The 41,354-nt window shown below is 63.2% G+C and carries 38 protein-coding genes and 1 pseudogene; 15 read left to right on the top strand and 24 right to left on the bottom strand.

The genetic code is table 11. From position 1 onward, the window contains the following. Positions 1-44: 44 nt before the first annotated feature. Complete coding sequence (locus AWB76_RS36290) at positions 45-365, bottom strand: SDR family NAD(P)-dependent oxidoreductase (protein WP_244173643.1); 321 nt, start codon at positions 363-365, stop codon at positions 45-47. 127 nt (positions 366-492) lie between these two features. Here AWB76_RS36290 and gcvA point away from each other — a divergent pair, with 127 nt between their 5' ends. Continuing rightward, positions 493-1,410: a transcriptional regulator GcvA gene (gene gcvA / locus AWB76_RS36285; protein ID WP_061164908.1), complete on the top strand. Its 918-nt coding sequence runs from the start codon at positions 493-495 to the stop codon at positions 1,408-1,410. On the opposite strand, the gene AWB76_RS36280 is transcribed toward gcvA, so the two are convergent. After that, positions 1,407-2,585: a porin gene (locus AWB76_RS36280; RefSeq protein ID WP_061164901.1), complete on the bottom strand. Its 1,179-nt coding sequence runs from the start codon at positions 2,583-2,585 to the stop codon at positions 1,407-1,409. The two genes, gcvA and AWB76_RS36280, sit on opposite strands and share 4 nt — an antisense overlap. Before the next feature lie 117 nt (positions 2,586-2,702). Next, positions 2,703-3,152, bottom strand: coding sequence for a hypothetical protein (locus AWB76_RS36275; RefSeq protein ID WP_244173641.1), 450 nt, complete (start codon positions 3,150-3,152; stop codon positions 2,703-2,705). A gap of 243 nt (positions 3,153-3,395) precedes the next feature. Between AWB76_RS36275 and AWB76_RS36270 the strand changes: the two genes are divergently transcribed. After that, entirely contained in the window at positions 3,396-3,653 is a 258-nt protein-coding gene (locus AWB76_RS36270) for a hypothetical protein (RefSeq protein WP_061164900.1), read from the top strand. A 73-nt stretch (positions 3,654-3,726) separates the two neighbouring features. Beyond that, positions 3,727-6,123, top strand: coding sequence for a phosphoketolase family protein (locus AWB76_RS36265; protein WP_061164899.1), 2,397 nt, complete (start codon positions 3,727-3,729; stop codon positions 6,121-6,123). Positions 6,124-6,129: 6 nt separating this feature from the next. On the opposite strand, the gene AWB76_RS36260 is transcribed toward AWB76_RS36265, so the two are convergent. The 3 genes from AWB76_RS36260 to AWB76_RS41330 form a co-directional block, all read right to left on the bottom strand. After that, the gene (locus tag AWB76_RS36260; RefSeq protein ID WP_061164898.1) at positions 6,130-8,445 is read right to left on the bottom strand and encodes a mechanosensitive ion channel family protein; all 2,316 of its coding nucleotides are present in this window, start codon (positions 8,443-8,445) and stop codon (positions 6,130-6,132) included. A 151-nt stretch (positions 8,446-8,596) separates the two neighbouring features. After that, positions 8,597-9,220, bottom strand: a complete 624-nt coding sequence (locus AWB76_RS36255) for a TetR/AcrR family transcriptional regulator (RefSeq protein WP_061164897.1) — start codon at positions 9,218-9,220, stop codon at positions 8,597-8,599. 68 nt (positions 9,221-9,288) lie between these two features. Beyond that, on the bottom strand, positions 9,289-9,495 hold the full coding sequence (locus AWB76_RS41330; RefSeq protein ID WP_157696299.1) for a hypothetical protein: 207 nt from the start codon (positions 9,493-9,495) through the stop codon (positions 9,289-9,291). Here AWB76_RS41330 and AWB76_RS36250 point away from each other — a divergent pair. The 6 genes from AWB76_RS36250 (at position 9,481) to arsH (ending at position 17,475) form a co-directional block, all read left to right on the top strand. Then, the gene (locus AWB76_RS36250; protein WP_061164906.1) at positions 9,481-10,602 is read left to right on the top strand and encodes an efflux RND transporter periplasmic adaptor subunit; all 1,122 of its coding nucleotides are present in this window, start codon (positions 9,481-9,483) and stop codon (positions 10,600-10,602) included. The genes AWB76_RS41330 and AWB76_RS36250 overlap by 15 nt on opposite strands. Continuing rightward, positions 10,599-13,718: an efflux RND transporter permease subunit gene (locus AWB76_RS36245; RefSeq protein ID WP_061164896.1), complete on the top strand. Its 3,120-nt coding sequence runs from the start codon at positions 10,599-10,601 to the stop codon at positions 13,716-13,718. Before AWB76_RS36250 ends, AWB76_RS36245 begins: the two co-directional genes overlap by 4 nt. Continuing rightward, positions 13,715-15,166 carry an efflux transporter outer membrane subunit gene (locus AWB76_RS36240; protein ID WP_061164895.1) on the top strand — a complete coding sequence of 484 codons (1,452 nt, stop codon included), beginning with the start codon at positions 13,715-13,717 and terminating at the stop codon, positions 15,164-15,166. The genes AWB76_RS36245 and AWB76_RS36240 overlap by 4 nt, the downstream gene beginning before the upstream one ends. A gap of 83 nt (positions 15,167-15,249) precedes the next feature. Further along, positions 15,250-15,576: an ArsR/SmtB family transcription factor gene (locus tag AWB76_RS36235; protein WP_061164894.1), complete on the top strand. Its 327-nt coding sequence runs from the start codon at positions 15,250-15,252 to the stop codon at positions 15,574-15,576. Positions 15,577-15,592: 16 nt separating this feature from the next. Then, the gene (gene arsB / locus AWB76_RS36230; protein WP_061164905.1) at positions 15,593-16,678 is read left to right on the top strand and encodes an ACR3 family arsenite efflux transporter; all 1,086 of its coding nucleotides are present in this window, start codon (positions 15,593-15,595) and stop codon (positions 16,676-16,678) included. A gap of 35 nt (positions 16,679-16,713) precedes the next feature. Then, on the top strand, positions 16,714-17,475 hold the full coding sequence (gene arsH, locus AWB76_RS36225; protein ID WP_061164893.1) for an arsenical resistance protein ArsH: 762 nt from the start codon (positions 16,714-16,716) through the stop codon (positions 17,473-17,475). A 25-nt stretch (positions 17,476-17,500) separates the two neighbouring features. On the opposite strand, the gene AWB76_RS36220 is transcribed toward arsH, so the two are convergent. From AWB76_RS36220 to AWB76_RS36210, 3 genes are all read right to left on the bottom strand, one after another. Then, positions 17,501-18,793, bottom strand: a complete 1,293-nt coding sequence (locus AWB76_RS36220; RefSeq protein WP_061164904.1) for a chloride channel protein — start codon at positions 18,791-18,793, stop codon at positions 17,501-17,503. Positions 18,794-18,880: 87 nt separating this feature from the next. Further along, on the bottom strand, positions 18,881-19,882 hold the full coding sequence (locus AWB76_RS36215; RefSeq protein WP_061164892.1) for a sulfate ABC transporter substrate-binding protein: 1,002 nt from the start codon (positions 19,880-19,882) through the stop codon (positions 18,881-18,883). Between the two features lie 92 nt (positions 19,883-19,974). After that, positions 19,975-20,598, bottom strand: coding sequence for an RBBP9/YdeN family alpha/beta hydrolase (locus AWB76_RS36210; protein WP_061164891.1), 624 nt, complete (start codon positions 20,596-20,598; stop codon positions 19,975-19,977). A gap of 158 nt (positions 20,599-20,756) precedes the next feature. On the opposite strand from AWB76_RS36210, the gene AWB76_RS36205 reads away from it, so the two are divergent. The 4 genes from AWB76_RS36205 to AWB76_RS36190 all read left to right on the top strand — a co-directional run bounded on the left by AWB76_RS36205 (position 20,757) and on the right by AWB76_RS36190 (position 24,544). Further along, positions 20,757-21,563, top strand: a complete 807-nt coding sequence (locus AWB76_RS36205; protein ID WP_061164890.1) for a GntR family transcriptional regulator — start codon at positions 20,757-20,759, stop codon at positions 21,561-21,563. Between the two features lie 68 nt (positions 21,564-21,631). Beyond that, positions 21,632-23,302, top strand: coding sequence for a fumarate reductase/succinate dehydrogenase flavoprotein subunit (locus tag AWB76_RS36200; RefSeq protein ID WP_061164889.1), 1,671 nt, complete (start codon positions 21,632-21,634; stop codon positions 23,300-23,302). Between the two features lie 10 nt (positions 23,303-23,312). Beyond that, complete coding sequence (locus AWB76_RS36195; protein ID WP_061148611.1) at positions 23,313-23,558, top strand: 4Fe-4S dicluster domain-containing protein; 246 nt, start codon at positions 23,313-23,315, stop codon at positions 23,556-23,558. Positions 23,559-23,560: 2 nt separating this feature from the next. Next, a complete protein-coding gene (locus AWB76_RS36190) occupies positions 23,561-24,544 on the top strand; it encodes a HEAT repeat domain-containing protein (RefSeq protein WP_061164888.1) in 984 nt (327 codons plus the stop codon). Here the strand turns inward: AWB76_RS36190 and AWB76_RS36185 are convergent. The 3 genes from AWB76_RS36185 to AWB76_RS42525 all read right to left on the bottom strand — a co-directional run bounded on the left by AWB76_RS36185 (position 24,510) and on the right by AWB76_RS42525 (position 27,419). After that, positions 24,510-26,309, bottom strand: coding sequence for a RecQ family ATP-dependent DNA helicase (locus AWB76_RS36185; protein WP_061164887.1), 1,800 nt, complete (start codon positions 26,307-26,309; stop codon positions 24,510-24,512). The genes AWB76_RS36190 and AWB76_RS36185 overlap by 35 nt on opposite strands. Positions 26,310-26,499: 190 nt before the next feature. After that, on the bottom strand, positions 26,500-27,003 hold the full coding sequence (locus AWB76_RS42530; RefSeq protein ID WP_244173639.1) for a hypothetical protein: 504 nt from the start codon (positions 27,001-27,003) through the stop codon (positions 26,500-26,502). Beyond that, positions 26,949-27,419: a hypothetical protein gene (locus AWB76_RS42525; protein ID WP_244173638.1), complete on the bottom strand. Its 471-nt coding sequence runs from the start codon at positions 27,417-27,419 to the stop codon at positions 26,949-26,951. The genes AWB76_RS42530 and AWB76_RS42525 overlap by 55 nt, the downstream gene beginning before the upstream one ends. Between AWB76_RS42525 and AWB76_RS43330 the strand changes: the two are divergent. Next, positions 27,364-27,504, top strand: a pseudogene (locus AWB76_RS43330) (winged helix-turn-helix domain-containing protein); the annotation flags it as partial. The gene AWB76_RS42525 and the pseudogene AWB76_RS43330 overlap by 56 nt on opposite strands. A 130-nt stretch (positions 27,505-27,634) precedes the next feature. Then, a complete protein-coding gene (locus AWB76_RS42520) occupies positions 27,635-29,251 on the top strand; it encodes a LuxR C-terminal-related transcriptional regulator (RefSeq protein ID WP_244173636.1) in 1,617 nt (538 codons plus the stop codon). Here AWB76_RS42520 and phaZ read toward each other — a convergent pair. From phaZ to AWB76_RS36125, 12 genes are all read right to left on the bottom strand, one after another. Further along, the gene (gene phaZ, locus AWB76_RS36175; RefSeq protein WP_061164886.1) at positions 29,248-30,081 is read right to left on the bottom strand and encodes a poly(3-hydroxyalkanoate) depolymerase; all 834 of its coding nucleotides are present in this window, start codon (positions 30,079-30,081) and stop codon (positions 29,248-29,250) included. The two genes, AWB76_RS42520 and phaZ, sit on opposite strands and share 4 nt — an antisense overlap. Before the next feature lie 28 nt (positions 30,082-30,109). Beyond that, the gene (locus AWB76_RS36170; protein WP_061164885.1) at positions 30,110-30,526 is read right to left on the bottom strand and encodes a phasin family protein; all 417 of its coding nucleotides are present in this window, start codon (positions 30,524-30,526) and stop codon (positions 30,110-30,112) included. Between the two features lie 52 nt (positions 30,527-30,578). Continuing rightward, entirely contained in the window at positions 30,579-32,285 is a 1,707-nt protein-coding gene (locus AWB76_RS36165; protein WP_061164884.1) for an alpha/beta fold hydrolase, read from the bottom strand. Positions 32,286-32,326: 41 nt separating this feature from the next. After that, a complete protein-coding gene (locus AWB76_RS36160) occupies positions 32,327-32,794 on the bottom strand; it encodes a MaoC family dehydratase (RefSeq protein ID WP_061164883.1) in 468 nt (155 codons plus the stop codon). Between the two features lie 15 nt (positions 32,795-32,809). Continuing rightward, positions 32,810-34,453 (bottom strand): fatty acid--CoA ligase, encoded by a 1,644-nt coding sequence (locus tag AWB76_RS36155; protein ID WP_061164882.1) that lies wholly within the window; start codon positions 34,451-34,453, stop codon positions 32,810-32,812. A gap of 171 nt (positions 34,454-34,624) precedes the next feature. After that, entirely contained in the window at positions 34,625-34,777 is a 153-nt protein-coding gene (locus AWB76_RS39845) for a hypothetical protein (RefSeq protein WP_208606656.1), read from the bottom strand. A gap of 124 nt (positions 34,778-34,901) precedes the next feature. Further along, positions 34,902-35,489, bottom strand: coding sequence for a BPSL1445 family SYLF domain-containing lipoprotein (locus tag AWB76_RS36150; RefSeq protein ID WP_061164903.1), 588 nt, complete (start codon positions 35,487-35,489; stop codon positions 34,902-34,904). A gap of 41 nt (positions 35,490-35,530) precedes the next feature. Next, entirely contained in the window at positions 35,531-36,682 is a 1,152-nt protein-coding gene (locus AWB76_RS36145; RefSeq protein WP_061164881.1) for a lipase family protein, read from the bottom strand. After that, positions 36,669-37,919 (bottom strand): LssY C-terminal domain-containing protein, encoded by a 1,251-nt coding sequence (locus AWB76_RS36140; protein ID WP_061164880.1) that lies wholly within the window; start codon positions 37,917-37,919, stop codon positions 36,669-36,671. The genes AWB76_RS36145 and AWB76_RS36140 overlap by 14 nt, the downstream gene beginning before the upstream one ends. Next, positions 37,916-39,205 (bottom strand): LssY C-terminal domain-containing protein, encoded by a 1,290-nt coding sequence (locus AWB76_RS36135; RefSeq protein ID WP_061164879.1) that lies wholly within the window; start codon positions 39,203-39,205, stop codon positions 37,916-37,918. Before AWB76_RS36135 ends, AWB76_RS36140 begins: the two co-directional genes overlap by 4 nt. Positions 39,206-40,125: 920 nt before the next feature. Next, a complete protein-coding gene (locus AWB76_RS41325) occupies positions 40,126-40,290 on the bottom strand; it encodes a hypothetical protein (RefSeq protein ID WP_157696298.1) in 165 nt (54 codons plus the stop codon). A gap of 161 nt (positions 40,291-40,451) precedes the next feature. Continuing rightward, on the bottom strand, positions 40,452-41,174 hold the full coding sequence (locus AWB76_RS36125; protein WP_061164902.1) for an LbetaH domain-containing protein: 723 nt from the start codon (positions 41,172-41,174) through the stop codon (positions 40,452-40,454). Positions 41,175-41,354: the final 180 nt, after the last annotated feature.

The raw sequence follows: 41,354 nt of genomic DNA, 5'->3' as shown, positions 1-41,354 counted from the left end.
GCTGCAACACTTGCCTCAGCGAGCCAACCTCAAAGAACTAAACATTAACCCCCGTTGCACTTCGGTTTGAAACCGCCCCGGAACACGCCCGCGTTGTTGATCAGGATATCGACGCCGCCGAAATCCTGCGTCGCCCGTTCGACGAGCGCCGTCGCGGTCGCGGGCTTCGCGATGTCGCCCGCGTGATAGCGCACATGCGCGCCGCTCGGATCGATATCGGCGGCGGCTTGGTGGAGCTTCGCCTCATCGCGTCCGCTGATCACGACCTTCGCGCCCGCCTCGACGAGACGCGCGGCGACTTCCTTGCCGATGCCCGATCCTCCGCCCGTGACGATGGCGACCTTGGAAGAAAAACTATGGTTCATGATAATTCCTCGAATCTGAATGGTGCCCAGACGCTCAAAATGCATCTGCATGTAAGCATTCTGCTCAGTCTGCTTCCCTTGCACAAATCAGATATTCTGTCCGCCTCTGATAGAAAAACTTTGCATGATGAAAATCCCCGTTTATCTGAACGCGATCCGTGCGTTCGAAGCCAGCGCACGGCACCAAAGCTTTTCCGCCGCTGCGGAGGAACTGAGCGTGACGCCCGCTGCGGTCGGGCAACTCGTCCGCGGTCTCGAAGCGTGGCTAGGCACGTCGCTGTTCGTTCGCGGTACAGGTGGGCGCGCGCGGCTCGTGCCGACCGACGTCGCCGAGCGTGCGCTGCCGGATATCCGCGCGGGCTTCGATCGGCTGACGCTCGGACTCGAACGCCTGAAGGAAGGATCGGCGAACGGCGTGCTCACGGTGACGGTCAGCCCGGCGTTCGCCGCCAAATGGCTATTGCCGCGCATCGAACGGTTTCAGACCGCGTGCCCCGATATCGACGTGCGGCTCGACACGAGCCTCAAACTGCTCGATTTCGTCGCGCAGGGCATCGATATCGGCGTGCGCTACGGTGCGGGAACGTGGCCGGGACTCGCCGCCGAGAAGCTGATGGATGAGGAGTTCTATCCCGTCTGCTCGCCGAAGCTATCGAAACGGACGACATGGCGCGCGCCGCGTGAACTCGCTCGCGAGACCTTGATCCACGATCTTTCCGTCGACAGTCAGGCGGGCTTCGCGTCGTGGAGCGCGTGGTTCGCGAATGCGGGCGTGCAGAAGGCGGCAACCAGTCGCGGATTGAAGATCAACAACTCGGCCGCCGTTTTGCAGGCCGCGATCGATGGACAAGGCATCGCGCTCGCGCGCAGCGTGATGGTGCACGACGATATCGCTGCCGGCCGATTGATCCGGCTCTTTCCGGATATCGCGTTCACGTCGCCGCTCAGTTACTACGTGGTGTATCGACCGGAGCGCGCGAGCCTGCCTCGGCTCGCGGCGTTTCGCGACTGGCTCGTGCGCGAAGCACGCGACGCGCGGCCTTAGAAGCGATGGCGCAAGCCGACTGTCGCTTCGACCTGATTGCTCGTCGACGAAGGCGCCGTGAGGCCGTTGATCCACGCCACGCCCAGCGGCGAATTCGCGCTCGCGCTCACGCCTTGCCACACGCCTTGAATGTAGACATCGGTGCGGCGCGAGAAGCTATAGCCGGCCATCGCGCTGACCTGGTTCCAGTGCGGATTGCCCGCGCCCGAGAGCCCGCCCGCGCGCGAATACGTGTACGCGGCGGAGAGTTCGACGGCAGGCGTCAGTGCATAACGCACGTTGCCTTCGAAGTTCTGGACATGCGTGCTCAGGCCGGTCTGGAACAGCTCAGTCAGGTTCGTCTGCGTGTAGACGAGGCCCGCCACCGCCGGGCCGATTGCATAGCTCACGCCCGCGCCCCACGTCTGCTGACGGCTCGACACTGCGCCCAGCGGCACGGCCGAATTCGTGAGCACGCCTTGCAGCGAGGAACCGGTGGTATCGGTGACGGCGCCGTTGGTATTGAGCTGTCCCGGCGTCGCGGCGTCGCTATTGAGTTGCAGGAACGCCGCGCCGAAATTGAGCGGCCCCCACATATACGAAACGCCGAAGCTATACGCACGATTGTTCGAAAAACCGCCGGCCTGATTCGAAAAACCATATAACGCGCCGAGCTTGAATCCCGCGAAATCGGGACTCTGATACTTCACCGCGTTATTGATCTGGAACGAATCGTTGAGGTTATCGATATCGAATGGATGCGCGAAGTGCGTGCCGCCATACTCCGTTCCTGTCAGCGAAAGCGGCGCGACGAAATCGACCATATCGTCGGTCTGCCGGCCGAACGTGATGACGCCGTAATCGCGGCTCGACAATCCGACATACGCCTCGCGATTGAAGATGCGGTTATTGACGGTGTATTGCCCGTTGTTCAGATTGAAGCCGCTTTCCAGATTGAAGATAGCTTTCAATCCCCCGCCGAGATCTTCCGCGCCGCGCAAACCCCATCGGCTGTACTGGACCGGGCCGCTTTTCAGTTCCCAGTTGCTGTGGCCGCCGCCGGTCGGCGTGAGCTGATTGTTCGAATACGTGATACCGGCATCGATGAGACCGTAGAGCGTCACACTGCTCTGCGCGTGGGCCGCGCCCGCAAGTGTGAACATCGTCGTTGCGCCGGTTATAAGCAACTTGTTCATTTGCCTGGGCTCCATCGACTTACGGAAAGACGCCGTCTATTCCACCCACTTTATGCGACCGAATCGGCAACCGGCAACCTTAAAATTTCGCACGCCGTCGTGGAGCCAGGTAAATGCTTAAAAGTCGTGCTTCACGGAGAAGGTCATGCTCTTTTCATGCTCGTGATTCGCGCCCACTTGCGGGTTGGCACGAAAATGCCAGTCGTCGTCATCGCTCGTGAAATCGTCGCGCGGCGGCAACGGAGCGGCGGGCGCAGCGTTCGGCAAAATCGGTAGCGGATACGCACGGGCGAGCTGATTCAGATCCGGATGCACGTTCCTGTCGTATTTCGACAACGTGACGGCCGCCAGCGCGTCGAGCGTGCCTTTGAAGGGATAGCGCTGATGTCCGAGCCTGACCGGATGCGCGCCCGCGGTCGACACGATGGCCGGCGCTGGAAAGAACAGCACATTCGCCGCCACGCGCTGATTGGGAATCAGGCGGATCTCCTCACTGGCTGATGCAATGCTGCCGACAAGAAAAACCACGATGCCGGCGAGCCAATACCTTTGGATACGGCGTGTCATCGGTTGCCTGTAGACGCTACGGTCGAATGAAATTCAGCGCTCTTAAATCATTTTAATTCATTTGACGCTTTCTTTCCTGACGATGACGCCATCATGAAAATGGTGCCGGGCGAATCGTGTCCGAGGATTGTGCCGAGAATCGAAATGAGCCATTAATTCGTTCGACTCGATTCACATCCGAGCACGCAGCAACTATCTTAAAGAGCGTCCCGAATCTGCCAATGCCGTCCCGGAGATCACACCATGCTCGCGCGCAAGCTTCGATTCATTGCTTTGTCCACTGCAATACTCGTCTGCGCCGCACCGAATGCCTCTTTCGCGACGGAACAGGCGCAGCAGCGCCAGGCGGCACGCGGCGTCCGCCAGGACACGCGTCAGCACGCCCGCCATACGAAGCAGGATTGCCGCGCCGCGAATCAGCAATCCAACTCGCATTGCCGTCAGGAAAAACGCGACACGAAACAGCATGGGCGACAGGCAGCCCGCAACATCAAATACTGAGTTCGCAGGACAGCTTTTCTGTCGGTCGCAATACCGCAATTGCCGATGAACCTTCATGAAAGGAGAGGTCGCAATGAGCAAGCATTCCAGAAATGGCGCGTCGCATTCTTCCGCCCTCGAAGGCGAAGAACTACGCCTCGTCGATGCATGGTGGCGCGCGTGCAATTATCTTTCGGCGGGGATGATCTTTCTCGCCGACAATCCGCTGCTGCGCGAACCGCTGAAGGCCGAGCACGTGAAGCATCGGCTGCTCGGACACTGGGGCGCGAGCCCCGCGCTGTCGTTCGTGTGGGCGCATCTGAATCGCGTGATCAGGCGCGACGATCTCGACGTGATCTTCATGGCCGGCCCCGGTCACGGCGCGCCGGGCGTGCTCGGTCCCGCGTATCTCGAAGGCACGTATTCGGAGGTCTATCCCGACAAGAGCGAAGATATCGAAGGCATGCAGAAGTTCTTCAAGCAGTTTTCGTTTCCTGGACATATCGGTTCGCATGTGACGCCCGAAACGCCGGGATCGATTCATGAAGGCGGCGAACTCGGCTATAGCCTTTCTCACGCCTATGGCGCTGCATTGGACAATCCTCAATTAATCGTCGCATGCGTCGTCGGCGATGGCGAAGCGGAAACCGGCCCGCTCGCCACTGCCTGGCATTCGAACAAGTTCATCAATCCCGCGCGCGATGGCGCCGTGCTGCCGATACTGAACCTCAACGGCTACAAGATCGCCAATCCGACGATTCTCGCGCGCATCAGCCATGATGAGCTGGAGGCGTTGTTCGTCGGCTATGGTTATCGGCCGTATTTCGTCGAGGGATCGGATCACGAAGAGATGCACAAGAAGATGGCGGAAACGCTCGACGCCGCCACCGGCGAGATTCGCGCGATCTGGGAGAAAGCGCGCAATGGGAAAGTTATCGAACGTCCGCGCTGGCCGATGATCGTCTTACGCACACCCAAAGGCTGGACCGGTCCGAAGGAAATCAACGGTCACAAAGTGGAAGGTTCGTGGCGCGCGCATCAGGTGCCGTTCTCCGATGTCCATAACAATCCTGCGAATCTCGCTGTGCTCGAACGCTGGATGCAAAGCTACAAGCCCGAAGAGCTATTCGATGAAACCGGCCGTCTGCGTGAAGAGATTCGCGCGATCGCGCCAACCGGCGCGCGACGCATGAGCGCGAATCCGCATACGAACGGCGGCGTGCTGCGCAAGGAACTCAAGCTGCCCGATTTCCGCAACTATGCCGTCGATGTCGGTCAGGCCGGCAGAATCCAGCATGAGAATACGCGTCCGCTCGGAGCCTTTCTGCGCGACGTCATGCGTTGCAACATGGACCGGTTCCGCGTGTTCGGCCCGGATGAGACCGCATCGAATCGGCTTCAGGCTATTTATGAAGTCAGCAAGAAAGTCTGGATGGCCGATCTTCTTCCGGAAGACGAAGACGGCGGCGAGTTGTCACGCGACGGACGTGTGATGGAAATGCTTTCCGAGCACACGCTGCTCGGATGGCTCGAAGGCTATCTGCTTTCTGGGCGGCATGGCTTCTTCCATACCTATGAAGCGTTCGCGCATGTGATCGATTCGATGTTCAACCAGCACGCGAAATGGCTCGATATCTGCAAGAACCATGTGCCGTGGCGCGCGTCGGTTTCGTCGGAAACGATTCTGCTTTCTTCGACCGTGTGGCGGCAGGACCACAATGGCTTCTCGCATCAGGACCCGGGCTTCATCGATCTCGTCACGAACAAGAGTCCATCGGTGACGCGCGTGTATCTTCCGCCCGATGCCAACACGTTGCTCGTCGTCGCCGATCAATGTCTGCGCTCGAAGGACTGCATCAACGTGATCGTCGCGGACAAGCAGAAGCATTTGCAGTTCACGACCATCGACGAAGCGATCATCCATTGCGCGAAAGGCATGGGCGTGTGGCGTCGCGCGAGCACCGACGAGAACGACGAGCCCGATGTCGTCCTCGCCTCGTGCGGCGATGTCGCGACGCAAGAAGCACTGGCCGCCGCGGCGATTCTTCGCGAGCGTCTGCCCGAGTTGAAACTGCGCTTCGTGAATGTGGTCGATCTGTTCAAGATGCAGCCGAATACCGAGCATCCGCATGGATCGAGCGTACGCAACTTCGAAAGCCTGTTCACGCTCGACAAGCCGGTGATCTTCAATTTCCACGGCTATCCGTGGCTGATTCACAGGCTCGCGTACCGGTTCCGCAATCACGACAACCTGCACGTGCGCGGCTATAAGGAGAAGGGCAACATCAATACGCCGCTCGAACTGGCGATACTCAATCAGGTCGATCGTTTCAATCTCGTCATTGATGTGCTCGATCGCGTGCCGCGTCTGCAGGCAAGGACTGCGCATTTGCGGGAAGACATGAAGAACACGATCATCCGTCACCTCGATTACGCGCATACGCATGGCACCGACAAACCGGAGATAGCCGAATGGGTGTGGCCGTTCTGACAGCGTTCAGGGCGATTCCTTGAGCACGCGAAGGTCCGGCTGCACGGCGCCATCCGTTGCAAGCCGGATTTCCGCGTGCGAGCGCTCGTTGCGTTCGGGCGATGCCTGAAGCTGCATTTGCGGCAGCATCATCTCGATACCCGCTTCGTCCATCTTGAGCTTGAGCCTCGCGTTGAACGCGCGCGCGACGCTCCATTGCTGCAGCGGCTTCGTCTTCATCTGCCCTTTCACGACGATGCAGTTCGCCTCGAAGCGTTCCAGTCCCCACACTTCGACCGGCCCGAGTATGTCGCTGCGAAAGCGAAAATCGTCGATCATCTCGGCGCCCACTTCGTTGATCATGCGCGTGATGTCGTCCAGCTTCGTCGCGAACGGCACGCGCACTTCGAACACCGCATTGGCGAAATCGCGCGACAGGTTCTTCACGATCTTGATCTGCGAGAACGGAATGGTGTGAACCGCGCCTTGCCCATCGCGCAGACGCACCGTGCGGATCGTGAGGTCCATCACGGTGCCCGCATGTCCGCCATCGATATCGATCCAGTCGCCGACCGAGATCGTCTCCTCAACGATGATGAAAAGCCCCGTGATCAGATCGGTGACGAGCGACTTTGCGCCGAAGCCGACCGCGAGACCGATCACACCGGCGCCCGCGAGCAGCGGCGTCAGGTTGATGCCAAGACTCGCGCACGCGACGATGGCCGCGAGACTCGCGACCGTCACGAAGATGCCGTTGCGCACGAGCGGCAGCATCGTGCGGGCGCGCACGCCGGGACTCAGCGCCTTGTTGCGCGAGCTGTTCGGGCCGAGCGCTTCGAGTATGAGCGTGTCGAGAAGAATCCAGATGAACCATGCGCCGAACACCGTCGCGACGACCGCGATCAGCGTGTGCCTGAAGGCGGGCGTCATCGCGCTGTGCTTGATGAGCCGCGCGATCGGTCCGCTCCATAACTCGAGCTCGAAACGCAGATACGCCAGCCAGATCAGAAGCACGATCAGGGTGCATCCGAAACGCAATAGCCGCGAAAGATGCGGCGCGCGGCGTTGCGCGCGCGTGTCGCGGCGGCGCGTCAGATGCAGCAGCATCGCGGACGCGAACAGCGTGAGCACGAGCAGCGCCGCGCTCAATAGCGAAGGCCGCAGCACGTCGCCTTCCGCGCCGCGCCCGTCGATGATCGCGACCACGGAGGCCACCGCGATCAGCAGGATCGGGATATGCCATAGCGATGCGAGGATATCGAGCGCTTCGGTTGCGAACTGGTGATCGCGCCTGCGCGCATACGGGCGATTGCGGATCAGATGCGTGACGGGCCGCCGGTAAGCCAGCGCGAAATAACCGGAGAGCAAGGCAGCGGCGAGACTCGCAAACGTCGACACGACGCCCGCGAGATTGGACCCGAGCTGGCGCGTGACATCGGCGTTGGCGGTCGCATCGCCGAGCGCGCCGCATGCGCCGATCGCAAAGAGCGGCCAGAGCGTGCGCCCGAGCAATTGCTGCACGGCCACGCGCCGATGCGCCGTGCTGAACACCGAGAACACGATCATGCAGATCGCGGAAAAGATCGAACCCGCGACGATCGCGTAAGCAATGACGAGCCCGAGCGTGCGGCCGAGCGCATCGGGCATCGCGCGTACGAAGAGCAGCACCGCGATGAACGCGACGACCCACGGCCCGCTTTGACGCAGCGCGAAAAAGAGCAGTTGCATCGAGGTCGGATTCGGCGCGAGCGCGACGTCCCGGCCATAGCGCGCGAAGATGCGCCGCTGCAAGCGGATCAACGCATACGCGCACAGTCCCCAACCCGCGAGCGTCGCGCCCATGCCCGCGACGATCCTGCCGAACGACTCGCCTTTCGCGCCCGTGACGACCGCTTGCAGCTCGCCCGCGGCCGCATCGCCGCGCGCCGCCCAGAAACGCAACGGCGTGATGCCTTCGCTCAGATTCGTTTCGACCGATGCGATGCCCGATGCGATCGCGCCGAGCAGATCGGCATTGGCGGGCGCGGATGCGGGCGTGGCCGGCGTGCTGTTTTGCGTTGCATCGCGCAGCACTTTGAGTTGCGCGACGAATGCGCTGCGTTGCGCGTCGTTGTCGAGCGTGCCGATGATAGTGTTCAGCGAACGCACCATTTCCGCCCGGCTCGCGGGCGATGGCGCGGACGCAGCGGGCGCGCCGGACGCCGGCTGCGGCGCGATGAACTTCTGCATCGCGGCGGGCAATGGCGCGGCCATCGACGGGAACATGCACGCCACACAGCCGATGAAGACGGCGAGCGCGATCAGAACATGCCCCGCTTCGATACGCCGCGTGAATGCGCTCATGGAGTGGCCCTCCAGGATGTCATCCCGTTTCGCGGAATCGCGAACGATTTCGATAGACCGCAGGCGCGGTCTGTTCAACCCTCGGGCAAAGAGTAGCCTATCGAATTCACGCGTGCCATCGGCAATACGCGGCGCGAGAGAACAACGCGCTCTATTCGCCCGCGCCGCTCAGCACGACACGCCGAAAGAACTGCGCGAGCACGTCTTCGGCGAATTGCGCCGGCACCGATTGCGGGTCCGACGAATAAAAAAACTGCACGCCGTCGCACAGCGCGATGAGACCGAGCGCCATCTGCTCCGGCGGCATCGTGAGCGGCGTGCCCACGCGTTCAGAGAATGCGCGGATGTAATCGGTCGTGGTCTGACGCAGCTCGCGCATCAGGGCGTTGAAGCTTGCGCGAAAGGTCGCGTCGCGGCTCGCGTGCAGCTTCGCTTCGACCCACAGCAAAAAGCACGCGTTGTTCTGATAACACTCGCTGTAGTACTGCAGCACGCGCGCTTCCATGTCGGCGCGCGAGGCCTCGCCATCTTCGAAAAGGGTGGAAAGGCGCTCCATGATCGCGTCGTGATCGCGCTTGAGCACTTCGAGCAGCAGCTCGGCCTTGCTCGAAAAATTCGAATAGAACGCGCCGCGCGTATAGCCCGCGTCGGCGGCCACGTCCTCGACGCTCGATGCGCCGAAGCCCTTCTTGATGAAAACCGCCTGCGCAGCGTCGAGCAGACGCTGGCGCGTCTGGTCACGGCTCTGCTCGCGGGTGAGACGTACTGGTTTCATGCGCGAAGTGTAGCATCGCGGAGCTTACAAATCCGGCTTTGCATTCAGATACAAGTGTGTATTAGAATTCACTTCGTATTCTTGTCCGGATCGTCGAAACCCTTGCCGGACGGGGCTTTCAGGTCGATGCACCGATTTCCCCGCTCACGCTCGTTCTCGAAATTGCCGCCGGATAGCCCATTTTCCCTGCTTCGCCCATGAGCGGCGCGTCGCTTGCGCAAGGCGCGCAGCACCATGCCCTTGCGGGCGCCGAGGTTCCTGTGAAGCTCTTGCAATCACCCGCGCCCGTCGTGGCGCGCGCGGCATTCGTACCCATCCTCTGTATCGCGCTCGCCGCCTGCAAACGGCAGGAGGCGCCGCCGCCCGCGCCGCGTCCGGTCGTCGCCGTTGCGGCACAGGCCGATGGCCACGCGAGCGCGTCCAGCCTCCCCGGTCAGGTTCAGTCGCGCTATTCGACGCCGCTCTCCTTTCGCATCAACGGCAAGATTCTGGAGCGGCGCGTGCGCCTCGGCGACAGCGTGAAAGCCGGCCAGATCGTCGCCCGGCTCGATCCCGCCGATGCCGAAAAGAACAGCGCCAGCGCCCGCGCACAACTCGATGCCGCCGAGCATCAACTGGTGTATGCGAAGCAGCAGCTCGATCGCGATCGCGCGCAGGCGGCGGAAAATCTCATCGCGCCCGCGCAACTCGAACAGACGCAGAACGCCTACGCATCCGCGCTCGCGCAGCGCAATCAGGCGCAGCAGCAGGCGGGACTTTCCGCCGATCAACTGCGCTACGCGACGCTCGCCGCCGACCACGCGGGCGTCATCACCGCGGAACAGGCCGACACCGGCCAGAACGTCACGGCGGGCCAGGCCGTCTACACGCTCGCATGGAGCGGCGATATCGACGTGATCTGCGACGTGCCCGAAGCCGCGCTCAGCGCGTTCGCCGTCGGCCACGAAGCGAGCGTGACGCTCGCGGCAGTGCCCGGGAAAACCTTCAAGGCGCGCGTGCGCGAGCTTTCCCCCGCCGCCGATACGCAAAGCCGCACCTGGCGCGCGAAGCTCACGCTCGAAGCGCCGACGCCCGACGTGCGTCTCGGCATGACGGCGGATATCGCGTTCGCCGCATCGAACGACGCGAAAGGCGCGTTCACGATTCCATCGACGGCGCTCTTTCACGACAACGGCCATCCCGCCGTTTGGATCGTCAAGCAACCGGGCGATGCGCTCGAACTGCGGCGCGTCGATGTCGCGCGCTATGGCGAGCGCACGGTGACCATCGCGGGCGGCGTCGCGGCGGGCGAGCGCATCGTGTGGCAAGGCGTGCATACGGTTTCCGCGGGCGAGAAAGTGCGCGTCGTCGCGCCGCTGCATCCCGAGGACTTCGCGTCATGAGCGACAACCGCGAAGACGACGCGTATCGGCACGAAGAAGGCCGCTTCAATCTCTCGGCGTGGGCGCTGCGGCATCGCGCACTCGTCGTGTTTCTCATAGCGATGGCGACGATCTTCGGCATCCTCGCGTACACGCGGCTCGCGCAATCGGAGGACCCGCCCTTCACGTTCCGCGTGATGGTGATCCGCACATTCTGGCCGGGCGCGACCGCGCGTCAGGTACAGGAGGAAGTGACCGACCGCATCGCGCGCAAGCTGCAAGAGACGCCGTACACGGACTTCATGCGCAGCTATTCGCGTCCCGGCGAATCGCTGATCTTCTTTCAGATGAAGGACTCCGCGCCCGCGAAGGACGTGCCCGACGAGTGGTATCAGATCCGCAAGAAAGTGGGCGATATCGCCGCCACTCTACCGCCCGGCACGCAAGGCCCGTTCTTCAACGACGAGTTCGGCGACGTCTACACCAACATCTACGCGCTCGAAGGCGACGGCTTCTCGCCCGCGCAACTGCACGATTACGCCGATGCCCTGCGCACCGTTCTCCTGCGCGTGCCGGGCGTCGCAAAGGTCGATTACTTCGGCGATCAGGAAGAGCGCATCTATGTCGAGATTCCCAACACCACGCTCACGCGTCTGAACCTATCGCCGCAGCAGATCGCGCAGGCCATCGACGGGCAGAACGCCGTGTCGGGCGCGGGCGTATTGACCACGCCCAACGACCGCGTGTTCGTGCGTCCAAGCGGTCAGTTCAGGAGCGTGGACGCGCTCGCCGATACGCTCATCAACGTGAACGGGCGTTCGTTCCGGCTCGGCGATATCGCGACGATCAAACGCGGCTACATCGATCCGCCCGCCACGCAGATGCGTTCGGCCGGTACGCCCGTGCTCGGCATCGGCATCACGATGCAGCCTGGCGAAGACGTCGTGCGTCTCGGCAAGTCGCTCGATGCGGAGATGGTCAGGCTGCGCGCGCAACTGCCCGCGGGTTTGAAGCTGACCGAAGTGTCGAGCATGCCGCACGCCGTTTCGCATTCCGTCGACGACTTTCTCGAAGCCGTCGCCGAAGCGGTCGTCATCGTGCTGATCGTGAGTCTCGTGTCGCTCGGCGTGCGAACGGGCATGGTCGTCGTGATCTCGATTCCGATCGTGCTCGCCGTCACCGCGCTCTTCATGTATCTGTTCGATATCGGCTTGCACAAGGTTTCGCTCGGCACGCTGATCCTCGCGCTCGGGCTGCTCGTCGATGACGCGATCATCGCCGTCGAGATGATGGCCGTGAAGCTCGAACAAGGCTGGAACCGCACGCGCGCCGCCGCGTTCGCGTACACGAGCACGGCGTTCCCGATGCTGACCGGCACGCTCGTCACGGTCGCGGGCTTTCTGCCGATCGCGCTCGCGAAATCCAGCACCGGCGAATACACGCGCTCGATCTTCGAAGTGTCGGCGATCGCGCTGATCGCGTCGTGGCTCGCGGCGGTCGTGCTGATTCCGCTGCTCGGCTACAAGCTCCTGCCCGAGCGCAAGAAGGAAGCGCATCTGCCCGACGATCACGAGCACGACATCTACGACACGAAGTTCTACGGACGCCTGCGCCGCTGGGTCGGCTGGTGCGTGAAGCGGCGCTTTGTCGTGCTCGCGATCACCGTCGTGCTGTTCCTCGTCGCGATGGCCGGCTTCACGCTCGTGCCGCAGCAGTTCTTCCCGAGCTCGGATCGGCCGGAGCTTCTGATCGACGTGCGGCTTCAGGAAGGCGCATCGTTCGACGCGACCTTGCGCGAAGCGAAGCGGCTCGAAGCGGCGTTGAAGGGCCGCGATGAAATCGATCACGTGGTGAGCTTCGTCGGCACCGGCGCGCCGCGTTTTTATCTGCCGCTCGATCAGCAATTGCCGACGCCGAACTTCGCGCAGTTCGTCGTCACCGCGAAGTCGGTTGAGGCGCGCGAAGCACTCGCGCGCTGGCTCGATCCGATGTTGCGCGAACGCCTCCCCGCCATACGCACGCGCCTGTCGCGTCTGGAGAATGGTCCGCCCGTCGGCTATCCGGTGCAGTTTCGCGTGAGCGGCGACGATATCGGCACGGTGCGTCACATCGCCGAGCAAGTCGCCGCCGACATGCGCGCCGACTCGCGCACGGCGAACGTGCAGTTCGACTGGGACGAGCCGTCGGAGCGCTCGGTGCGCTTCGAGATCGATCAGCAGAAAGCGCGCGATGCGGGCGTCACGTCGCAGGACATTTCGAGCTTTCTCGCGATGACGCTGACCGGCACCACCGTCACGCAATATCGCGAGCGCGACAAGCTGATCAGCGTCGACTTGCGTGCGCCGCGCGCCGAGCGTGTCGATCCGTCGCGGCTCGCGACGCTCGCGATGCCGACGCCGCACGGACCGGTGCCGTTGGGCGCGCTCGGCCGTGTTGTCGATACGCTCGAATACGGCGTGATCTGGGAACGCGACCGTCAGCCGACCATCACCGTGCAGTCGGACGTGAAGGGCGACGCGCAAGGCATCGACGTGACGCACGCCATCGACAAGAAGCTCGACGAGATTCGCCGCGCGCTGCCGGTGGGATATCGCGTGGAAGTGGGTGGATCGGTGGAGGAAAGCGGCAAGGGCCAGGCGTCGATCAATGCGCAAATGCCGGTGATGGTGATCGTCGTGCTCACGCTCCTGATGATTCAGTTGCAGAGCTTCTCGCGCGTGATGATGGTCGTGCTCACCGCGCCGCTCGGACTGATCGGCGTCGTCGTCACGCTGCTCGCGTTCGGCAAGCCGTTCGGCTTCGTCGCGATGCTCGGCGTCATCGCGATGTTCGGCATCATCATGCGCAACTCGGTGATTCTCGTCGATCAGATCGAGCAGGACATCGCCTCGGGTCACAAGCGATTCGACGCGATCATCGGCGCGACCGTGCGGCGTTTCCGGCCGATCACGCTCACCGCCGCCGCCGCCGTGCTCGCGCTGATTCCGCTTCTGCGCAGCAACTTTTTCGGCCCGATGGCGACCGCGCTGATGGGCGGCATCACGAGCGCGACCATCCTCACGCTCTTCTATCTGCCCGCGCTCTATGCCGCGTGGTTCCGCGTGAAGCTCGACGAACGCGAAGGAGCATCGACATGATTCGCCGGTTATCGATCAGCGCGGCGTGCCTCGCGCTCGGCGCATGCGCGCTCGGCCCCGATGGCAAGCCGCCCGCGATGCCGCAGCCCGCGCACTATGGCGTCGAGACACAAGCGCAGTCGAGCGTGACGGCCGAAGGCGCGTCGCAACGTTTCGATGTGGGCGCGAAACCCGTGCCCGAATGGTGGAAGCTGTATCGCTCGGATGCGCTGAACGCGCTCGTCGACGAAGGCTTGCGCGCGAGCCCGACTCTCGCGGCAGCGGACAAGAGTCTCGTCGCGGCGCGCGAACAGTTGCGCGCGCAAGTGGGTTCTTCGCTGTTGCCGCAGATCGATGCAGGCGGACAAGCGACGCGGCAACGCGGCCTCGGCATTCCCCAGGGCGGCCCGCCGACCGTGCTCTACAACCTGTTCGTCGGCCAGATTCAGGCGCAATACACGTTCGATCTCTTCGGCGCGGCGCGCTACGCGAATGCGGCGCTGGCCGCGCAGGTCGATCAGCAAGCCTTCCAGCTCGATGCCGCGCGCCGCGCGCTCGCCGCGAACATCGTGACGGGCGCGATCGGCGCGGCGGCGTTGCATGCGCAGATCGACGTGACCGAGCGTCTCGTCCGACTCGCCAAAGACGATGCGCACGATGCCGAACGGCGTTACGCGCTCGGCTCGGCATCGCGCGCCGACATGCTCGCCGCGCAGCAGAACGCGGCGACGCTCGCATCGCAATTGCCGGGCTTGCGTGCGCAATGGCTCGCGACGCGTCACGCGCTCGCCGTGCTGCTCGGACGCACGCCGGATCGGGCGCCCGTCGATCTCGATCTCGCGAGTCTCGCCGTGCCGTCCGATGTGCCCGTCGTGCTGCCATCGGAACTGCTGCAAACGCGCCCCGACATTCAGGCCGCCGATGCCGCTTTGAAAGCATCGGCCGCGCAAGTCGGCGTCGCGACGGCGCAGCTGTTTCCGAGCCTGTCGATATCCGCATCGATGGGCAAAGGCGGCTTCGACTGGCCGACCGCGCTCTCAGGCGCGGGCGCGTTGTGGAGTGTGGGCGCGTCGCTATCGCAGCCGATCTTTCATGGCGGCGCGCTGCTTGCGCAACGGCGCGCGGCCATCGCCACGTATGAGGCCGCCGTCGCGCAATACAAGCAGACCGTGCTCGCGGCGTTCCAGAATGTCGCGAACACGCTGGCGTCGCTCGAAACCGACAGCGAAACGCTCGCCTTCGCCGACAGCGCGAGCAGCGCGGCGCGCGATGCATCGGCGGATGCGGCGGCGCGCGTGCGTCTCGGCGCGATTGCACCGCGCGCCGCGCGTGGCAGCGAGCAGCAGTATCTCAATGCGCGCCTCGCGACGATTCGCGCGAGCAGCGCACGCCTGAGCGACACGGCCGCGCTCTTTCAGGCGATGGGCTCGCCCGTGGCGTCAAGTGCGAGCGTCGCAGGCCGGAAATAAAATCACGACTCGGGCTTCACCGCCCGAGACGGTCATTTCGATAATTCTTGAAATATCGAAATTAGTCCGTTATCGTTCGGGTCATGGACTCGAACCTCGTCGTACGCGCGCTCGGCGCGCTCGCTCATGAATCGCGGCTCGCGATTTTCCGTACCCTCGTCGTGGCCGGACCCGACGGCATGGCCGCCGGCGAAATCGCGCAGCAAGTTGGGCTCGCGCCGTCGAGTCTGTCGTTTCATCTCAAGGATCTCTCGCACGCCGAACTGGTGACGCCCCGGCAGGAAGGACGGTTCGTGTTCTACGCGGCCAACTTCGAGGCGATGAACGGTCTTATCGGCTTCCTGACGGAGAACTGCTGCGCGGGCGAGCCTTGCGCGGCAAGCGATTCGTCGAAATGCCGTGCTGGCTGACGATCCCTCGAAGCCCATGAGCACGACGAACGCCTCGCGCGGCAAGCGCACACCGGCCATCGGCTTTTTTGAGCGATACCTGACGATCTGGGTAGCGCTCTGCATCATTGCCGGCATCGGTCTCGGACAGATTTTCCCGGGACTCTTTCACGCTATCGGCGGCATGGAAGTCTCGCAGGTCAACTTGCCGGTCGGCCTGCTGATCTGGGTGATGATCATTCCGATGCTGGTCAAGATCGACTTCTCCGCGCTCGCGCAGGTCGGCGATCACTGGCGCGGCATCGGCGTGACCCTGCTCGTGAACTGGCTCGTCAAACCATTTTCGATGGCCCTTCTCGGCTGGATCTTCATTCGCCACGTCTTTGCTGCGTGGTTGCCCGCCGGTCAGCTCGACAGCTACATCGCAGGACTGATTCTGCTTGCGGCGGCTCCCTGCACGGCGATGGTTTTCGTGTGGTCCCAACTCTGCAAGGGCGATCCGTACTTCACGCTTTCGCAAGTCGCGCTCAATGACGCGATCATGGTCGTCGCCTTTGCGCCGCTCGTCGCGCTGTTGCTCGGGCTGTCGTCGATCGCGGTGCCGTGGAGCACGCTGATCGTCTCGGTCGGTCTCTATATCGTCGTTCCGGTCGTGCTCGCTCAATGGCTGCGCAAGCATCTGCTGGCCCGGGGCGAAGCCAGCTTCGGCCGCACGATCGCCCGTCTCGCTCCGTGGTCGATGGCCGCCCTGCTTACAACGCTCGTGCTGCTCTTCGGCTTCCAGGGCGAGGCTATTGCGCGGGAACCGCTCGTCATTGCGATGCTCGCCGTGCCCATCCTGATTCAGGTGCTCTTCAATTCGGGCCTGGCGTATCTGCTGAATCGCCGGCTCGGCGTCGCGCATTGCGTCGCCGGACCGTCCAGCCTGATCGCCGCGAGCAACTTCTTCGAACTCGCCGTGGCCACCGCCGTCAGCCTGTTCGGCTTTCATTCGGGCGCGACGCTGGCGACGGTCGTCGGCGTGCTCATCGAGGTGCCGGTCATGTTGTTCGTGACCGGGGCGATCAATCGCTCGCAGCGCTGGTATGAAGCTTCCGGATCAGCCGATACGCCACGTTCATGACGCGCTCTTCGCGCGAACCATCACACTTCCGGCCCATGCTTTCGAATCTGCCCAATCTGAGCGCCGCTCACGTCGACATTCCGGACAATGCGAAGCTCCAGCCGAGCTCGCCGTCCACCCATGCGCCGCGCATCCTGCTGTTGTACGGCTCGCTGCGCCCCACTTCCTACAGCCGATTCCTCACGCTGGAAGCCGAGCGGCTGCTGCAATTGTTCGGCGCCGACACACGCGTGTTCGATCCTCACGGCTTGCCCGTCGTCGACAGCGTGCCGGCCGATCATCCCAAGGTCGTCGAACTGCGCAAGCTCTCCGAGTGGTCCGAAGGACAGGTGTGGTGCAGCCCGGAGCGTCACGGCACGCTGACATCGGTGTTCAAGAATCAGATCGACTGGCTGCCGCTCGAATCCGCCGGAGTCCGGCCGACGCAAGGGCGCACGCTCGCGGTCATGCAGGTGTGCGGCGGTTCGCAGTCGTTCAATGCGGTGAATGCGCTTCGCGTGCTCGGACGATGGATGCGCATGGTGACCATCCCCAATCAGTCCTCCGTCGCGAAAGCCTGGCAGGAGTTCGACGAGCATGGCCGGATGAAGCCCTCCGCCTACTACGATCGTGTCGTCGACGTGATGGAGGAACTCGTCAAATTCACGCTGCTGGTGCGCGATCGGTCCGACTATCTCACGAGCCGCTATAGCGAACGCAAGGAAGCGCAGCCGCAGCAGGCAAGCACGCTCGCCGCGGCCGCGATGAATCACGAAGCCGACGCGAATGCGGACACCGACGACCGCGAAGCGCAATGAGCAGATGATCGCCCGGCTGATCCGATCAATCCGATAGCCCCCGCAGCGCTTGCTGCGGCGCGGCGGCGGGCATCGCCGCACGCCGCGCGAGCCATCGATAAGTCAGCGTCGCGCCCGCGATCGCAAGCGCCGACGGAATCAGGAAGTCGTGATCGAAACGCGTGAACTCGAGCATCAGCACGAGCGCGGTCAGCGGCATCTGCATCGCCGCGCCGAGAAACGCGCCCGCGCCGATGACCGCGAACGCGCCGAGCGGCGTGCCCGGCCAAATGCCGTTCCACGCGCTGCCGAGCACTATGCCGAGCAGCGCGCCGTTGGTGAGGCCCGGCGTGAGCAGGCCGCCTTGCGCGCCCGCGCGCAACGAGCTCACTTCGATCGTCACCTTCAGCACGAGCAGCACGCCGGCGAGCGCAAAGCTCACGTGATCTTCGAACGAAAGGCCCGCCGCGCCCTTGCCATTGCCCGCGAGTTGCGGGTAATAGATGACGAGCACGCCGATCAGCGCGAAGTTCAGAATCGACAGCAAAGGCAGCGCCTTGCCGCGCGGCGCGTTCTCGCGTGCGGCGCTCGTGAGCTTCGCGAAGAGCCGCGCGCCCGCGCCGAACACCGGCGCCATGACGACGGCCCATGCGAGCAGTTGCGCATTCAGCGCGAAATCCGGCAGATGATATTGATGACCGTCGCCGAGGCCGATCCACGCGACCATCGCCGCAATCGATGAAGTCGCGAACGCCGCCGCGATGATCGCGCCATCGAATGTGCAGAGCAGCACTTCGAGCACGAACACCGCGCCGCCGAGCGGCACGTTATAGACCGCGGCCAGCCCCGCGCCCGCGCCGCACGCCACCATGATGCGCGATTGCGCGGGCGTGAGACCCGCGTAGTGCGCGAGCCAGCCCGCCCACAACGAACCGATTTCGCGCGGCGCGACTTCGCGGCCGAGCGGCGAGCCCATCGCGACGGTGACGATCTGAAGGAGCGCATGCGCGACCGTGCTGCCGGGCGGCATGCGCGGATCGTCGGATTTGACGGCCTTCGCGATACTGACGAGCGGTTTGCCGAACCGGTGCACGCCCCACCAGCCGAAGCCCGCGATCACGCCGCAGAGCGTCAGCACGATGAAGCGCCGAGCGGGCGACGCACCCGAGATGCCTTCGAGAAAGCTCTCGCTGCCGATGAAGGCATCGAGGCTATAGCCGAACGCGACGTGCTGGATCAGATGCAGCAGCAGCGCCAGCGACATGCCGCCGAGCCCCGCGCCCAGCCCGACGAGCACGGTGACGGCGATGAGCTTCGCGCCTGGGTTCGTCGAGGGCATCGCGTTCACCTCGCGGAAAAAAAGACAGCTTAACTCGTCCTTCGTCCGCTGCTCTTCGCGCTGCGCACACGGTTTCGAAATCGCACGTTAGTTCTTGTCGGCCACGACCTGATCGAAGGTGCCGCCATCGGCGAAATGCGTTTTCTGCGCCTTTTGCCAGCTACCGAACATCTGCTCGACGGTGAAGGTCTTCAGCGGCTTGAACTCGCTCGCGTGCTTCGCGAGGACGTCGGCGTTGCGCGGACGCAGATGATGCTGCGCGATGATCTCCTGCGCAGCCGGCGTGAAGAGGAAGTCGAGATACGCCTGCGCTTCCTTGCGCGTGCCGCGCTTGTCGACCACCTTGTCGACGATCGACACCGGCGGTTCCGCGAGCAGACTCACCGACGGATACACGGCCTCGAATTCCTTCGCGCCCGGTCCGGCGCTCATGAGGCCGACTTCGTTCTCGAAGGTGACGAGTACATCGCCGATGCCGCGCTGCGTGAACGTCGTCGTCGCGCCCCGGCCGCCGGCATCGAGCACGGGCACGTTTTTGAAGACGGCTTTCTCGAAGTCCTGCGCCTGCGCATCGCTTGCGCCTTGCTGTTTCTTGTAGCCCCACGCGGCGAGATACGTGTAACGTCCGTTGCCCGATGTCTTCGGATTCGCGATCACCACCTGCACGCCGGGCCGCGCGAGATCGCTCCAGTCCTTGATGTTCTTCGGATTGCCCTTGTGGACGAGAAAGACCATCGTCGTCGTGTAGGGCGCGCTCGCGTCCGGCAGACGGCTGCGCCAGTTCGCGGGCACGAGCTGGCCGCGCTCGGCGAGCAAGTCGATATCGTTGGGCTGATTCATCGTCACGACATCCGCCTGCAGTCCCTGCGTCACCGACAGCGCCTGCGCGCTCGATGCACCGTGCGACTGCCGCACCGATACCGTCTCGCCCGCTTTCTTCTTGTAGTCCGCGACGAACGCCGCGTCGATATCCTTGTACAGCTCGCGCGTCACGTCGTACGACACGTTGAGCAGCGTCGTGTCGGCGTGCGCCACGCCTGCCGCGATACCGAGGGCCACGGTGATGACCAGCTTCTTGTAAACCGCCATTTTTTCTCCTGAAACAAGGGTTCAAATCGCACAACAGACAAAGGCCGCCCGAGGGCGGCCTTGCATGCATCACACGTTTTCAGACAGCGGGCTCAACCATATGCGCGCTGTTCCTCTTCTTCGTATTCGGCCGATGTGCGGCGCGCGAGCGTTTCGACGAAATGTTTCGCAAGCGGCCACGGCCCGAATCCCGCCGATGTATTGATATGCCCCGCATCGCCGAGATTCACGAACGCGCTGTTCAGACGCTGCGCGAGCGTGCGGGCATCGTCGAGCGGCATCCACGGATCGGTCTCGCTGCCGACGACGAGCGACAGCGTATCGAGCCTGCGCGCGTTGAACGCGCCCGCGAAACGGAACTTCGCCGGACTCGCGGGCGCGACGAACAACACGCCCTTTACGTGTGCGATATTCGCGTGAGCCGCGCCCGGGTGGCTCAGCGCATGCGCCGTCGCGAGACAGCCGAAGCTATGCGCCGCGATGACGACAGGACCGTCGATGCCCGCGAGCACGTCGCGAACGGCGTCGCTCCAGATCGCGAGATTCGGCGTGCTCCAGTCGCGCTGCTCGACGCGCCGCGCGCCCGGCATCTCGCCTTCGAGCCAGCTTTGCCAGTGCGCGTCCTCGCTGCCGTAAAGGCCGGGAACGGTCACGAGCGTGACCGGCGTTCCTTCATGTCGTGCACGTCGTGCATCAGGCGCATTACGCTCATTCATCTTCGATCCTCGCTCGACCGAACTGGTCAGACTCCATTCTCGGGCAGCGCACGGGCGCGGCTAACCAATATTTCGTCATTTGTTTATGGCGATCGGGGCGCAGCCCGCCGCTATAATCCCTGCTCGAAACGCCCGCCTTCCACGCCCTTCCCTTTCTCATGCCGACTCGTCGCCCATCCGTCTCGCTCGAATCGCACGTGCCGCTCTACACGCAGATCAAGGACGTGTTGCGCACCGGCATTCTCGATGGCCGTTATCCGCCGATGAGCCGCATGCCTTCGGAAAGCGAGCTGATGACGATGTTCGACGTGAGCCGCATCACCATTCGCCAGGCGCTCGGCGACCTGCAAAAAGAAGGGCTGATCTTCAAGGTGCACGGCAAAGGTTCGTTCGTGTCGCAACCGAAGGCCTTTCAGAACGTGACATCGTTGCAGGGTTTCGCGGAGGCGATGTCGGAAGGCGGACACGAGATCATCAACCGCGTCGTGCAGATGCGCGTCGTGGCCGCGCCTGCGGAAGTCGCCGCGCAACTGGCGCTTCCCGAAGGCAGCAGCGTCGCCGAGATTCATCGCGTGCGTCTGCTCAATCGCTTGCCCGTTTCGTACGAAGTGACGTTTCTGCCGGAAGCCATCGGAAAGCGTCTGAAGCGTGCGGAACTCGCCACGCGCGATATCTTCCTGATGCTCGAAAACGACTGCGCCGTGCCGCTCGGTCACGCCGATCTCGCGATCGACGCCATCGCCGCCGCGCCGGATATCGCGGATGCGCTCGACGTGAAGAAAGGCGCGCCGCTTCTGCGCATCGAACGCCTCACGCACGATGCCGACGGCGAGCCCATCGACTTCGAGTACCTCTATTTCCGTGGCGACACGTTTCAGTACCGGCTGCGTATCGATCGCGAGCGGCCCTCGTCCGGCACATCGCGCGTTATTCGAAGCAGGCACAAGCAAAGCAAAAACAATTGATTCCCTCGCAGTTCGCGCACTTCTAGAATCTGGTCCTGACTTGTCATAACAAGCGGCGAGACCCGATCATGCAGACCCACGAACTCGAATACGACATCGTCGTCGTTGGCGGCGGCACGGCTGGCCCGATGGCCGCCATCAAGGCGAAACAGCGCGACCCGGCTTTGCGCGTGCTGCTCATCGACAAGGCGCACGTGAAGCGCAGCGGCGCGATCTCGATGGGCATGGACGGCCTGAACAACGCGATCATTCCCGGCCATGCGACGCCCGAGCAGTACACGAAGGAAATCACCGTGGCCAACGACGGCATCGTCAATCAGGCCACGATCTACGCCTATGCGCGTCACAGCTTCACGACGATCGAGGAACTCGATCGCTGGGGCGTGAAGTTCGAGAAGGATCACACCGGCGACTACGCGGTGCGCAAGGTGCATCACATGGGCGCTTATGTCCTTCCGATGCCCGAAGGCCACGACGTGAAGAAGGTCCTCTACCGGCAGTTGAAGCGTGCGCGCGTGGAGATCACGAATCGTGTCGTCGCGACGCGCCTCTTGAACGGCCCGAACGGCGAAATCGCGGGCGTCATGGGGTTCGATTGCCGAACCGCCGACTTCTACGTGATCCGCGCAAAAGCGGTGATTCTCTGCTGCGGCGCGGCCGGACGGCTCGGCCTGCCCGCATCGGGTTATCTGATGGGCACCTACGAAAATCCGACCAACGCCGGCGATGGTTACGCAATGGCGTATCACGCGGGCGCGGAACTCGCGAATCTCGAATGCTTCCAGATCAATCCGCTCATCAAGGACTACAACGGCCCGGCGTGCGCGTATGTGACGGGACCGCTCGGCGGCTATACGGCCAACGGCAAGGGCGAACGGTTCATCGAATGCGATTACTGGAGCGGGCAAATGATGTGGGAGTTCTATCAGGAACTCCAGAGCGGCAACGGCCCGGTGTTTCTCAAACTCGATCATCTTGCCGAAGAAACGATACAGACGATCGAAACGATCCTGCACACCAACGAGCGGCCGAGCCGCGGACGCTTTCATGCGCGGCGCGGCAACGACTATCGCACGCGCATGATCGAGATGCACATCTCCGAGATCGGCTTGTGCAGCGGGCACAGCGCATCGGGCGTATGGGTCGACGAGCACGCGCGCACCTCCGTGCAAGGGCTTTACGCTGCGGGCGACATGGCCGCCGTGCCGCACAACTACATGCTCGGCGCATTCACGTATGGATGGTTCGCCGGCGAAGATGCGGCCTCGCATGTCGCCGGCCGCGCGTTGCCCGCGCTCGATGCCGCGCAAGTCGAATACAAGCTGCGCCGCTTCGTGAACGACTATCTTCAGCCGCCGAAAGTCACGCGGCGCATGGAAATCGGTCTGCAACGCTTCGCGGAGATTCGTGAGGATGTCGAACGAATCGGCGCTGCCGATCCACACGAACTGATGCGCGCCGCCGAAGTCGCCGCGATTCTCGATTGCGCGGAAATGGCCGCGCGCGCATCGCTGTATCGCACGGAGAGCCGCTGGGGTCTGTATCACCATCGCGTCGATTTTCCCGAGCGCAACGATGACGAATGGTTCTGCCATACGCATCTGAAGAAGGATGCAGCGGGACGCATGACGTCGTTCAGGAAACCCGTGGAGCCGTATGTGGTTCCCGTCGACGAGACCGAGCGCGGCGCGTATTCGCGTCTGCGTGTCGCTCGCACGTCGCAGCCCGTGGCTGCATAGGAGAAAGAACATGGCCCTCGTGCCCCGTGAAGCGCGTCTGCGCTCGAGCCTTCCCGTGATGATCGATGAGGACAAGTGCATCGCCGACAAAGGCTGCACGGTCTGCATCGACGTCTGTCCGATGGACCTGCTCGCGATCGATCCCGATACCGGCAAGGCCTTCATGAAGTTCGACGAATGCTGGTACTGCATGCCCTGCGAACGCGATTGCCCGACCAATGCGGTGCATGTCGACATTCCCTATCTTCTTCGATGATCATGGCGCGTAGCAATCCACTTCTCGACACCGCTCTCGCCGCGCGTTTCGCAAACGCCGACGCCACCGTGCGCCGCCTTGCGGTGATCGACGCGGCCGATCTCGAAGACGAAGCATGGCTGCCCTTGCTCGCCGACGCATTGCGTCGCGACACGAATGCCGATGTGCGTCGAACGGCGGCGCAGCGTCTCGGCGCATGGGATACGGACGAGGCCGTCGATGCGCTATGCGCTGCGCTGGTCGATGCCGATATCGGCACACGCGAAGCCGCCGCCGACAGTCTCACCGCGCTGAAAGACCCGATTGCGGGCGAACGCCTGTTGCCGCATCTCGACGATGCCAATGCCGACGCATTCACCCGCGCAGCGCTGCTGCGCGCATTGCGTGAATTGCGCTTGCAGCAAGCAGCCGAACCTGCGCTCGCGGCGTTGTCGGATACATCGGCGAGCGTGAGGCGCGAGGCCATCGGCGTGTTGGGCTGGCTGCGTCATGCGCATGCTTTGCCGCATTTGAAGCAGCTCGCGCGCACAGACGAATCGACGCAAGTGCGTCACGCCGCCGTCGGCGCATTGGGCTTTGCCACGGACGAGAGCGTGCTCGAAACCTTGACGCAAGCGCTCTCGGATGAAGAATGGCGCGTGCGTGAAGAGGCCGCGGCGACGCTCGGCAAGCTGCGTCTCGGCGCGGCGCGCCACGCACTCGAAAGCGCACTCGCCGACGACTACTGGCAAGTCACGCTGCAGGCGGCGCGCGCGCTGGGACGTTTGCGCGATGTCGCCAGCACGCACGCCGTTGCCGAATTGCTGACCTTTCCGATCAGCAACGTGCGCAAGGAAGCCGCGCTTGCGCTCGGCGAACTCGGCGATACGGAAGCGCTCGCCGTGCTCGACGCCGCGCTCGGTGACGGCGATCCCGAAGTGCGGAAGGCCGCGCGCATCGCGATTGCGCAGATCAGCGAGCGGCACGCTTCACATAACGCGCAATGAACGTGCGCGTTTCATCATCGGGAAAGCGCACGGCGACGCGCTCGCCGCTGATCATTTCGACGACGCCTTCGCCATAGCGGCGCACACGCACGCGATCGCCCGGCGTGAACGTGTTCGCCTCGCTATCGGAAAGCGCGTCTTCTTTCGCGCGCCTTTGTTCGCGCATTTCGCGCGGACTTTCGACGACTTCCGGAGGATGCAGGCAGTTGTCGCACATGCCACAATGCCCGCCGTCAAGTTCGTCGTCGGGCGCGCGATAGTCCACGTCGCTCGCGCGCAGCGGCGCGGACGTGCGCGCGTCGTTCATGTCATCGACGAAATAGTCCAGCAGCATGCGCCAGCGGCATTGCGCGCTCTGCGCATAACCGACCATGCGTTCGAGCACCGCACGATCGCGCTCGCTGCGTGCTGCATAGTCTTGCGATGCCTCATCGAGCTTCGCAATGGCGGGTTCGTCGCCGACGAGTTTCATGCCGCCGCGCCGCGTGCGCCGAGTCATGCCGATATCGTTGAGCAGCGCAGCCGCCACGCGCAGCTTGTTCGCACCGATAGCCGGCAACGCTTCGCGCAGGCGCGCGAGCGGCTTTTCCAGGGTGCTGACGCCGTCTTTGCGCGCGAGTTCGCGCACCGTCTCCGCGACACGCGCAATCGTCTCCGCGCTCGGATAGCGCCCGCTCATGAAGAACTGCTGCACCTGCCGGTCCTTCATTTCGAACAAGAGCGTGCAACGCGCGGCCTCGCCATCGCGTCCGGCGCGGCCGGCTTCCTGATAGTACGCATCGAGACTTCCGGGCATCTGCGCATGAATCACGAAGCGAATGTCGGGCTTGTCGATGCCCATGCCGAACGCGTTGGTCGCGACCATCACGCGCGCGCGGTCCGCCATGAACGCGTCCTGCGACGACGACCGCGCGCCCGGCGACAACTTGCCGTGATAGCGCTCGGCTTGCACGCCCGCATCGACGAGTGCTGCATACAGCGCCTCGCATTCCGCCACCGTCGCGCAATAGATGATGCCGCTGCCCGGTTCGTGCGTCGTGATCTCGATCACGCGTCTGCGCCTGTCTACGGGATTCGTGAGCTGCTCGACGCTGAAATGCAGATTGTCGCGAAAGACGCCCGTATGAATGACGTTCGCGTGCCGCATCTGAAGCTCGCGCACGATATCCACGATGACGGCAGACGTCGCCGTTGCGGTCAACGCGAGCACGGGCGGGCGGCCGAGCGTCCTGATCGCGTGAATCAACTCGACATATGCGGGCCGGAAATCGTGGCCCCACTGCGAGATGCAGTGCGCTTCGTCGATCACCGCGAGCGCGATCGGCGGCATGTCCTCTCCGGTGAGTTCGGCAATGAACTCGGCATCGACGAGCCGCTCGGGCGTGACGAACAGCATGCGAATCTCATGCCGCGCGATGGCCTGCATCGCTTCGCGCTGCTCGCTCGCCGATAACGCGCTGTTGAGCACGGCCGTCGCGATGCCCGCCTCGATCAGCTTCGTCGCCTGATCGCGCATGAGCGAAATCAGCGGCGATACGATGACCGTCATGCCGTCGAACTGCAGCGCGGGCAACTGATAGCACAGCGACTTGCCCGCGCCCGTGGGCATCACGGCGAGCGTGTCGTGACCGTCGAGCACGCTGCGAATCACGTCCTCCTGCCCGGGACGCAAGTGCGGAAAGCCGAAGACCTTGCGCAGCGAGGCTTCGAGTTCCCGATCGGGCGCCTTGCGCGATCGCGTGCGGATATCGGCTCTGTCGTTCATTCGATGAAAAGGATGGCTCGCCCGATCGCGACATGCGACCGATGCCTGAACCGTCCGAGCAATCTCCGTTCCTCGCGCCTGGCACGCACGCGCGCGACTCGCGTATCATCGGATGAGCAGTGCCAGGCTGCGCTTCGATCTCCCCGAAAGGAATCCCTAGTCTCCCGGCAGCCGGGCCACCCCGGCGACCCTACCGCCGACGCAAATGACCGACGCCATCGAGCCAGTCAGGCCCACTCTTCTTCTCGCCACGAAGCTCTTGCCGCCTCGTCTGCCGGCCGGTCTGATCGAGCGGCCTCGGCTCGTCGATCTGGCGGCGCAGGCCGACAACAAGCGGCTCGTGGTGATCAAGGCGCCCGCCGGCTTCGGCAAGACGTCGCTCGCGCTCGCGTGGCTCGACCGGCTGCGCAAGAGCGGCGCGCTCGTCGCATGGATGTCCATCGATGCCGACGACGACGAACCCGCGCGCTTCCTCCACCATCTCGCGCAGACGTTGCGGCAGGCGTGCGGCGGCATCGGCGCATCGGCGATCGGCCTCACCGCCGACGCTTCGCTCGTGCCCGCGCAATCGATTGTCGCGACGCTCATCAACGAACTGGTCGAAGTCGAGGACGAGCTGTATCTCTTTCTCGACGACTATCACCTGATCAGCCTGCCTGTCGTGCGCGAAGTCATCACGTACTTCATCGAGCATGCGCCCGCGCACGTGCATGTCGTGATCTGCACGCGCGCCGACGCCGCGCTGCCGCTCGCGCGCTTGCGGGCGCGAAACGAACTGCTGGAAATCGACGCATCGACGCTGCGTTTCAACTTCGACGAAACGCGCTCCTTCGTCGAGCGCGAATGTCCGGGCAAGCTGAACGCCACTTCGCTGCGCGCGCTCTTCGCGAACACCGAAGGCTGGGCCGCCGCGCTGCGCATTTCCGCGTCCGTGCTGGCCCGCGAGGAATATCGCGCGCAGACGGAAGCACCGATGCCGTCCGGCGCGTCGCGGCCGTTCGCCGCGTATATCGAAGAGATGCTGAAGCGCCTGCCGGACGACGTGGTCGAGTTCATGCTGCGCACGTCGATCGTCGAGCAGTTGAACGCGCCGCTGTGCGAGGCGATCACCGGCGTCGCCGATAGTCAACGCATGCTGGAATCCATCGCCGCGCGTCAGCTTTTGCTGGAGCCGATGGACATCGAAGGGCGCTGGTTCCGCTATCACCATCTGATGCGCGACTACCTGCGCCAGCGCGCTCGACACGCAACATCGAAACGAGGTCGCCGATCTGCACTTGCGCGCGTGCCGATGGTACGCGCGAGAGACGCAATGGACCGACGCCGTGAGGCACGCGCTCGCCGCGGGCGCGACCGGCGAAGCGCTCGCGCTGATGAGCCGTTGCGCGATGACGCTCGTGATGAAAGGCGATCTGCTCACGCTGCTCGGCTGGCAACGCGAGTTCCCGGCGGATCTGATGCGTTCGCAGTTGCGGGTCAGGCTGGCGATCGCGTGGGGCATGGCGCTCGCGCTGCGTTTCGACGACGCCCTCGCCAGCGTCGATGCCCTCGAACACGACGCCGCCGATGCCGCCGGCGATACCGAGGCCGAGCATCTGCGCCGCGAATGTCTCGCGATCCGCTCGGTGCTGGCCGCGCTGCTGGACGATCCGCAGCGCGCGCTGGCCATCGCGCAGGCGTGTCTCGCGCGGCCATCGAGCGATGTCTGGACGGTCAACGTCGTCTCCAATGTCGTGCGTTTCGCGCACTGGAAAGCGGGCGATCTCGACGCGCTCTACGCGACGCCCTGGATTCCCTGTTCGATCGAGGACGATCAGCGCAATGTCGTCACGCCGGTTTATCGGCTCTGCCTGCTCGGTCACACGGAAATGCAGCAGTTGCACTTCGCGCTCGCCGAGCAGTACTTCACGGAGTCGATACATCTCGCCGAGCGCTATTCCGGCCCGCAGTCGATTTCCGCTGCACTGTGCGCGCCGATGATCGCGCAGTTGCGCTATGAGCAAGGACGTCTCGACGAAGCCGAAGCCTTGCTGCTCGACCTGATGCCCGTCGTCGATCTGGCGGCGATGCTCGACAGCGTGCTGGTCGCGTATCGCGTGCTGATCCGCATCGCCGTCGCGCGGTCGAACGCGGCGCACGCCTACGCGCTGCTCGACCGGGCGCAGTTGCTCGGGCACAAGCGCGGCTGGCGCCGTCTCGTTGCGGGGACGCTCATCGAACGCACGCGGCTGCATCTGCGGGAAGGCAGGATGACCGAAGCGTCCGCCTGCGTCGCGCAACTCGATGCGCTCGCCGCCCGCGGCGCGGATTCGGCGCCGCCCGTGTCGGCGGAGATCGACAACTTTCGCGCGGCAGCGGCGGCCAGCGTGGCGATGAATCAGGATCGCACGGGCCAGGCCGTCGAACTGTTGAACGCCGCGCGGCAAAGCGCGGAGAGCCGCCACAACCACTATCTCGGCTTGCGCTTGCGCACCACGCTCGCGCTGGCGTGGATGAGCGCAGGCAAGCGCGATGAAGCCGTCGACGTCATGCGCGACGTGCTGAAGCTCGCCGGTCCCGCCGGGCTGCATCAGTCGATCATCGATCAGGGCGCGCAGATCGGTCCGCTCTTGCAGGCCGTTCGCGACGATACGCGCGACACGGCGCAAACGAGAGACGTGCTCAGTTTCATGGACCGTCTTCTGGAAGGCTGGCGCGCGCAGTATCAGCCCGGGAGCAAAGCGCGCCGCGACACCGAACGCGAATCGCTGAGCGCGCGCGAACGCAATATCGTCGAGCTGATCGCGCAGGGGCTGTCCAACAAGGAGATTGCACGCGACCTCGGCATTGCGCCCGAGACGGTCAAGTCGCACGTCAAAAGCATCTTCGTGAAGCTCGCCGTCGACAAGCGCGCGCACGCCGTCGCGCGCGCGCAGGCGCTGGGCCTCGTGCATAACGGCTAGCGCGCGTTCCCACGCAGAAACGCGCGCACGACCGGTCCAACTTCCTTCGCGCGCGTGATCAGAAAGAGATGGCCGTCGTCGATCACGTAAAGCTCCGACTGGCGGATGGTCGCCGCCAGCATCTTCGCGTTGGACAAGGGCACGATGGGATCGTCGTCGCCGTGCATGACGAGCGTCGACTGCGGCAGCGTCCAGAGCCACGGCAGGCTCGTCCAGCCCCAGGCGGCCATCAGCTGATAGAGATAGCCGCGCCCGCCCGGCGCCTGCATGTGGCGGCTATGCTCCCTGAGCAGTTCGGGATCGCGTCGGTACGCGCCGCCGTAGATTTCCGGCCCGACACGCTCGAGATAGGCCGGATCGGTATAGCGGCGCGGGCCGATCAGCTTCGACAGCACTGAGAGACTGGCCGGCACCATGATCACGCCCGGCGATGTCGACGCGAGAATCAGCCTGCGGCAGCGCCGCGAATCATGCCGCGCGAACTGCTGCGCGAGCGCGCCGCCCCACGATACGCCGAGCACATCGACCGGACCGTCATGTCCGAGCCGTTGCAGAAGCTTGCCGGTCAGCGCGGCGAGCGTGGAGAACCGGTACGGCGCGAGCGGCACGGGCGAACCGCCGACGCCCGGAATATCGAAGATGATGACGCCGATATCGCCCAGCGCTTCGACGAACGGCTCGACCAGCTCCAGATTCGCGCCGATGCCGTTGAAGATCAAAAGCGGCGGCGATGCATCGTTGCCGTGCCGCACGCCGACGCGCAAGAGTTGGCCGTCGATATCGACGGTCTGAATGTCCATGATGCCGACGGACGCGGATTCGTTATTCATTGCTTTCATCCGGATCGGGCAATACGCGTCACTTGCGCGGCTGCAGCAGCGCCCTGATCTCTTCGACATTCTCGACGACGCGCTTCGAAATCACCGTCGCGGTGTCGGCCGGCACCCGATACGCCGCGCCCGCGAGTTCGCGCATGTCCGACATCGCCGCGCGAAATGCCTGTTGCATCGCTTCGCCCGCGGCCGGTTTGCTTTCCTCCGCGGCTTGCTTGCCGAAGAGCGCGTGCACGCGCGTCATCGTGCCGCTCAGGATGTCCATCTGCTTCTGACCAAGTGACTGAATGCCGGTCAGCGCGATCGTGCTGGCGTTCGCGAGCGCTTCGACATCCTTGCGGCGCGACTCGAAAACAGCGTTCGCGTCGAAGGCGGGCAGCTTGAATTGTTTGATGAGCTTGCTGTATTCGCCGAGAAGACTGCTTTGATTCGTCGATTCCATGATGAGTTTTCCGTGTGATGAAAGTCGAGCCGATGCCGCCGGCATTGCGAAATCAGTTCTGCATGACATAGGTGCCCGGCGCGTTCGCGATGGGCTTGTGCCGCTTGTTGCCGAGCGCCGCACGCGCCGCGCGACGATCGCCCGAGCGCGCGGCGAGCCATTCGCGCCAGTCGCTCCACCACGATTCCTTCTCGGCCTGCGCGCCGTCGAGCCACGCATCGGCGTTCGCGGGCAGTTCGGGGTTGAGATAGAACTTCGATTTCGGATTGCCCGGCGGATTGATGAGGCTCTGGATGTGACCGCTCGAACTCAACACGAAGCGCGTGTTGCCGCCGAAGAGACGCGCCGTGTTGTACACGCCCTTCCACGGCGTGATGTGATCCGTGATGCCCGCGACCACGTATTTGTCGCAGGTAACGTCGTTCAGATCGATGGCCGTGCCCAGCACGTTCAGCGCGCGCGGCTTCGTGAAGAGGTTCTCCGTGAAGATATCGAGCAACTGGCCGTGCATCTTCGCGGGCAGACGCGTGGTGTCGTTGTTCCAGTAGAGGATGTCGAATGCGGGCGGCGTGTTGCCCATCAGATAGTTGTTGACCCAGTAGTTCCAGACGAGATCGTTGGGTCGCATCCACGCGAACACGCGGCCCATTTCCTCGCCGGCCAGCACGCCGCGCGACGTGCTCGCGTGCTTGGCCGCCGCGACGGCCTCGGGCGTCGCGAACAGGCCGAGCTGCGAGTCCGCCGTGTTGTCGAGCACGGCGACCATCAAGGTCGCGGCATGGACGGATGTATCGCCACGGCTCGCCAGATGGCCGAGCAACGCCGAGATGGTCATCGCGCCGGAGCATGCGCCGTGCAGATTGACATCGTCGCTGCCGGTGATGTCGCGGATCGCCGCGATCGCTTCGAGCAGCGCCGCGACGTAGGTATCGAGATTCCAGCCGGCATGCTCCGCCGTGGGATTGCGCCAGCTCACGACGAACACCTGAAACTCGCTCTTCAGCAGATAGTCGACGATGCTCTTGCCCGGCGACAGATCGAACACGTAGAACTTGTTGATCTGCGGCGGCACGATGAGCTGCGGCCGGCTGTGGACATGCGTCGTCGCGCTCGCATACTGGATCAGCTCCAGCACTTCATTGCGAAACACGACCGCGCCCTTCGACGTAGCCAGATTCTTGCCGACTTCGAACGCGGTCTTGTCGACCTGAGCGGGCATGCCCTGATTCTTCAGCATGTCCGTCACCGCGTTCTTCAATCCGCCGATCAGACTCGCGCCGCCCGAATCGACGACCTTCTTGATCGCGGCCGGATTGCCGAGCAGCGTGTTAGTCGGCGACATCGCATCGGTGACGAGCGACAGCACGAACTGCGCGCGCTCCTTGCTCTTCGGTTCGAGCGCGGAACGGTCGACGAAACCGGACAGCGCATCGCGCCATGCGAGATAACCCTGCATCGTCATGCGATACATCGAGTTGTCGCGCCATGCGGCATCGGTGAAACGCTTGTCGCCCTGCGGCGGCGTGCTCGAAGCATTGCCGCTCAGTACGCCGATCAGATCGCGGACGAGCGTCGATTGCTGCTCGACGATCAGCGCGGGCTGCCGCCACGCCTGCGTGCCGATCTGCTGTGCTGCCGCGAGTACATCGCACGGTCTCAGTCCGACGAACGGATTCGGGCCCGGCATGCTTTCCGTCGCGGACGCCGCGAGCGCTTCGGCTTGCTGGTTTCGCGACAGGTTTTCAGTGCTTACCGCCATCTTGCTGCTCCTGACTCAATCTCTCAGATTCTTTATTCGATTCACGCGACGAGCATCGCGAGTGTCTCCGCGATGAGCGCGGGCTTGTCTTCGCCTTCTATCTGCAACTCGTTCATCGTCTTGATGATGACGCGGCCGCCGCTCTTTCTTTCCACGGACAACAACGTCACGCGATTGCGCACGCGCGCGCCGGCTTTCACGGGCGTCATGAAGCGCACCTTGTCGAGCCCGTAATTGAGGCCGGCGGAAGCGTCGTCGGGAATGATGCCGATCTCCATCGCGAGCGGCGCGAGCAGCGACAGCGTCAGATAACCGTGCGCGATGGTTCCGCCGAACGGACTCTCGCGTCGCGCGCGCTCGACATCGACGTGAATCCATTGCGTGTCGCCGGTGCATTGCGCGAAAGCATCGATGCGCTTCTGATCGACGATCGTCCAGTCCGATACACCCAGCTCGCGGCCCACGAAGTCCTCGATCGACGCGATGCTGTATTCCTTGATGCCCGACATAGCCTGCTCCTTCGATCAGACGAACTGCGCACGCAGCCACTTCTTGTTGATCTTGCCGACGCTCGTCTTCTCCAATCCGTCGACGAATCTGACGACTTGCGGCACCGCGTACTTCGAGATGCGTCCGGATGCGCTGAACGTCAGCACATGCCGCTTGATCTCGTCCTCGGTGATGACCGCGTCCTCGTGCGTGACCACGAGCGCGACGGGCCGCTCGCCCCATTTCTCGTCGCTGATGCCGATCACCGCGACTTCCGCGACACCCGGATGCATCGATATCAGACTCTCGACTTCGAGCGACGAAATCCATTCGCCGCCCGACTTGATCACGTCCTTCATGCGGTCGGTGATCTGCAGACTTCCGTTTTCGTCGATGCTCGCGATGTCCTGCGTGTGCAGATAGCCGCCGCTCCAGAGTTGCTCGGAGGCTTCCGGGTTCTTGAGATAACCTTGCGTGAGCCAGGGCGCGCGTGCGACCACTTCGCCGTTCGCGCGGCCATCGTGAGGGACGTCCTGCATGTTCGCGTCAACGATGCGCACATCGGCGAGCGGGACCGGCGAACCGGTGCGGCAACGCAGACGCACTTGCTCGTCGATGTCGAGCGCTTCATCGCCGGGCTTCAGTTGCGCGAGGCTCAGCACCGGACACGTCTCCGACATGCCGTAACCCGTGAACACGTCGATGCCGCGATCGAGCGCGGCGCGCGCGAGTCCACGCGTCAGCGCGCCGCCGCCGATGACCACCTTCCACTTGCTGAAATCGGCCGATTTTGCTTCATTGCAGGTGAGCAGCATGTGCAGGATGGTGCCGACGCAATGCGAGAACGTGACGCCTTCGTCGCGCAGAAGCTGCACCAGCCGGTCCGGCATATAGCGGCCCGGATAAACCTGCTTCACACCCAGCACCGTCGCGATGTAGGGCATGCCCCATGCGTGAACGTGGAACATCGGCGTGAGCGGCATGTAGACGTCGCCGCGATGGAAGCGCTGACCCGAGGCGGGGCTCGCCAGCGCCGCCATCACCGTGATCGTGTGCAGCACCAGTTGACGGTGCGTGAAGTAGACGCCCTTCGGCAGGCCCGTCGTGCCGGTCGTATAGAAGGTCGTGGCGCGCGTGTTTTCGTCGAAGTCCGGGAAGTCGTAATGATCGTGCGCGGCGGCGAGCATCGCTTCGTATTCCGTTTCGAATGCAATGCTGTGCGCGCAGACTTCGCTGTCCGGCTCGTCGATCCAGATGAACGTGCGCACGGTTTCGAGCTGATCCTTGATGGCCTCCAGCACCGGCAGAAAATCCGTATGAACGATGAGCACGTCCGCGCCCGAGTGATTGATCGTGTAGGCGATCTCCGCCTGCGACAGACGCACGTTTACCGTCTGAAGAATGGCGCCCATCATCGGAACCGCGAAATAGCATTCGAGATAGCGATGACTATCCCAGTCCATCACGGCGACGGTGCTGCCGTGGCACACGCCGATGCCGCTCAGGCCGTTCGCGAGCCGCGCGATGCGCTCGCGCAGGGTCGAGTAGGTCATCCGCAGTCGACCGCGGTAAACGATTTCCTGATTGGGTGCCTGAACGAATGTCGTGTGCAGCAATTGCTTGATCAGCAATGGATAGGCGTAGGCCGACGGCGCGGCGGCCTGTACGTCGTCCCGCATGGGTGTCTCCCTGGGTCTCGAACCGAAAGGTGGCGCGACTCGCGTCTTCGCTGCGATGTCGTTCCGTTGAGTCAATGATCGAAGGGAAAGCGATTCGAAACCATCCCCTGAACGGGGGAGCGCGATTCGATCTGGATCAGCAGGCGTGGAAGTGGCCCGTGAAGTCGGCGTTCACCGGATGACGCCGGCCGGCCACTTGACCGTCGTGCCGACACCCACGCTGCTTTTCCACGCCGCACTGCTCTGCGACAGAAAGCTCACCCAGTTGAAGGTCGTGCCCGAACTCTCGTTCCGATGCACGACGACGATCTTGAGATTCGGCAACGCGAGGCGATGAATCGCCCCGCACTCGACGTTGCGTCGAGTGCGTTCGTCTCGTAGCTCATTGCGGGCGTCAATGCCTGTCTTCGTTGCAACTATTGCATCAGTCGCAACCGCCGGTCGAGCGTCACACCTTCAGACGCGACACCTTCGTGCCCGACAGCGACACATCGCCCATCAGACCGGCATTGGTCAGGACGATCGCTTCGACGGGCGCGGTGGCCGTCGTCGTATCGATCTCTCCGTTTGCGCCCACCTTCAACAGCGCAACCGATCCTTCTCCACCGACCGACCAGCCTTTGGAATTGCGAAAATCGTCGAGCGCATGTTGCGTCATGAACAGAAAAATCATGGCCTTCGATTGCGCGCCGGCCTGCAGTCCGAACGATCCCGAGACCGTGCTGTAATACCCGACCGATTTTCCGCCGACATGCAATGCGCCTTCGCCGTACTCGCCGCCGGCAATGAAACCGACCTTGATCACGGACGGGAACACGAGCACGCCGTTCGCCTTCGCGACGAGTTCCTTCGAACCCTTGACTGACGCGTATAGCCGGGACAGGGTGGCGTTGACCTTGGCATCGATTCCCTGGCGCTTCGAGGCGCTGGACTCGGCGGCAGCGGCGTCGCGCATCGTGTTGGCCGACGTCGCGAGCGTCAGACCCGCAACCGAGAACAGGGCAGCGCCCGTCTTCAAGAACCTTCTCCTGCGCATGATTGCCTCCATGGTGGTTCACGACTTCCGTTGTGAGAGACTCACGGTTGCACGTCACTCCGCCGCGTGTGCTCCGCCAGATCCTCCTCGACGAAGCGCAAGATGGCCTCGACGAGCGCCTCGCGGGGATACGCGTTCTGCGTGACGAACAGCGCCCCGATTGCCGGATGCGTCCGGGCAACCGGCACCGCCAGCGCCCAGTGATCCGCATTCACGTAGGCGAGCAGCGTACTGCCGGGCACAACCTGATCGTAGAAAATGACCTGGCTGTCGTTTCGCGAATCGACACGCGAGAGCTTGTCGTAGCTCGATTCGAGAATAGACGAGATCCGGTCCGGTTGCGGGAACGTCACGATCGAGTAATACCGCAATTCATCCGAAAGCGCATGCTGCGCGAGCCATGTTTTGCGTGTCGTGGGTCTGAGGCTTTCCACGCCGCCGCCATCGCCCGGCGTGCAGGTCGCGCCCGGAAAGAATCGCAGCAGATCGGCCTGATACTGCTCGGCGTCGTTGGCAAGCGGCGAACCGCCAATCGCGCCGGCGGCACTGACCACCGCCGCCACGCGGCTGCGGATCTCCGGATAGGCATCCAGCGCTTCCAGCATGTCCGGCGCACCTTTCGAGTAGCCGATCAGCACGATCCGCGGTGTGCCATCCGGCGCGGGCATGGCCATGATCGCGTCGCGAATCTGGCGTGCGTTGTGCGCGGAACTCGACAGCGCATCGACGTCGATCAACGTGGCATCGAAGCCGAACTGGCGCAGATGCGTTACGACGGTATCGGGCGGATTGAGCCACGGCTTGAAGCAGTCATAGCCGATGCCCGGCACGACTGCCGCGATGAGACGCCGCCGCGACTGGCCCAGTTCGACGGGCCTGCCCGTGCCGGCCGTCTCGATGCCCACGCGGGTCAGCGCGTCCTCGCAAGGCCGGTAGTCGGGCAGCGCCGGACCGCGCGCCGCAAGCACCGCGCAATAGATCTCGCGGAAGCGCCCTCGCCCGTCGGCTATCCCGCTCCGGGACGCGGGCACAAGGATCATTGGCGGTGTATCGGCCGAGTAGGGAATGAGCGGCTTCGTCGCGCATGCGCCGAGCAGCAGACTCGCGGTTATCGTCGCCAGTGCGAGGCAGGCGGCAACCCGCCGTTTCGATGTGACGAGCGACACTGTCAGGTTCAGGTCACGGATGTGCATCGCCGGTGGCTCCAGGCTGACGGGTATCCGGCGCTTCGAGATACGGCACCCAGTCGAGGAACTCCACGTCCGACAAACTGCGCGGCCGCGTCGCGAAGAACACGACGGCGCGCAATCCGTCCGTGTAGTAAGTCGCGCCATCGAGCGTTGTCCGGGCCTGGGACGGCGATGCCGCGCCGACGCCATTCACGAACCCGAGTTTGTCGAGACCGTTCGAATACATGAGGTCCTGAATCAGTAAGTTGCGGGCCTCGTCGACATTCTCGTGCAGGACGCGCTCCCTTTCGGCACCTGACGCGAAACGCCCGCCGGCAGGACGGCCGACCTGCCCGACGTAGACCAGTTGCCCCTGAAAGCGGATCGGGGCGAGCCATCCCCGGATCCATGTCGCAGGCGCGCCGGCCTGCGCCTGCTTGCGCATGACGAAGTCCGGTTCGCGCCCGAAGAGCCGCTGCGCGCCGTCGGACGCGCGCGCATCACGCCGATAGTCGCGCCGCACCAGCGCCGCCCCGATGTCGGTCAGCTGGCCGATGCCGACGGCATTCAGCGGGTCGGCCTGAACCGCGCCGCTCGCGTCCGTGGCACAGCACGGCAATCGTTCGAGCGCGGCCCGCAGCGATGCGAGGTCCGTGTAGTCCGTGACGGCGGCTTCGGGAAACGGAAAAGGGATCTGCGCGAGACGCGGATCGATCGTGCCGCCGGGCACGCGCACAAAGAGCGAGAAGGGGATCAGCACCTTGCTTCCGAACAGATCGAGATTGACGAGCTTGATACCCTGATCGGGATTGGTGAACAGGATGCCCGACCGGGCCTCGCCCGGCGGAATCGGATTGCTGAATGCGAGATTGTTGAAATAGTCGTCCATGTGCGTATTCGTTGCACCGCCAAAGAGCTTGTGCATGGGCCATGCAACTTCGTGAGGCGAGAAGTAGTCCGGGTCGGTGCCCGTGCGCAACAACCACAGGGCCTGCGACGTTTGGTTCTCCACCTCGACCCATAGCGGCTGGACGCCCGTGCTGTTGATGTCCGCGCCATACATCCGCTTGCTGTCTTCACTGTCGAGCACGGTGGCACTCACGCGCACGCCGCGACTCGTGGCGCTGACTTCACGCTGCCGCAGCGGCTCATCGTCGACGTCGGGCGGCGCGTGCCATGTCGCACAACCGGCGAGCGCGAGCGCGCAGCACATTCGGCCCGCGCGTCGCAGAGCGTGATTCCGGGCCGGCGCCACGCTCATGGCCCTGTTCCGGGCGTCGCGTGCATCACTTTGTACGGCGTGATCCACGGAAACACCTCGATGTCCGATAGCGATCTCGGTGTTCGGTCGAAGACCAGCACGAGACGGTAGCCATCGGTGTAATACGGATCGGTCGTCAGGTTCTTGCGCGGCGCGCCTTCCTGTGCGGGACCCACTCCCGTCAGCAGCCCCATCTTTGCGAGATTCTGCGAATACGCCATGTCTTCGGTGAGCGCCATGCGCGCCTCATCCACGTCCGGGTCGATCTTGTGTGTCGTGAACGTCGACGAATGCCAGGTCAGACGGATGCCGATATCCCGGCTGATCTGGCCCATCCAGACGGGCTTGCCGTGGTAACGCATGTCGCTCAGCCAGAGCCGCATGTGATTGCGCTGATGGATGTCGTCGCGCGCCTTTTGCAACGCGATATCCTGCGCGCGTCCGAAGAGGTAGAGGTCGCTCACCGGCGCGTTGACATACGGTTCGCCGGACAGCGCGGCGCCGATCATCCGCCTGATTGCGCCCGACCACCTTTCTTCCGTGAGGCTCCAGCCTCGTCGGAGGAGCGCGGGAAAAGCGTCGTCGAGGCTGCCGACGATCACGAGATTCAGCGGGTCGCCATGCTTGGAGCCGTCCTCGCTTGTCGCGCAGCACGGCAGCGCTTCGAGCGCCGCGCGGAAGCTCGCGTCGTCCGTGTAGTTCACGGTCGGCTCTTGCGGATCGGCGGCACGTTTGAATACCTGACTCCGCTTGTAGTCGGCTTCGAATCCGGGTACGCCCACGAAAATGGAAAATGTGCGGGCTCGCCCTTTCGCGACGAGATCCACCTGCACCAGCTTCGCACCTTCGTTGATGTGGGTCAGCACGAACCCGGAGACCGTCTCCCCCGGTCTGACGGGGTTATGAAAGGCGAGACCACGGAAGCGGCGATCCATGTCGGCCCGCTCGTCGCGTGACGCCGTGCCGGCAAACGCATCGGCCGCTTCGGATGCGGGGAAGAAGGACGGATCCACGCCGGGCGACAGCAGGAAATAGCTGCGATCCTCGAGATTGCGGACCTTGATCCAGACCGGCTGAATCGCCTTGGCGGCAAGGGGAACGCCGTAGACCGCCGCACTTTCGTCGGACGACAGCACGGCCGTCGATACGTCGATGCCGCCCTCGGTGCGCGTTACGGCGCGATTTCGATATGCAGGTACTTTAACGTCCGACGGGACCGCAGTGCAACCCGCCAGTTCGCAACCGACCAGGATGACAGCCAGCATCTTCGACACGATGCGGTTCATCGAAAATCCCTCTAAGCGGACTTTCGCGGCGCGAGCCGGGAAATGCGCGAAGTGTGCTATCCCAGTTTAGTTGATGTGGGGGCGCATCAGCCGGGTTTCGGCGTGCGTGATGCCGGTTCAATGGGCGGAGCCGGGGATGAGGTCATTGGTTCTGCGTATCATTCCGGTCGGACGCGCAGAGCAGACTCACATTCGCTGGGAAGAAGACAGAAAAAGCGCGGAGAAAGGGCGGAAGGCAGCCGGAGTCGAACCGACCTGGGAATGTCTGACATCCCCAACCGGGTTTGAAGCCCGCACAATTTCTTAGTCAAAGCATGACGTTAGCTTACTTTCTATTCCGCAAACGATCGATTTTCGGTTGGCTGAGGGGCCCGCCCTGCTTGATTGTGGATTTTTTTGCGGAACGGTTTTCGGGCCTTTTGACGTCGCACCGGCGCTCAGCATAGATCATTCGCCTTTGCTCAGCCGTGTGCCGGGCTTTTCCATTGCGACTTGTGCGATGCAAGAAATCTGATTCGAGGCCTTTGCGTCTGCGAAGTGATCGATGGCGAGCAGTGCGCTCTCAATGCATACGATCTTTGCCCGGACAATGATTATCTCGAACCTTTTGACGCGCACACCGGCGAAGCAAGCCAAATGAATCGTAGACGTCCAGCAGTGTTTGGATTGACAGTACAGTAACCCTGTGGTCACGGTGGACCTCCCCTTCAAAGAGTCTTTCATGCGCCGCATCGATGAGCCCTCGACAACGTAAAATCTTTCGATTGAGTCGGGCTAATTCAGTGAGATGATTTGTCCGTTCCACAGCGCGCTCCCGAAGTCTCTAATCAGCATAGGCGATGTTTTGGATGACGCTGGCGTTTTGGGTGACACCAGACGTCATTTGGGCCGCCGACGAAGGCACGCACAGCGCGGTCGCCTTAAATCGGCTTCGCCCAGTCGCCCGGCGACGACATATTCCACCGCGGCAGTGTCACCGGAACCCACGCTGCGACCATCTTGCCGACGGGTGTCCTGAGCGCCACTAGCTGGTCGAACCAGGCATTGAAATGCAGCATTTCACTGCCAAGATTGAATTTCGCCACTCATCGCCCACAATGACATCGAGCGTTTGCATGGCGCTCGGATTCATCCAAAGCCATTTGCCCGGCGTTTGACGCCGGGTCTTTCTATTTGGAAGAGCAGTTCTTCGCAATGGCAAGATCATGCGCGAGGATATACCCTGGGGCGCTAAGGTACTTTTGCATCAGCCAGCCTGCGGCACTTCAACCCAGTCCCTCTTCGCTCGCTTCAAATCAGACAGCATCTCGAGCGCGCGGCCCTCGTCACTGGTCAAATCAGCGAGAAAAAATTCGTTGTGCTGTTTGATCCATTGAAGCGGCATATCCCACCACGCCAATTCCACGAGGCGCTCTCGTATCTTCTCGGGAAAACGGAACTTTACGAGACGCGCGGGAGAGCCCACATAGATGCCATACGGCTCACTTCGGAAGTTGGGAGGTATGACGGTTCGCGCGCCGATTACGCATCCACTTTCCACAATGCTGCCCCCAAGGAAAAGCGCTTCGTCGCCAATCCATACGTCATTGTGGATTATTGTGTCCGCATACTGCGGCGGCGCAACGTTGCGCAAGCCGTTTCCGTACACACTGAACATGGCGGTCGAGATCGTCCTCATCTCGTGCTGCCCGTTAAGAAGAAAGCGCAGTCTAAGGCCACCTGCGACGAACTTCCCGATATTGAGGCTTTGCTCGTCGGCGTCATACTTGGCGATCGAGCCGACTCCCAAGCCCGACGCTCTGCCAATGCGAAAAGTACCAACGGTCGCCTCTTCGTCGAGCCAATTCTTAAAAAAATTATTGGGAATTAACGAAAACGCTCCGTCGCGGTACGCCAGAGCAATGAAGTGTTTTGCCCACGGATGATCGGGCGAGATCCCGATACAGTCATCTGATGTCGTTACGTTCATGCTTATAAGTGTTTGTGTTCCGCCATTCTCAGCCATTTGAAGGACCGCCAGTCCGCCGACCTTAGCCCAATTCATATTGCATAATAAAGGAGGGAATTCGCTAGGCGGCCTCAAATCTGACGTGCAACACCTGTTTCGTATAAGGTGTTGCGATGCACGAAAGAACTCAGTATCAACAGC

It is taken from the genome of Caballeronia temeraria (assembly GCF_001544795.2).
Lineage (GTDB): Bacteria > Pseudomonadota > Gammaproteobacteria > Burkholderiales > Burkholderiaceae > Caballeronia > Caballeronia temeraria.
This window is presented reverse-complemented; position numbering and strand designations above follow the sequence as displayed.

Coding starts and splice junctions, on each gene's coding strand:
- AWB76_RS36290 (WP_244173643.1), bottom strand. CDS start 365: ATGAACCATAGTTTTTCTTCCAAGGTCGCCATCGTCACGGGCGGAGGA.
- gcvA (WP_061164908.1), top strand. CDS start 493: ATGAAAATCCCCGTTTATCTGAACGCGATCCGTGCGTTCGAAGCCAGC.
- AWB76_RS36280 (WP_061164901.1), bottom strand. CDS start 2,585: ATGAACAAGTTGCTTATAACCGGCGCAACGACGATGTTCACACTTGCG.
- AWB76_RS36275 (WP_244173641.1), bottom strand. CDS start 3,152: ATGACACGCCGTATCCAAAGGTATTGGCTCGCCGGCATCGTGGTTTTT.
- AWB76_RS36270 (WP_061164900.1), top strand. CDS start 3,396: ATGCTCGCGCGCAAGCTTCGATTCATTGCTTTGTCCACTGCAATACTC.
- AWB76_RS36265 (WP_061164899.1), top strand. CDS start 3,727: ATGAGCAAGCATTCCAGAAATGGCGCGTCGCATTCTTCCGCCCTCGAA.
- AWB76_RS36260 (WP_061164898.1), bottom strand. CDS start 8,445: ATGAGCGCATTCACGCGGCGTATCGAAGCGGGGCATGTTCTGATCGCG.
- AWB76_RS36255 (WP_061164897.1), bottom strand. CDS start 9,220: ATGAAACCAGTACGTCTCACCCGCGAGCAGAGCCGTGACCAGACGCGC.
- AWB76_RS36245 (WP_061164896.1), top strand. CDS start 10,599: ATGAGCGACAACCGCGAAGACGACGCGTATCGGCACGAAGAAGGCCGC.
- AWB76_RS36240 (WP_061164895.1), top strand. CDS start 13,715: ATGATTCGCCGGTTATCGATCAGCGCGGCGTGCCTCGCGCTCGGCGCA.
- AWB76_RS36235 (WP_061164894.1), top strand. CDS start 15,250: ATGGACTCGAACCTCGTCGTACGCGCGCTCGGCGCGCTCGCTCATGAA.
- arsB (WP_061164905.1), top strand. CDS start 15,593: ATGAGCACGACGAACGCCTCGCGCGGCAAGCGCACACCGGCCATCGGC.
- arsH (WP_061164893.1), top strand. CDS start 16,714: ATGCTTTCGAATCTGCCCAATCTGAGCGCCGCTCACGTCGACATTCCG.
- AWB76_RS36220 (WP_061164904.1), bottom strand. CDS start 18,793: ATGCCCTCGACGAACCCAGGCGCGAAGCTCATCGCCGTCACCGTGCTC.
- AWB76_RS36215 (WP_061164892.1), bottom strand. CDS start 19,882: ATGGCGGTTTACAAGAAGCTGGTCATCACCGTGGCCCTCGGTATCGCG.
- AWB76_RS36210 (WP_061164891.1), bottom strand. CDS start 20,598: ATGAATGAGCGTAATGCGCCTGATGCACGACGTGCACGACATGAAGGA.
- AWB76_RS36205 (WP_061164890.1), top strand. CDS start 20,757: ATGCCGACTCGTCGCCCATCCGTCTCGCTCGAATCGCACGTGCCGCTC.
- AWB76_RS36200 (WP_061164889.1), top strand. CDS start 21,632: ATGCAGACCCACGAACTCGAATACGACATCGTCGTCGTTGGCGGCGGC.
- AWB76_RS36195 (WP_061148611.1), top strand. CDS start 23,313: ATGGCCCTCGTGCCCCGTGAAGCGCGTCTGCGCTCGAGCCTTCCCGTG.
- AWB76_RS36190 (WP_061164888.1), top strand. CDS start 23,561: ATGGCGCGTAGCAATCCACTTCTCGACACCGCTCTCGCCGCGCGTTTC.
- AWB76_RS36185 (WP_061164887.1), bottom strand. CDS start 26,309: ATGAACGACAGAGCCGATATCCGCACGCGATCGCGCAAGGCGCCCGAT.
- AWB76_RS42530 (WP_244173639.1), bottom strand. CDS start 27,003: ATGCTCGATGAAGTACGTGATGACTTCGCGCACGACAGGCAGGCTGAT.
- phaZ (WP_061164886.1), bottom strand. CDS start 30,081: ATGAATAACGAATCCGCGTCCGTCGGCATCATGGACATTCAGACCGTC.
- AWB76_RS36170 (WP_061164885.1), bottom strand. CDS start 30,526: ATGGAATCGACGAATCAAAGCAGTCTTCTCGGCGAATACAGCAAGCTC.
- AWB76_RS36165 (WP_061164884.1), bottom strand. CDS start 32,285: ATGGCGGTAAGCACTGAAAACCTGTCGCGAAACCAGCAAGCCGAAGCG.
- AWB76_RS36160 (WP_061164883.1), bottom strand. CDS start 32,794: ATGTCGGGCATCAAGGAATACAGCATCGCGTCGATCGAGGACTTCGTG.
- AWB76_RS36155 (WP_061164882.1), bottom strand. CDS start 34,453: ATGCGGGACGACGTACAGGCCGCCGCGCCGTCGGCCTACGCCTATCCA.
- AWB76_RS36150 (WP_061164903.1), bottom strand. CDS start 35,489: ATGCGCAGGAGAAGGTTCTTGAAGACGGGCGCTGCCCTGTTCTCGGTT.
- AWB76_RS36145 (WP_061164881.1), bottom strand. CDS start 36,682: ATGCACATCCGTGACCTGAACCTGACAGTGTCGCTCGTCACATCGAAA.
- AWB76_RS36140 (WP_061164880.1), bottom strand. CDS start 37,919: ATGAGCGTGGCGCCGGCCCGGAATCACGCTCTGCGACGCGCGGGCCGA.
- AWB76_RS36135 (WP_061164879.1), bottom strand. CDS start 39,205: ATGAACCGCATCGTGTCGAAGATGCTGGCTGTCATCCTGGTCGGTTGC.
- AWB76_RS36125 (WP_061164902.1), bottom strand. CDS start 41,174: ATGAACGTAACGACATCAGATGACTGTATCGGGATCTCGCCCGATCAT.